Genomic DNA, 57,671 nt, shown 5'->3' on the forward strand with positions numbered 1-57,671 from the left:
GCGAAACCGTGTGATCTACCCATGGGCAGGTTGAAGCTGTAGTAACATACAGTGGAGGACCGAACGGATATACGTTGAAAAGTGTTCCGATGACCTGTGGGTAGGGGTGAAAGGCCAATCAAACTCGGAAATAGCTCGTACTCCCCGAAATGCATTTAGGTGCAGCGTTGATTTATAGTTTTATAGAGGTAGAGCTACTGATTGGATGCGGGGGCTTCACCGCCTACCAATTCCTGACAAACTCCGAATGCTATAAAATGTTAATCAGCAGTGAGGGCATGGGTGCTAAGGTCCATGTCCGAGAGGGAAAGAACCCAGACCATCAGCTAAGGTCCCAAAATATATGTTAAGTTGAACTAACGAGGTTGAACTGCTTTGACAGCTAGGATGTTGGCTTGGAAGCAGCCATTCATTTAAAGAGTGCGTAACAGCTCACTAGTCGAGCGGTTCGGCATGGATAATAATCGGGCATAAACATATTACCGAAGCTATGGGATAGAAATATCGGTAGGGGAGCATTGTAGTGTCGTCGAAGGTGTGATGTGAGTCATGCTGGAGAAGCTACAAAAGAAAATGTAGGCATAAGTAACGATAATGCGGGCGAGAAACCCGCACGCCGAAAGACTAAGGTTTCCTCAGCTATGCTAATCAGCTGAGGGTTAGTCGGGACCTAACGCGAACCCGAAAGGGGTAGTGGATGGACAACAGGTTAATATTCCTGTACCTGCTCTCATTAAAAGTGACGGAGGTGTAAATTTGGTGCGTACTGACGGAATAGTACGTTGAAGCGAGTAGTGATACCGCGATAGTACACTGAGACTTCGGTCAAGGTGATAATCCAGAAAAGCAACTTCCAAGAAAAGCAAGAGAAGCAGCCCGTACCCTAAACCGACACAGGTAGTTGGGATGAGAATTCTAAGGCGCTCGAGAGATTCATGGCTAAGGAATTAGGCAAAATAGACTCGTAACTTCGGGAGAAGAGTCGCCACCCTTCGGGGTGGCCGCAGTGAAAAGGTCCAGGCGACTGTTTATCAAAAACACAGGGCTATGCTAAATTGAAAGATGATGTATATGGCCTGACACCTGCCCGGTGCTGGAAGGTTAAGTGGAGGGTTTAGAAGTTTACTTCGAAGATCTCAAATGAAGCCCCAGTAAACGGCGGCCGTAACTATAACGGTCCTAAGGTAGCGAAATTCCTTGTCGGGTAAGTTCCGACCTGCACGAATGGTGCAACGATCTGGACACTGTCTCAGCCATGAGCTCGGTGAAATTGTAGTATCGGTGAAGATGCCGATTACCCGCTGTGGGACGAAAAGACCCCGTGCACCTTTACTATAGCTTAGTATTGGTTTTGGATAAGTAATGTGTAGGATAGGTGGGAGACTTTGAAGTGGCGTCGCTAGGCGTTGTGGAGTCATTGTTGAAATACCACCCTTTGCTTATCTAGAGTCTAACCTTCGTAGAAGGGACAGTGCTTGGTGGGTAGTTTGACTGGGGTGGTCGCCTCCAAAAGAGTAACGGAGGCTTCTAAAGGTTCCCTCAATACGGTTGGTAATCGTGTGTAGAGTGCAATGGCATAAGGGAGCTTGACTGAGAGACCTACAAGTCGATCAGGTACGAAAGTAGAGCATAGTGATCCGGTGGTTCCGCATGGAAGGGCCATCGCTCAAAGGATAAAAGGTACGCCGGGGATAACAGGCTGATCTCCCCCAAGAGCTCATATCGACGGGGGGGTTTGGCACCTCGATGTCGGCTCGTCACATCCTGGGGCTGGAGAAGGTCCCAAGGGTTGGGCTGTTCGCCCATTAAAGTGGCACGCGAGCTGGGTTCAGAACGTCGTGAGACAGTTCGGTCTCTATCTACAGTGGGCGTTAGAAATTTGAGTGGATCTGACTCTAGTACGAGAGGACCGAGTTGGACTAACCTCTGGTGTATCTGTTGTTCCGCCAGGAGCATTGCAGAGTAGCTACGTTGGGAAGGGATAAGCGCTGAAAGCATATAAGCGCGAAACCCACCACAAGATGAGATTTCTTTAAAGGGTCGTGGGAGATTACCACGTTGATAGGCTATAGGTGTAAAGGCAGTAATGTCATAGCCGAGTAGTACTAATAACCCATAGGCTTATTGTACGCCTGTTTTTTTACTAAGTTCAATATTATTACAACAATCATGTCTCTTATTTTCAATATGTTAAGATATTTGTTCATCTATAGGATGAACGCTGAAGACTAGACGCGAAAGCCGACAGTCAGCAGCTATAACTTAAGGTGGTTATAGCGATGGGGCTCACCTCTTACCATTCCGAACAGAGAAGTTAAGCCCATTAGCGCCGATGGTACTACATTTGTGGGAGAGTAGGTCGTTGCCTTTTTTAATCCTCAACATTTATTTGTTGAGGATTTTTTTTTGCGATATACTCAAATGCGAGAGGTGATTTTGGAAAAGTATCGGGCTTAAGGAATCTAATTGCCTTAATCAGGTAGTTTGCCTGTAAAGTTATCCGTTTTTATTGTATAGTAGTTTTTTTCCTAGACTTCCTGACTTTTTGTAGCTATATACAAAGCTTAAATTACTTTGTTACAGTTTTAAATAAGGGGATTATTATGTTTTTGTTATATTTTCTAGTTACGGGCTTCAAAGTATTAACATAATTTGCTGTTCTAGTACGGAATTAATATTTGTACTCTTGATCTCGTTTGTATATTGAGTTTTATAGATACATTTTTATAGTCTAAAGCTTGTAGGTACTAGATCTAATAGTGCAGATATGTGATAAATTAAAATTAAAGTAATTCTCATTCTTAATTTATAAGTACTATGTTCTATGTATTTTTAGTCTTAGCACTTTTTTTACGGATATTAATTGAAAATAAAGTAGAAAATAGACGTTGGCTAATAATTGCGGGAGCGATAGTAGTGGTTAGCTTTTGAAAAACTTCCATTTATGGTTTTACAAAACTAGTAACGGATAGCGCGGTTTTTAAATGGTTTTAATGTTTGTAATAGCCTTTTGGCTATTTTCTATTAGGCTTGTATTTAAAAACCCGCCCTAAATGTAGAACTTATTAGAAACAAAAAATCCCGTAAACTTAAGTTTCGGGATTTTTTTGTGGTACCTCCAGGAATCGAACCAGGGACACAAGGATTTTCAGTCCTTTGCTCTACCAACTGAGCTAAGGTACCTCGCCAAAGCGGTTGCAAATATATATGCAATTTTGTTATTCGCCAAGAGAAAAACGCAAAATTTTTATTTTTTTTAATTTATTTTTAAAATTGAGCGGTAACTTATTTGTTATTAATATTATAGAGGTTTTTAGTTATTTATTATTTGTGGTTTTGTAATTTTAGCGTTTTAATAAATTATGAATTTAATTATTGATGTAGGTAACTCTTACGTTAAATTGGCCGTTTTTAAAGATAGCGAACTTTTAGAAAAGCGTGTTGTTTTACTTAAGGCTGTAGAGGATGAAATTGATGTGTTAGCAAAACATTATCTGGACTTGGATAATGTTATTATTTCCTCGGTAGGGAATCTTGATAAATTAACTATTAAATCCATTTCTAAGCGCTTTAATGTGCTTTTTTTAGACTCTAACACCAAATTGCCTTTTAAGAATCTGTATAGCACGCCTAAAACTTTGGGTGTGGATAGGATAGCTTTGGTTTCTGGATCGATTAAACAGTTTTCTGAAAAGAACGTACTTATTATTGATGCGGGTACGTGTGTTACCTACGATTTTATAAATAGTAATAATGAGTATTTAGGTGGTGCTATTTCTCCTGGTATTAATATGCGTTATAAAGCTTTGAATAATTTTACGGCTAAATTACCGTTGTTAGATAAAGAAATGCCTAAAAATATTATTGGTAATTCTACCGAGGCCTCGATACATTCTGGTGTTGTTTTTGGGTTTTTAAAGGAAATTGAAGGTGTTATTAAATGTTATAAAATGAAATATTCTGATTTAACAGTAATTTTAACAGGAGGAGATGCTAAATTCTTGTCTAAGCAATTAAAAAGTAGCATATTTGCCAATCCTAATTTTCTTTTAGAGGGATTAGACTATATTTTACAATTTAACTCAAACGAATGATTAAAAAACTTGTATTAGTTTTTATTGCCATAGTAGCAATGAACAGTTATGGACAACAAGGAACAACATCTCCGTATTCCTATTACGGTATTGGTAGCTTAAAATTTAAAGGTACTGTAGAGAATAGAAGTATGGGAGGTTTGAGTATTTACAACGATAGTATACATGTTAACCTAAGAAACCCTGCATCTTATGCTAGTGATAACTTAGAACTATGGGATAACGAAAGTAGACCCGTTAAATTTGCTGTTGGTGGTGGCTACACAAGTTCTACTTTAGAAAGTAATACGAGTAGTGACGATGCCTCATCGACTACTTTTGATTATTTAGCAGTTAATATTCCTTTAGGTAAATTTGGTGTAGGTTTTGGTTTATTGCCTTATACATCGGTTGGTTATAAGCTAGAAGGTACAAATGAAGATGGTAATATTGATAACAGATTTGAAGGTGAAGGAGGTTTAAATAAAGCTTTTTTAGGATTTGGTTACCAAATAGCTAAAGGTATTAGTGTTGGAGTCGATTTTCAATATAACTTTGGGCATACTAAAAATAGTATAATCAATTATCAATATTCTGATGGGGTTCCTACACAGTATCAATCTAAAGAAAATAATAGGTCTGATTTAAGCGGTTTAAATGTTAATTTAGGATTGTCTTATAAAACTATGATAAGTAATGAATTAGAGTTTGTTTCTAGCGTTACTTATACACCAAAAAGCACTTTGGTATCTTTAAACGAGCGTTCAATATCTACGATTATTGTTGGTATACAAGGTCAAGAAAACGAACGAAATGTTATTAATTTAGATTTAAGTGAGGACGGCTTAGATGAAACGAAATTAGTTATGCCGTCTAAAGTTACGTTTGGTGGTGGTATTGGAAAGCCTAGAAATTGGTTTGTTGGTGCCGAAACTACCTTTTTAAAGACAGGTTCTTTTTCAAATGAACTATTTAATAATACAACTACTTATGAAGACGCGTATTCGTTTTCAATAGGAGGCTTTTATATTCCGCAGTATAATTCATTTAGAAGTTACTGGAAACGCGTTGTTTATAGGGCTGGTTTTAGAACAGAAGAAACAGGCTTAAAGATAAATGATGAATCTATTAAAGAGTTTGGCATATCTTTTGGAGTAGGTATACCAGTTGGAGATGTAAGATTATTTTCTAATGCGAATTTAGGATTTGAATTTGGCCAACGAGGAACAAAAAACAGTAATTTAATACAAGAGAATTTTATTAATTTACAATTAAGTTTATCTTTGAACGATAGATGGTTCCAGAAACGAAAGTATGATTAACACTACAAAATTTTTAACATGAAAACAAAAATTACATTACTATTAGCATTCCTATTTATAGGGTTAAACAATGGTTTTTCACAGCAAGATGAAGAATGTTTAACTAAGCTTTCTATATTCCACGAATATGTAAAAGCAAAGAATTATGATGCTGCTTACGAGCCTTGGATGGCAGTAAGAAACAAGTGCCCTCAATTTAACAACGCTATTTACGTTGATGGTGAAAAAATATTAGAAGATAAAATTGATAAAGCATCTGGAGCTGATAAAGTAGCCTTTATTAACGATCTTTTAAAACTTTGGGAACAAAAAGCAGAGCACTTTGCAAGTAAAACACCTAAAGGTGAGTATGCTGCACAAGCTGCTCAATTAATGTATGATAATAAAGATGTATTAGGTAAAAGTACAGAAGATTTGTACAACGCCTTTGATGCTGCTTACCAATTGGATAAAGCAACATTTACAAACCCTAAAAGTTTATATACGTATTTCTCTTTAATGGTAGATTTGTATGATGCTGGTAAAAAACCTGCAGCAGATTTATTTAACAAATATGACGATGTTGTAGATAAGGTTGAAGAAGAAGTTAAAAATTTTTCAGAAAAACTTAATAAGTTAATTGAGAAAGAAGATGCAGGAACTACATTAACTAAAAAAGAAGGAAAGTATAAAAGGTATTATGAGAGCTATTTGAAAAATTATGATTTGATTTCTGGTAATATTGATGCTAAGCTAGGTATTAGAGCAAATTGTGAAAACTTAATACCTTTATACAATAAAGATTATGAAGTTTATAGAACAGATCCTATTTGGTTAAAGCGTGCAGTAAGTAGAATGTACTATAAGGAATGTACTGATGACCCATTATACGAGAAATTGGTAAAGTCGTATGATGAAATAGATCCTTCTGCTGATACAAAATATTTTGTTGGAACTATTATGTTTAAAAAGGGTAAAGAAAATGAAGCTATTAGCTATTTTGAACAATCTTTTGATTTAGAAAACGACACGTTTAAAAAAGCAAAACTAGCAAATAGAATTGGGCTAATTCTTAAAAGAAAAGGAAGATATGGGCAAGCGAGAGGTTATTTTAGAAAAGCTTTAAAATTGAACCCGTCAAATGGTCGTCCATATTTGTCAATAGCAGCTATGTACGCAGCAAGTGCTAATAACTGTGGCGATACTAACTTCGATAAGAGAGCAGTATACTGGTTAGCAGCAAATGAGGCTCAAAGAGCAGCTAATGTAGACCCTACTTTAAGCAAAGCGGCATCTCAATCGGTAGCTAATTATAGAGCAAAAGCACCTCAAAAATCTGAAATATTTAGTTCAGGTAGAGCAGGTCAAACCATTAAAATTGGTTGTTGGATTGGTTCTTCTGTAACCGTACCAAGTATCTAATGAGAAAACGCATTTCATATAATATTTTTAACATAGTCACAATTTTTATTGTGACTATGTTTTTTTCATGTAATGATAGTTTTAAGCAAGTTCAAAAAATAGGAATTTCGGAAAATGAACCTATTGGAGTAGACCACAATGTTAACCTAAAATATACCGATTCTGGTAGGGTATCGGCAAATTTAATTAGCACTAAAGTATTGGATTATACGAATAGGGACTTTCCTTTTCGTCAGTTTACAGATGGTGTTACGCTTTATATTTACGATAAGGATAACAAAAAAAGTACTGTGCAAGCAGATAATGCCTTTGTTTACGATAATACTAATTTAATAGATATGCAGGATAATGTGGTTATTACAACGCACGATAATCAAGTATTAAAAACAGAACAATTATTCTACAATACAACCAAAGAATGGCTTTCCACCAATAAGCCTGTTAGTTTTAAAACCAAAACAGACTTAATAAACGGCAATGGTTTCGATTCTAACTCAGAATTCTCAAACGCCGAAGTGCTAGAGGTTACCGGTATTATTACCTTAGAAGATTAATTTCTACTAATTAAAAATTTCAATTCTCAATTTTAAGTATCTTTATACCCTAATTACAGATTGTAACACATGAAGTTTTCAAAAATTTTTCAATACGCTTATTTAGTTTTTGCTGTATTATTTATATATGATAGTATATCAAAATGGACTATTAATAGAAATGGCGCTTATATTTCACTTGGTTTAGCAGCATTAGCTATTTTTATGTATTTCTTTAGAAGAAAATTTGCAAAAAAAATTGAAGAAAATAATAACTCGAAGTAGATGAGCATTTATGTAATTATCATAATTGTTTCACTAATATTATCGGCTTTTTTTTCGGGTATGGAGATTGCCTATGTGTCTTCAAACAAAATCCATATTGAAATTGAAAAAAAGCAAGATGGAATACTTGCTAAAGCTTTAAGTAAACTAACCGTAAAGCCATCAAAGTTTATTACTACCATGTTAATTGGTAATAATATAGCCCTGGTTATATATGGCTTCTTTATGGGCGACTTGTTGGTAAACTGGTTCCAAACGCTATTACCAACGCCTTACACTTTTTTAGATTATCTGTTTACAGACTTAAGTTTACTTACCCAAACTATAATTTCAACATTTGTTATTTTAATAACAGCAGAGTTTCTTCCAAAAGTATTCTTTCAAATTTATGCCAATACTTTAATTAAAGCTTTGGCGGTTCCTGCCTATATATTTTATGTGTTGTTTTCTTTAATTTCAGATTTTGTTATCTGGATTTCCGACTTTGTATTAAAGGTATTCTTTAAAACCGAAGGTGATCAAATTCAACTCGCTTTTACTAAGGTAGAACTTGGTAATTATATTAGTGAGCAAATGGAATCTGTAGAAGAGCAAGATGAAGTAGACTCCGAAATACAAATTTTTCAAAATGCTTTAGAATTTTCAGAAGTTAAAGCGCGAGAAGTTATGGTTCCTAGAACCGAAATTATAGCGGTGGAAATATCTAACTCTGTAAAATCATTAAATGCCTTGTTTACCGAAACAGGAAGGACAAAGATTTTGGTTTATAAAGAAACCGTAGATGATATTTTAGGTTATGTACACTCTTTCGAATTATTTAAAAAAGGAAAGACCATTAAGTCTATGTTAACGCCAGTTGAGTTTGTGCCAGAAACTGTTTTAATTAAAGATGTGCTAAACGTGTTAACTAAAAAACGACGTAGTATTGCTGTTGTTTTAGATGAATATGGGGGAACTTCTGGTATTATGACGGTAGAGGATATTGTTGAAGAATTATTTGGTGAAATTGAAGATGAACATGATTCTGTTGTACTTATTGAAGAAGTGCTGGATAATGATACCTATAAGTTTTCTGCACGTTTGGAGGTCGATTATATTAATGAAACCTACAAAATTAATCTTCCTGAGAGCGAAAACTACGAAACACTTGGAGGGCTAATAGTTAATCATACCGAAGAAATTCCAACCCAAAACGATGTTGTAAATATTGACACGTTTCAGTTTTCTATTCTAGAGGTTTCCAATACTAAAATTGATATGGTAGAGGTTAAAATTTTACAAGAAGATTAGGTTAAACTTAAGAGTTAACAGGAGTAATAACCACCTTAGTATAATTATTCTAATTGTTCAATATAGGCATTAGTAATTAATTTTTGGTGTTATTTAAGCCAGTAACTTACAAGACCTTATACAGCACAAAGCAAACAACTTAACAAATAATAAATATCCCTTTTATTATTGAAATGAAAATGGTATTTTCGCGCACGATATTTTTGCCAATTTACAGCAATTCATATCAACTAAACAAGCAATTCCAACAACGGATTTTAAAAATTAGATTTACAAATGGCAGTTTTAAATAAGATAAGACAACGTTCACTATTCTTAATATTAATCATCGCATTAGCGTTATTTTCTTTTGTGTTAGCAGATTTGTTTAAAAACAGCGATGCTTTAACATCAAAGTCGCAAAACATTGTTGCAAATATTAATGGTAAGGATATTACTCGTGAAGGTTTCATGCAAAAAGTAGAGCAGTTACAAAGGCAAATGGGACCTAATGCTACAAGTACTCAGGTAATGAACCAAGTTTGGAACCAAGAGGTTAGAGAAGCTGTTATGCAAACGCAATTTGATGAGCTTGAAATTTCTGTTGAAAAAGATCAAATGAGAGATTTGCTTAAAACGTCTTTGGCAACAAACCAAAACTTTTTAAACGAAGCGGGTCTTTTTGATGAAAATAAAATGAACGAGTATATCGCAAATTTAAAAGAAACTTCGCCAGAAGGTTTTGCTGGTTGGGTTAATTATGAGCAACAAGTAGCCTCTAACGCATTGAGCCAAAACTATTTTAATATGGTTAAGGCAGGTTTATCCGGTACCCTTGCCGAAGGTAAATTAAACCATGAATTAGAAGGGAATAAAGTAGATCTTAGATATGTTCAAGTTAATTTCTCTACAATTCCAGATAGTACAATAGCTGTAACAAAATCTGATATTACAAGTTATATTAAAGAAAACAAGAATCAATACCAAGTTGAAGCTTCAAGAGATATCCGCTTTGTAGAGTTTAAGGAAATTGCATCTGTTGAAGATGAAAATTCTATTAAAGCAGAATTAAACACGTTTGTAAATGGTAGATTTGTTGATAGCCGAGGACGAAAAGATACTATTGTAGCTTTTTCTAAAGTTAAAGATAACGAGGCTTATATAAACTCTATAGCAGCATCAGATGTTAAGTTTGATGATCGTTTTGTGTTTAAATCTAGTTTACCAACAGAAGCTGCCGATGCTATTTACAGCCTAAACGAAGGTGAAGTTTATGGACCATACAAACATGATGGTGCTTTTAAAATAACTAAGGTTATAGCTGTAAAACAAATTCCAGATTCTGCAAAGGTAAGACACATTTTAATTCCTTTTAAAGGCGCACAAAGCGCAGGACCAGATGTTACAACATCTGAAGCTGATGCAAAAAAGACAGCAGATAGCTTATTAAGTATACTTAAAAGAAACCGTTCTAAATTCCCAGAATTTGTAAAAGAGTTTTCATCAGATCAAGGAAGTGTTGCTAAAGAAGGACGTTACGATTGGCACCCATACAATACTATGGTTCCTGAGTTTAATGATTTTGAGTTTGAAGGTAAAACAGGAGATTTAGGAGTTGTTAAAACAGTATTTGGATTTCATATAATTGAAGTTGAAGGACAGAAAAACAAAACCAAAGCTGTAAAAGTAGGAACTATTGCAAGAAAAATAGAACCATCTGAAACAACTACCGATAAAGTATTTAGAGATGCATCTAACTTCGAAATTAAAGCAGGTGAAGGTGACTTTGAAACTTTAGCAAACGAAAAGAATTATACTTTAAGACCAGTAAATGGTATTAAAGCATTGGATGAAAATATTCCTGGTGTTGGAAACCAAAGACCAATTGTACGTTGGGCTTTTGAAGAAGAGGCTAAAGTTGGAGATATTAAGCGTTTTAATGTAACAAATGGTTATGTAATTGCACAATTAGTAGCAAAACATGAAGCTGGTTTAATGAGTGCTGATGATGCTACTGCTACAGTATTACCAATTATAAGAAAGCAAAAGAAGGCTAAACTTATTAGAGAACGTGTTTCTGTAAATACGTTAGAAGATTTAGCAGCTGCTGAAAACACTAATGTAAGAACAGCAACTGGAGTAAACATGAAAAACCCAACAGTATCTGGAGCTGGAAGAGAGCCTATGCTAGTTGGAGCTGCGTTTGGATTAAAAGAAGGAGAAACTTCTGGTTTAATTGATGGAACTAATGGTGTGTATATGGTACAGGTTACCAAAATAACGCCAGCGGTTGCATTAGATAACTATCAAGCAGCTGCCAATAGAGTAGAGCAACAAAAGGCTAGTACAGTTACTACTAAGCTCTATAATGCTTTAAAAGCTGCTGCAGATATTGAAGATAACAGAGCTTCTAGTCAAATACAATAGAGCATAAAACATATACAAACAAAAAAGCCTCGGAAAACGAGGCTTTTTTGTTTGTATGAAATATGTGTGTTTTAGTTTTGTTATATGGCTATGGGCACTATTAACTGCTTTTTAAATTCGTTGGGTGTTACACCATATTTTTCTTTAAATATCTTCGAAAAATAACTTCTACTTGTAAAACCAATAGAGTAGACAATTTGAGTAATATTTAAATCTGTAGTAGTCATTAATTCTCTAGCAGCCTCTAATCTTACATGCCTAATATACTCGGTTACTGTTCGTGTATATAAAAATTTAAATCCATCTTGTAATTTGGCTTGCGATAAGCCCGAATTTGCAGATAATTGATCTAACGAGTAATCTTTTGCCGGACGTTTTAATATGGCTTGCCCAAGTTTTCTAACCGTAATTAGCTCACTCTTTATTAACGATGTTGGTAAGGGCACACCTTGTTGTAATTTGTTATGCTGTTGTATGTGTATCGATAAAATTTCGTAAATCTTAGCTTCAATTTTAAGGATTCTTAACATGCCTTTACCCTTTACGTTTCTCGTTTTCTTAACTAAATCTGCCATTTTTAGGTTTAACGTGCCGTAATGCGCAAATCTGTTATCATGATCGGTATCAACAAAAACTTCGTATAATTTTTTGTTTAGTGTAGAGACATTAGTGGTACGTTTTTTTAAGAAGTGTTTACGTACTATCTGTATGGAGTTAATATCTAACTTGGTGTCTTTAGGAAAATGGATGTAATTAACACCAACCGTTTTATTAGTAAAAATTAAGGTTTGATATTGCTCGATTTCCTCTTCTCTTTTATTTATACCAAATCTATGTTTAAAACTGCCATTAAGTGTATATATAAATCTAATAGGGTTGTACTCGCTAGCGTGCATTTTTAATATAACCTCGTCTTTAAATGTTATATTATAATCCATAAGGTTAACGCCCCAATCAAAAGGTATGTAGCGTATAGTACCTTCGGCAATCTCGTTATTAACATAAAGTGTATTCTCACTCCACTTTTCTTCAATATTTCCGCCAATTCGGCTTTGAATTTCTTCAAGAATCTCTTTCGAGTTTTCTGCCTTTATTTCTATTTCTATCATACAAAGTACTTGTTATGTTTATAAAAGAGTTTCTAAGTTAATATACGTATAGTTAATTTCTCCTAGATGTTCGTATACATTTTTTCCTTTCTTTAATTCGTCCCAATAAAGCTTATTGTCTAGCTCATTCATGTCGTATTGAGAGAATAAATTTTCAGAAATCAATAAATATTCATCTTTAGGAACTTTGTTTTTAAGCAGTCTATGGGCAATAATCACGTCTTCTCCCATAAGCTTTATATGTTTACCTATTTGTACGGTATCAATATCATTGCCATAATGTAGTATTATTTTTAATCCAAGAGTTTTAGGGATTTTATGGCTATCCTCATTTTTATCATGTGCCTCTTTTAAAATATTTAGTTGTTTGTAAAATTCTATGTAAAAATGGATGCATTGGTCGATAAGATTTTTTAATGAAGGCAATTTGCCTGGTCTATAAAACAATACCGCATCGCCTTCAATTTCCGAGACTTTTAAACCTATTTCGTTAGAATAAATTATGTTATTCAATAATGAAGGAATCACTTTAGAGCTTAAATCGGAATCTGTTTCACTCATAAATTGAGTAAAGCCACTAATGTCAGGAATACATATTAGCATGCTACCAGTTAGTTATGTTTTAAAATGGATAAAAAGAACTAAAGATAATGCTATTATATCATATTAAAACAACAAAACGATAAAGAATCAATAGCATTTCAGTTACTTTTTATATTGTTTGAACAAACCTAAATCAATACACTATTATAATTTTGAAGTATTAAAATAAGCTAAATATTAATTAAATACTTGCATTATGACCATATTTGAAGCCATTAGAAAAGATCACGATACGCAACGGGCCTTACTTAAAAAGCTAATTGCAACCTCGGGAGCATCTAAAGAAAGAAAGCAAACGTTTAATGCTATTAAAAATGAATTGGAAGTGCATGCTAATGCAGAAGAACGCCATTTTTACAAGCCGTTAATTAGTAGCGATATGATGCAAGAAAAGGCTAGACATGGTATAGCGGAACATCATGAGATTGATGAATTAATTGAGAAATTAGAAGAAACAGATTATGATTCTTCTGCTTGGTTAAAGTATGCTAAAGATTTAAAAGAGAAAGTAGAGCATCATTTAGAAGATGAAGAGCATACATTTTTTCAGTTGGCAGGAAAAGTGTTTTCGGAAACTAAAAAGAAAAGTTTAGCAAAAGATTATACTAATTATATGAATGAGAATTTATAAGATATTAAATGAATTAACAACTTAAGGTATTGAATTAATTTAAAATTTACCTATCCTATAAATTTGTAAAAGCAAAAGTAAGCATGTAATTGTTTTAACATGTGTTAGATGTAAACCAGTAGGCATCTTAAAAGTAAATTACTGTTAATATAAAACCCAATAAAATGAATACTTACACAGAAACAGTAGGCGAAAAACTAAACGATTTATTAGAAAAAACGTACGATGCGGAAAAAGGATTTAAAAAAGCCGCAGAGAATGTTGATAATACAGCATTAAAATCTTATTTCAAACAAAAAGCGCAAGAGCGTTATGATTTTGGGCACGAGTTAAAATCTGAGATAAAAACATTTAATCAAGATATAGATAAAGACGGCAGTATTACAGGATCTGCACATAGAGCGTGGATGGATGTAAAATCGTGGTTTTCTTTGGACAATGAAGAGTCTATGTTGGAAGAAGCTATAAGAGGAGAAAAGTCTGCAGTAAACGAGTATAATAATGTTATTAAAGAAACAAGTTTACCACTTAGCACTAAATCCATTCTGGAATCGCAAAAAAATAAAATAGAACACGGCTTGTCTAGAATAAAAACTCTAGAAGATATAAGCTAATAGGTTTTTTAAATTCGCAATTAAGTTAATATTTATTGTAAACGAGTTACATAATATTAAGGGATAAACTTAATTTTGAATTGATTGGTTAGTAGATTAGACCTTTGCATAAATGTTATTTGTGTGGAGGTCTTTTTTTTATGTTTACAACGTAAATGCAATAATACAGGTATAACCTTTATTTGAGTTAAAATCCAATTTGTATGAGTTAACAACGCCTGTGTAAGTGTTATATCTTTGTATTGTAGGGTTGAGAGTCAATCACTTACTAGAGTTTAATTTTTAAAACCTCATTATTATGTTACGTTGGACAATCACATTTATTATAATAGCATTAATTGCCGGATTCCTAGGATTTGGTGGAATAGCTGGAGCATCAGCTGGAATAGCAAAAATTTTATTTTTTATTTTTATAGTACTATTTGTACTATCACTATTAAAAGGTTTAATTAAAAAATAAAATCAAAATAGATTTAATTACTAATTTTTAAAACACTTTTATTATGAAGAACATAGCAAAAATATTTTTAGTATTATTTACCGTAGCAACGGTATTTACAGGATGTAGAGAAACAAAAGGCGAAAAAGTAGAAGACGCTGTTGAAGATGTAGCAGACGACGTTGGAGATGGTTTAGAAGATGCAGCCGATGAAGTTGAAGATGCTGTAGAATAATATAGTTTACAATTTGTAAAAAGAAAAAGAGCTTTATTTAAAGCTCTTTTTTTTGTGCTTAACTATTTTGAGTTATGTTTTATAAGGCCATTTTACCGTATGGAATAATAGTATTGAAACCTTTAGCCTTAAAATAGGCAGTAGGGTTTTGTTTAGATGCAACCAAAACAAAATCGCCACCCCAAGCACCCAAGCTTTTTACTGCGCCTTCAAAATCCCTAAAGTAAATATCTTTAACAGGAGTTTGCTTAGTAAGTTTGGCTATAAGGTTCTCATGGCTTACCATTAAGTCTTGAAAAAAATTTAGTGTTTGGCAACTAATCATGTTTAGGGTTATATTATTTATAGTATTAATAGTAGAAGCTGCATTTTTTTTGTTTTCATGATAGTGCTTAATACCATCGCGACTATTTTGCTTTTTATTTAAGTGTACAAAATAAAGCTGTTCTTTAAATATAGGGTTGAAATTAGCGGGTTCAACTATTTTTTTATCTGGAGCTATTCTATACGTTATTGGATTGTGGTGTTGTGCACAGGCAATATCATAGCCGCTGCCGCCAAATGTTTTATCTAAAAGTTGAAAGGGATCAATGTTAGCCCATTTTGCAATATTGGTAATAAGGGTAGAGGAAGTTCCTAAACCCCAATTTTTAGGAAATTCCAAATGCGTTTCAAGGTTATAGCCTTGATTAATATTTAGAAATTCTGGATTTAATGCTTTTGATGCTTGAAAGATTTCAATTAAACGGTTAGAAATAGCATTATTTAAATCTTGACCTTCAATAGTGTTTCCTTTTAATTCAAACTTGGTTTCAAACCAAATGTTTTTAGTTTCATCAAAACTTTTCCAGTGTAATACAGGCTCATTAATAGGTTCTACTATTAACGATTGTCCGTATTTTGTGGGTATGGCTAAAGCTAGTGCGCCATCAAGAACCACATATTCTGCAGATAGTAATAGTTTACCGTGGCTATAAAACGTTTTATTTTTCACTTGTACCCCTTAGTTTGTTTAATGCTTCGGTAACCGCAGTATGCGATATCGTATTGTTTTTAAAATAATTGGTTAAAATGCTCTTTTCCTCAGTGCTCGCTTCAAACTGGTTTAAAATATTCATTAAGTGCATTTTCATGTGTCCTTCTTGAATACCTGTTGTGGTAAGCGAACGTAAAGCGGCAAAATTTTGGGCTAAACCTGCAACGGCAACAATTTGCATTAAATCTTTTGCCGATGGTTTATGTAATAATTCTAAAGCTAATTTTACTAAAGGGTGTAAGCCTGTTAGTCCGCCAACAGTTCCCAATGCTAAAGGAATTTCCATCCAAAAGGAAAACATACCATTTTCAACCTTAGCATGGGTTAAGCTACTATATTGTCCGTTTTTGGAGGCATAAGCATGCACACCTGCTTCAACCGCTCTAAAATCATTTCCCGTGGCCAGAACAACGGCATCAATACCATTCATAATGCCCTTGTTGTGTGTAACTGCTCGGTACGGTTCTACCTCGGCTATAGTTACAGCTTGAATAAATTTCTTAGCAAAAGCTTCACCCGAAAGCGTTTTGCTTTCACTTAAATCTTCAACAGGGCAACTTACTTCGGCACGTACCAAACAATCAGGAACGTAATTAGACAAAATACTCATTATAATGTCTATGTGTTGTTCTTCTTCTGTAAATAGATTAAAAGTTAAGGCTTCAGCTTTAAATGTTTTAGCAAATTGCTCTAAACAAGAATTTATAAAATTGGCGCCCATGGCATCTAAAGTTTCAAAAGAAGCATGTAATTGATAGTAATTATCTATATCCGTAGTTTTATCTCGCAACTCAATATCCAAAATACCACCACCGCGTTTTGTCATGTTTTTGGTAATAGCTTCGGTGCTAGTAATAAGCTTTGGTTTTACCTCCTGGAAAAACTGCTTTAGCTTACCGAAATCGCCTTGGTAATTAAAATGTACCTGTCCTATTTTTGTGGTAGAAATAACTTTGGTTTTAAAACCACCGCGCTCTAACCAAAATTTTGCAGCTTTACTGGCAGCAGCAACCACCGAGCTTTCCTCGATAGCCATTGGGATGGTATATAAAGTGCCGTTTATTAAAAAATTAGGGGCTACACCAAGTGGTAAATAGTAGTTTGATATGGTGTTTTCTATAAACTCATCGTGTAATTGTTGAAGCTTATCGTTGCTATTCCAGTATTGTTTTAAAACGGTTTGGGCTTCTGCAGGATTAGAGAAATAAGTGTCTACCATCCAATCAATTTTTTTTGATTTAGATAATTTAGAAAAGCCGGTAATAGGTTTACTCATAATTTACAAATTTGCAGAGCAAATATACTACTCTTCGTATGAATATCGATTATCTATAGGGATAGGCGTTATTTAAGTGTTAATAATTGCTGTTAATTATATAATTTTTAGTAAACTTGACATCATTTTATGAAATAAATAGCGTTTTTAGCGAAACACACATAATTAATTAATTTTCTTATCTTGAAACAGAACCGTTTAGATAAGAATTAGGTTTTTAATAACATAATTTAACTGCATGAAACTTGTAAAATTCTCCCTTGGCATATGCCTTTTTATAACAACAATTTTAACGGCACAATCCAAAAAAATCTCTATTGAGGATATCTGGAAGGATGGTACCTTTAGAACCCAATATATGGATGTCTTACACTCCATGAACAATGGACAACAATACTCCGTTTTAAATTTTGATAGAGCAACGCGAGCAACCACTGTTGATATTTACGACTACAAAACTTTAAAAAAGGAAAAGACCTTAGTAAGTTCTGAGAATCTAGACGCGATTCCTTACTTTACGAGTTATACCTTTAGTAATGATGAGCAACTGGTTATATTGGCTACTAACGAGGAGTCTATTTACAGACATTCTGTGTTAGGACACTATTACATTTATAATATTGAAACCGAGGCAATAGATTTAATTTCTGAAGACAAAATTCAAGAACCTACATTTTCTCCCGATGGAAAAAAGGTAGCATTCGCAAAAGAAAATAATCTTTACATAAAAGATTTGAAAACGTCTCAAATTACCCAAATAACATTCGACGGCGAAAAAAATAAAATAATTAACGGTATTACCGATTGGGTTTATGAAGAGGAATTTGCCTTTGTGAGAGCTTTCGATTGGAATGCCGATAGTAATAAAATTGCATATATCCGTTTTGATGAAGCTGATGTTCCAGAATTCTCTATGGATGTTTATGGTACCGGACTTTACCAAACGCAGCAGGTTTTTAAATACCCTAAAGCTGGTGAGGCAAACTCTAAAGTTTCACTTCATATTTACAATATAAACGCTAATGCAACTCAAGAGATAAAGGTTGATAAAGCGTATCAAGATTTCTATATTCCTAGAATTAAATGGACCAATAATCCAGATGTGCTAAGTGCGCAATACATGAACAGACATCAAAACGAACTGGATTTATGGATGATAGATGCCAGTAGAAATACATCAAATTTAATTTTAGCAGAAAAGGATAAAGCCTATGTTGATGTAACCGACAATTTAACTTTTTTAAAGGATAATAGTTTTATTTGGACTAGCGAGAAAGACGGCTACAACCATATTTACCATTACGATAAAACAGGAGATTTAATTAACCAGGTTACAAAAGGAAATTGGGAAGTAACAGATTATTATGGTTATGATGAAAAAAAGAATACTATTTTCTATCAATCTGTTGAAAATGGGTCAATAAACAGAGATGTATATTCTATAAAGCTTAATGGACGAAACAAAAACAGACTAACTAAAAGTGAAGGTACAAATAGTGCTGCCTTTAGTGCCGATTTTTCATTTTTTATAAATACATTTTCTAGCGCTACAACACCTCCAGAATATACTTTAAATAGTGCAACGTCAGGAAATTTAATTAAAAGTATAAAGGATAATGATAAGGCAGCTCAAAAATTATCGGAGTATGTAACATCTCAAAAAGAGTTTAGTACCATTGCTGTTAATGGAAATGATTTAAACATGTGGATGATTAAACCAGCCAATTTTGATGCTTCCAAAACCTATCCATTGTTAATGTATCAATATTCGGGTCCAGGTTCTCAGCAAGTTGCTAACCGATGGAATAGCGCCAACGATTATTGGTATCAGCATTTAGCGCAAGAAGGTTATATTATTGCTTGTGTTGATGGTAGAGGAACCGGATTTAAAGGTGCCGATTTTAAAAAGGTTACCCAAAATGAATTAGGAAAATATGAGGTTGAAGATCAAATTGAAGCTGCAAAACAATTAGGAGCGTTGCCTTATGTTGATGCTAGCAGAATTGGAATTTGGGGTTGGAGCTTTGGTGGTTTTATGAGTAGTAATTGTTTGTTTAAAGGAAACGATGTGTTTAAAATGGCTATTGCCGTAGCACCAGTAAGCAGCTGGCGTTTTTACGATTCTATTTATACCGAGCGTTATATGACCACACCGCAAGAAAACGAAAGTGGTTATGATGATAACTCACCAATAAATCATGTCGATAAATTAAAAGGCGATTTTCTTTTAGTGCATGGTTCTGCCGATGATAACGTACATTTACAAAATACAATGCGATTAGCCGAAGCTTTAATTCAAGCAGATAAACAGTTTGATTGGGCTATTTATCCCGATAAAAACCATGGTATTTATGGTGGTAAAACAAGACTTCATTTGTACAAAAAAATGACAAACTTCCTTCATGAAACTTTAGGTGATAAATTGAAAGATGACGGTGTAACTGAGGTGAAAAAGAAATTGAAAATTAAAGAATAAATATATGTCTAAAACCATTCTAACAAACCAAGAGCCTCAATTATTTGGGCACCCAAAAGGCCTGTTCTATTTGTTTTTTGCCGAATTATGGGAACGCTTTAGTTTCTATGGCATGCGAGCATTGTTAATGCTTTACATGGTTAATGAGATATTTGTGGCTTTGGCAGAAAAGGATGTGGCAGCGGCAGCGGTTTATGCATCTTATGGGTCTTTAGTATACGCATCGACAGTTGTTGGTGGAAGAATTTCTGATAAGATACTAGGCATGCGAAGCTCTATTTTTTTAGGTGGGATTTTAATGTCTATCGGGCATTTTGTTTTAGCCATAGAAAATGATATCGCATTCTTTTTAGCGCTGGCATTTATTGTTGTTGGAAATGGGTTTTTTAAACCTAACATTTCGACATTTGTAGGTTCTTTATATAAAGATGGAGACCGAAGAAAAGATTCTGGTTTTACCATATTTTATATGGGAATTAATATAGGCGGTTTTGTAGCGCCATTACTTTGCGGTTGGTTAGCTGCAAAATATGGCTGGCATTATGGTTTTGGTTTAGCCGGAATTGGAATGTTAGCAGGTTTAATTTTCTTTTGGAGTGGTATTAAGAAAAATGTTTTTGGAGATCGAGGTTTACCTCCTAATCAAGCCGTCTATGAAAAGAAAATTCTAGGAATTCCACAGAAAATTTTTGTGCCTATTGTGGCTTTTTTATGTGCACCATTAATTGCTTATGTTCTTGCTTCTTATAAAGCTATTGCGGGTGGAGATACTTTATTAGGTGATCAAAACTATGTGAACTTAATTTTTAAATTTATAGGTGTTGCCATTTTAATTTATATGGGTATTATCCTTTATAATTCAACGGCCGACGAACGTAAAAAGCTAATTATGGCATTATTAATTACGTTTTTTATGACTCTGTTTTGGGGGTTTCATGAGCTTTCTGGAAGTGTTATTACCTTGTTTGCAGACAGAAATGTAGACTTGGATGGTATTATGAATGCAAGTCAAACAAACTCTTTAAATTCCTTGGTAATAATTGTATTATCGATTCCTGTTTCACTTTTATGGGCGTATTTATCTAAAAAGAATTTAAACCCTAGAACACCATATAAATTTGGTTTTGGTTTACTTCTAGCAGGATTAAGTTTCTACATATTATCTTTAAGCGGAAATAATGCAGACGAAAACGGTATGGTGCCATTTGCTTATTTATTTATCATGTATTTTATTATTTCTATTGGAGAGTTATTTATGTCTCCGGTTGGTTTATCTAAAATTACAGATTTATCACCAACGCGAATTGTAGCTTTTATGATGGGGATTTGGTTTCTGTCTTCGGCTTATGCCTTTCAAATTGTAGGATTTATATCAGAACAGTTGGCAGTAGAAAGTACCGATGTTAACGTTGGTGGTCTTGATACTCTAGCTATTTATACCGATGGTTTTTTGCTAATAGCTAAATACGCTTTAGGCGCAGGGTTAGTTGTAATTGCTTTTTCTCCGTTAATGAAAAAGCTAATGGGTAAAGTGCATTAGAATTTTTAAAATAATTCAACATATTTTTTATGAATACAGATATTGAAAATCTATTTAAAGATAAAGTTATTGGTCATCCAGCTGGACTTTTCGTGATTTTTTTCACCGAAATGTGGGAGCGTTTTTCATTTTACGGAATGCGAATTCTTTTAGTTTTGTTTTTAACAGCTCCTGTTATTAGCGAAAATCCTGGTTGGGAATGGCCTCGAGAGCATGCTTTAGCCTTAATAGGGACTTACGGGTCGCTATTATATCTTACGCCTATTGTTGGTGGTTGGATAGCCGATAAAATAACAGGTTATAAATGGGCCGTAATAATAGGGTGTTTTATAATGATGTTAGGACACGCCGCTATGGTGTTTGAAACTCCTTTTTCATTATATGCAGGCCTTGCCTTACTAATTATAGGAACTGGTTTTTTTAAACCTAATATGACCTCTATGATTTCTGAAATGTATAAAGGTAAAGAATCTAAAAAAGATGGCGCGTATACCATCTATTATATGGGTGTAAACGCAGGTGCATTTTTCGGAATGATGCTTTGTGGTTATTTAGCTGAGAATATTGGTTGGAGTTATGGTTTTGGTCTTGCAGGTATTTTTATGCTGCTTGGGTTAATACAGTTTTGGTTAGCAAAAGATTTATTTGGTCAAATAGGCGAGCGACCATCAAAAATTCATGAGGTTGAAATTCCTAAAGACTTAAATGAAGCGGAGCCATTTGAAAAGTTTGAAAAACCGGAATCAATAAAGTTAAATCCATTTACTACTCTCGATAAAGTGCTAATTGTTTTATCTTCATTGGGAGGAATATTATATCTATTTAATGATCCATTATCTAAAATTGGAAATATAAATTTACTTCCTTTTTCTATTGGGATTATGGATGGGTCTAATGTTACAGTTTTAACAGCCTTAGCATTGTTTTTATATTTAATAATTTCTAGAATTTCTCGATATACGCCTATAGTAAGAGACCGAATTATAGCGGTTTCTGTGTTTGGAGTATTTACTGTTTTCTTCTTTGCAGCCTTCGAGCAATCGTTAGGTTCTATGACTATTTTTGCTAGAGATTATACTGAAAGAACATTAACAGGAAGTTCTGCTACTACATTTAAAATTATAGATTTGCTTCTTACGGTTGGTCCTTTGGTTATAATTACTTGGGTTTTGTATTTACTGTTTAAAAAAACATATTCTAAAATCCCATATTCTAATATTATTTTAGGTGTTTCTTTTGCTTTTTTATGGTATGTAGTGTATTATAAAGTAAATAATGAGTTTACTAAAGACGCTACAGAAGTTCCTGCTACTTGGTTTGGTATTTTAAATTCATTTTTTATAATTACTTTGGCGCCGTTTTTCTCTAAATGGTGGGAAAGTAAATTTAATCCTAGTGCAGCTATGAAATATGGTATTGGACTTATTTTACTAGGGTTAGGTTTTGGCTTCTTGGTGTTTGGGACTTTAGGAATAGATCAAGGTGCAAAAACAGCTTCTGTAAGTATGATTTTTTTAATATTAGCTTACCTTTTCCATACTATGGGCGAATTATGTATCTCGCCTGTAGGATTATCTTACTTAAGTAAGTTGGTGCCTGGTAGAATGATTGGTTTTATGTTCGGTATTTGGTATTTGGCCATTGCCATAGGACAAAAAGCGGCAGGAACCATGGGAGGAATGATCGATAAAATAACCGAAGAACATTCCTTAAGTACTTTTTTCTTGATTTTCACTTTAGTTCCGGCAGCAGTTGGTGTCATTTCTATGTTGTTAAACCCAGTGCTTAAAAAACTAATGCACGGGGTTCGATAATTGGTTAATTAGTTAAAAAATATTCAAAATGCTCCTATTTGGAGCATTTTTTGTAAGTTCGGAACAACTTTTGCAACTTAGGTTATTATGAAGAAAATTATATTTTTAGTTAGTGTTATTGCGTTTTCAAGCTTTAATGTCATGGCTCAGGAAATTAATTGGGTAACATTTGAAGAAGCTATTAAGCTTCAAAAAAAAGAACCTAAAAAAATAATGATGGATGCTTACACCAATTGGTGTGGACCTTGTAAAATGTTAGATAGAAATACATTTCAAAATAAAGATGTAGCCGATTATGTGAATGCCAACTATTATGCCGTAAAGTTTAATGCTGAAGGTAATGAGGCGATTAATTACAACGGAAAAACGTATTTGAATCCTAATTATGATCCCGCCAAAGCGAATAGAAGAAATTCGCCGCATGAGTTGTCGCGTTATTTCCAAATTAATGCATACCCTACCATTGTGTTTTTAGATGAAAATGCGAATATTATTTTCCCTTTAAGGGGCTATAAAACACCTGCGCAAATAGAGTTGTATTTAAAAATGTTTAAAAAGGACGATCATAAAACTATAGACACTCAAGAAAAATTTAACGAATATTATAAAGCTTTTAAAGGCCAATTTAAGGGCTGATTTTAAAACATAAAAATGAAAAGAATTCTATTAACACTAGTTTTAGGTGTTTTAATATCTGCAAATGGTTTTTCGCAGGAAAAATTAACTTGGCATACCAATGTTAATTCGGCTTTTGAACTTGCAATTAAGGAAAACAAAAAAGTGATGTTGTTTTTTACAGGATCCGATTGGTGCGGATGGTGTATTAAATTACAAAACGAAGTGTTTAAAACGCCAGATTTCGAAAAATGGTCTAATGATTTGGTTTTGGTGGAATTAGATTTCCCGAGAAGAACAGCGCAGGAGGAAGCGATTAAAATGCAAAACCGCCAGTTGCAAAGCATTTTTAAAGTAAGAGGATATCCTTCAGTTTATTTTGTTGTGCCAGAAAAGATGCCAGATGGAAAAATGAATTTAAACAGCCTTGGTAAAACAGGCTATGTGCGTGGTGGAGCAACTAAATGGCTTGAAGTTGCCAATAGCATTGTAAATAAAACGATTTAAGAATTCAGTATTTTAAAATAAAGGCTCCCTTTTTACTTGTTTGGTGAAAGGGGAGTTTTCTTTTTCGGCATATTTGTTCCCAACGATCTGCATAAGATTTGTAATTACTACCATCGGCAATTATAAGCTTTGGGTTTAAAGAGTCTATCAATCTATTTAAATTAATTTTAGGCGATTGCCTTAATAAAACATATTCAGGTTTTAAAGTTTTTATATTATATATCCCTAAACTATCTACCACTAAAATTGTCTTTTTATTTAGTTGATATACATCCTGAATGCTCTGTTCTTTAAATGTTTTAAGATGGTTACCTACGGCATAATCTCTAATAATACGGTTTGTAGATTTAGTAATGCTATCAAAATCGCTAGCAACAATAATGGTAGTGTTTACAGTTTGTCCTATAAGGCTAAATCTGCTTTTATGAAACACAACAAATTCTTTTGATGGTTTGTTAAGTGCATTATAAATAAAAGCACCTTGAACTATAAGAATGGCAGTTAAAACTAGTTTTAAATTCTTATAATTTCTTTTAAAAAGAAATCGAATTCCTGTAATAATAAGCCAATAGAAAACCATAACATATAGCAAACTAAACGAGATGTCTTTTAATAAAAAAGCCTCTTGTTTAGACACCCAATCTATAAAAGTATTCATTAGGTAAATAATATAGCCGTAAGCATCGGCTACAAATTGAGGAAGACAATTTATTACCGCCAATAAAATAACAATTAGCCCTAAACCTAGTATGATACCTAAAAAAGGAATGATAGCTAAATTTGAGATAAAAAATAATCCAGGAAATTGATGAAAGTAATACAGGCTTACTGGTATAATTCCAAATTGCGCCGAAACCGTTATGGTAAAGGTGTGCCACAATTTATCAGGTAACCAATATTTAGGTTTCCAAAGGTTATAAATCAAGGGGTCTATGGCTACAATGGCAAAAACAGCTAAATAGCTTAATTGAAAACCAACATCAAATAAAAACATAGGTTTTACAAGTAGTATTAGAAACATGCTAATAGCAAGTGTGTTATAAATATTGGTTGGCCTTTTAAGATTTAAAGCAATAGTAACAATGCTAAACATAGTAACCGCTCTTGTTACCGAAGCCGATAATCCTGCAATAACCGCAAAACTCCATAACATACTTACTAGCAAAATGGTTTTTATGAGTTTGCCGTATTTAAAGCGTTCTAGTGGTTTAAAAATAAAACTAAGTATTAATAATAAGACCCCAACATGAAGTCCAGATACTGCAAGAATATGAATAGCTCCAGCATTGGTGTAGCTCGTGTAAACAGCTTTGCTAATATCTTGTCGCTGTCCTAGTATGAGGGCGTTTATTATGGCTAATTCATCGGGTTTAAAATGATAAGGCTCTAGTTTTTTATTTATATGTTTTCGGAGTCTTGCGGCAATACCGAATAGGGTAGTAGATTTATAATTAACAGGAAATAGCGATTCGTTATTTATAAATAGTTGATGAAAAATGTATTGTTTCTTTAAATAACTTTTATAATCGAATTGATGCGGATTAAGAGGCGGTATTAAGTTTTTAAAAGCGGTTCTGCTAATATAAATGTCATCAACTTTTAATGGTGGTTTTAAAGAATCTTTTTGAATATTTAAAAGTGTTTTTCCGGATGCGTTAGAGTTATTTACTTCAAAAATATCAACAATATATTTGTCGTAATAGTTACCTGGTTTTAAAACTTCTCGAATCCTAAAAGTTACCGTGTTTAGGCTATCAATATTATTTGAAATGACCTTGGTATAATGATTTTCTGCGGTTTTTTGATTGTGTAATATGGTGGTTAAAATACCAATAGAAACCATAGCCAAAAAAGCGATACTTCCAAACCAAATAGTTTTGGTAAACGATTTTTTAGTAATTAGGTAAAAAACAAGTAAAGCTATCAAAAGCAAACCTGTTGTTTGTAACGCAAGAGGAAGCGAGATCGGGTTTAAATACCCAATACTAATGCCCAAAATAAGACAAACAGTAAGTTTGATTATAGTGAAGTTGAGTAATCGCATACTCCTGTAAGATAATAAAAAATCTTACAAAATACGACGCGCTTCATGAAACGCTTTTAGCCAATAGCTTTCATTAAGGCCAGATATTATTACGCCTTTACTTGTTGTGGCATGTATAAATTTAATGTCGTTATCTCTAATATCTACAATTAAACCAACATGGTTAATGGAGTTTCTGCGGTTCCCTGTTTTAAAAAACAGTAAATCACCTTTTGTTACTTTTTTAAGGGCTATTTTAACTCCTTTTTTAGCCATATCTCTAGATATTCTAGGAAGTGTTATGTTAGAAGAATTAAAAGATTCATAAATTAATCCAGAGCAATCCATACCCGATTTTGTTGTGCCTCCCCATTTATAACGTACACCCTCAAATTGTTTTGCATAGTCCACAATGTAGTCTGCTTTAGTAACATTACGTGATGCTCTATTACTTGGTTCTTTATAGGTAATAGTGTTGCTTTCTTTTTTGTTTTTCTTGGTAATAATTTTAGTGGTTGTAGTTCTTTTGCTTTTTACGCGTTTGGAAGATTTGCAACTGCTAAAACTAATAACTAAAACTAGGATTAATAAGGTGTTTTTCATTTAAAGACTAAGGTTTTATGGACTTGTAAATAAGTGAGGCTGTTTTTTTGCTAGCACCAACACCACCTAATTTTTTTTCTAATTCGTAATAGTCTAAAAATAATTTGGTTCGTGTTTCGGGATCTAAAATTTTATCGAGTTCCTTTTTTAAGTTCTTTTTGTTAAAATCGTTTTGTATGAGTTCGGTAACAACTTCGCGGTCCATTACTAAGTTAACTAGCGATATAAACTTTAAAGTAATTATACGTTTTGCTATTTGGTAAGAAATAGTGCTGCCCTTGTAACAAACCACTTGTGGTATTTTAAAAAGAGCAGTTTCTAATGTGGCTGTGCCCGAAGTAACTAAGGCTGCTGTAGAAACACTAAGTAAATCGTACGTTTTGTTCGAAATAAACTTTACATTACTTGCTTTAATAAAAGTTTCGTAAAAGCTATAATCTTGACTTGGAGCTCCTGCAATTACAAACTGATGGGTTGGGTACTCATCAACTAAACTAAGCATTACAGAAAGCATTTTTGTTATTTCTTGTTTTCTACTTCCTGGTAATAAAGATATAATTGGTTTTTCGCCTAATTGGTGGTCCTCTCTAAATTTTAGTACACCTACTTGTTTTCTGTTTGCAATAGCATCAATTAGTGGGTGGCCTACAAAAGTAACATCGTACCCGTGTTTTTTGTAAAATGGTTTTACAAAAGGAAGGATAACATACATATTATCAATATCGCGCTTAATAGCTTTAACTCTGCTAGCTCTAGAGGCCCATACTTGAGGAGAAATATAATAACTTGTTTTAAATCCAGCTGCTTTGGCCCATTTAGCTATGCGTAGATTAAAACCAGAATTATCTATAAATACAATAACATCGGGTTTAAAACTCGAAATGTCATTTTTACAAAAAGAAATGTCTTTAAAAATTTTGTTTAGGTTCATGACGACTTCAATAAACCCCATAAAAGCACGTTCTTTATAATGTTTTACTAAAGTGCCACCAACAGCTTGCATGAGGTCGCCACCCCAAAACCTAATTTCGGCACTAGCATCTTCTGTTTTTAGTGCTTTCATTAAGTTTGAGCCATGTAAATCGCCCGATGCTTCTCCTGCTATAATGTAGTATTTCATTTTTAAAAGAGTTTAAAAACAAATGTAGATAATGCAATAAATACTGTAATTAGTAAAACCCCTCGTGCACGATAGTCTTGTCTTTTTTTTATAAAAACAAAAAATGCTATCAAGTTTAATATAGCACCTAGACTTATTAGTTTTCCTAGAAAACCTTCTTCAGCAGCAGCTTTAATAACTAAAGTAAAATCGTCTCCTTTTCCTAGTAAATTGGCAGCAAAAAATAAACCAATGGCATTAGCAATTAAACCTACAAGCATTCCAATAAAAATATCTTTTTTCATCTACTATAATTATTTTTTAGTGGTTATAATTTCCAACCATTTAAATCTTTTAAAACATGATGTGCTGTTAAATCGAATTGAACAGGGACTAAGGATACATAGCCATTTTCAAGCGCCCATTCGTCGGTGTCTTCGCCACCGTCTAAATTAACAAATTTTCCAGCAAGCCAATAATAATCTCTGCCTTGTGGTGTTTTTCTTTTGTCAAACTTTTCAACCCAATTCGCTTTTGCTTGTCGGCAAACTTTAATGCCTTTTATTTCTTTTTTAGGAATATTTGGAATGTTAACATTTAAAATAACACCATTGGGTAAACCATTTTCTAGAACATTTTTGGTTATGGTTTTAACATAGGCTTTACAGGCTTCAAAATTAGCGTCCCAATTGTAATCCAATAACGAAAAACCTATAGCAGGAATACCTTCAATACCAGCTTCAATAGCAGCACTCATGGTGCCAGAGTAGATGACATTTATAGAGGCGTTGGAGCCATGATTAATTCCAGATACACAAAGGTCTGGAGTTCTGCCAACCAATTCTCTTATGCCTAACTTAACACAATCGGCAGGTGTGCCAGAGCAACTAAATTCCTTTTGCGGACCATTATCTATTTTAATGGCTTCGGCGTATAACGTGGAGTTTAATGTTATAGCGTGTCCCATGCCACTTTGCGGGCTATCTGGAGCTACCACAACAACGTCGCCTATGGTGTTCATAACGCTAATTAAAACACGTATTCCTGGGGCATTTATACCGTCGTCGTTTGTTACAAGTATAAGGGGTTTTTTGTTCATTTTTATTTTCTAAAATGCAACGCTAAAATACATAATTTCGGTTGTAAAGCCTTATTTTCTTTGCTTTAACAAAAAATTAGTAGCGTTTCAATCTATTGGCACGGTTTTTTCTTTTATTTTAGTGAAAAATATGCTGTGCTTTTTAGAAGCAAATAAAGATTAACACATGAAAAATATTATGAAAAGGAATTATAAAGTACTTTCTTTAATGCTTTTGTTAGCATTTGCGTCTTGTAGTTTTACATCGAAGAAATTTAGTAACCCAGATAAAGACAAACTATTAATACAAATAATCACATTTGTGCTAGATCAAGGCCATTTTGACCCTATAGCATTAGATGATGAGTTTTCTGCGGAATTGTTTTCAGATTACATAGAAATTGTAGATCCGGTAAAACGGTATTTCTATCAATCGGATTACGAAGATTTTGAAGCTTATAAATTAACTATCGACGATCAGCTTAAAGCTACAGATATTACCTTTTTTAACGTAGTTAATGCCCGAATGCTAAAACGTATTGAAGAGGCCAAAGAAATTTATAAAGAAGTGCTGTCAAAACCTTTTGATTACACTATAGATGAAGATTTTGATACAAACTACGAAAACAGCACGTTTGCAAAAAATAAAAAAGAACTTAAGGACAGATGGAGAAAACAATTAAAGTTTTCTACACTTTCTAACTACGACGATATTATTGAAGAAGAAAAAAGAGCTAAAGAAGCAGATCCAGATTATGTTGCAAAATCTGAAGAGCAGATAGAAAAAGAGGCTAGAGAAGCGACTTTGAAATCTATAAATATTTACTTTGAAGATTATATTGACGATCAACAACGCGAAGACTGGTTTGCTATTTATGTAAATACTATTGTTGAGGAGTTTGATCCGCACACGTATTATTTAGCACCTAAAGGAAAAGAAGATTTCGATCAACGTATGTCTGGTAAATTAGAAGGCATAGGTGCAAGACTTCAAAAAAGAATGGATTACATTAAAATAGTGGAATTAATTTCTGGTGGTCCGGCATGGCGAAGTAATAAGTTAGAGGTTGAAGACGTAATTTTAAAAGTAAAACAAGAGGATGAAGATGTAGCTGTAGATATTGTTGGTATGCGTATTAACGATGCTATTAAATATATTAAAGGCCCAAAAGGAACTAAAGTAACACTTACTATAAAAAAGGTAGATGGTACTGTAAAGGATGTAGAGATTGTTAGAGATGTTGTCGAGTTGGTTGAAACTTACGCTAAGGCATCCATAGTTGAAAAAGATAATATGAAATTTGGGATAATTAACTTACCGGCGTTTTATGTTGATTTTCAAGATTATAAAAACGTTAATGCAGCTAAAGATGTTAAGGAAGAAATAGAACGATTAAAAGCCGATGGTATGCAGGGATTAGTTCTGGATTTACGAGATAACGGAGGTGGATCTCTACCTGCAGTTGTAGATATGGCAGGATTATTTATTAAAGATGGTCCCATTGTTCAAGTGCGATCAACGGATCAACCAAAAGAGGTTTTAAAAGATAGAGATAAATCTATTTCTTGGGATGGTCCTTTGGTAATATTGGTAAATGAAATTTCAGCTTCTGCTTCCGAGATTATGGCGGCAGCAATGCAAGATTATAAACGTGCTATTATTATTGGTGGTAAGCAAACCTATGGTAAAGGAACCGTACAGAATGTTATAGATTTAAACAATATGCTACGTAATAATACAAGTGGCGATTTAGGTGCTTTAGCACTTACAAGACAGAAGTATTACAGAATTAATGGTGGCTCGGTACAATTAGAAGGTGTTAAAAGTGATGTGAATGTACCAGGACGTTTTAGCTTTATTGATGTAGGTGAAAAGGATAAAGATAATCCGTTACCTTATGATGAAATTGATGCTGCCGATTACACACCTTGGGATCATTATTTTGATTACGAAGCAACTATCGAAAACAGTAAAAAGCGAATGAGTACCAACCAGCAATTAAAACTTATTGAAGAAAATGCTAAATGGGTAAAAAGTAAAATTGATGAAACCGTATTCTCGTTAAACTATAAAACGTATAAAGCACAATTAGAGGCTAATGAAACGGAATCGAAAAAATTCGACGCTATGTCGGATTACGATTCAAATTTAACTTTCCAGTCGCATGGTTTTGAAAAAGCTTTAATTGCTCAAGATACCACCGATTTAAAAGAAAAACGCGACCGTTGGCATGCTAGTTTACGTAAAGATGTGTATGTGGAAGAGGCTATAAATGTTTTAGAAGACTTAAAAGCGGCTTACCCAATTAACAAAAAGGTAGCGTCTACGGTTCAAAATTAAATTATAGTAGAATTCATTTTAACAGAGTTCGTTTACAAAATATATTAAAATGAGTCATAAGTCAAACTCACTAAAACAATTAGCGCTCCAAAGGTTTAAAAAGAACTTTTGGGGCGTTTTTAGTTTTTACTTTATCGTTTTGGTTGGTTTAGTATCGGTGTTTGCTTATGTGTTTGCACCAGATAATTCGCAATATGCAAATCAAATGCATTTGGCAATCCATTCGGAAAAGCCTGGTTTTAAGGTAACCATGCTTACAATACCTTCAAAAATAAACGTGGAGCAAAGTGTTTTTGATAAATTATTCTTCGGGAAAAAAAATACAGATACCGAGATTCCTATTTCGTCATATGTCGTTAAAAACAATGAGTTAGAGTATACCGAATATGCCGCGGATGGATTAAAAGGTGCAGAAAAAACAATTAAGCTACATGTGTTTCCTAATGGAGCGGTGAAGGATTTTATAAAGGAAAAAACATTTCTTTTTGGTACAGATAAATACGGGCGCGATTTATTAAGTAGGGTGTTGGTTGGAGCAAGAATTTCATTTTTTATTGGGTTTGTTGCAGTGCTTATCTCTCTAATTATTGGCATTTTTATGGGAAGCGTAGCGGGTTATTTTGGCGGTAAAGTAGATGCGGTAATTATGTGGATTATAAATGTAACATGGTCAATCCCTACGCTATTATTAGTTATTGCTATTACTTTAGCTTTAGGAAAAGGGTTTTGGCAAGTGTTTATTGCAGTAGGCTTAACTATGTGGGTTGAGGTTGCTAGGGTAGTGCGCGGACAAATTATTAGTACCAAGGAAATGCAATATGTTACAGCAGCGCGAGCACTTGGTTATACCGATTTAAGAATTATAGTAAAGCACATTTTGCCAAATATTATGGCGCCAGTTATTGTAATATCGGCAGCAAATTTTGCAGGTGCCATTCTAATAGAAAGCGGCTTAAGTTTTTTAGGTATTGGTGCGCAACCTCCAATGGCAAGTTGGGGTGCTATGATTAAAGACCATTACAATTACATTATTTTAGGTAAACCTTACTTAGCTATTATTCCAGGACTTTGTATAATGAGTTTGGTAATGGCGTTTATGTTAATAGGAAATGCGCTTAGGGATGCATTAGATGTTAAAAATTAGAAAGGGTTTAACTAGTGTTAATCTTAATTAGCTTCCAAATTCATATTCTCATTCAAGGCATCAATATATCCCAAAACATCATCTTTTCCAATGTCTTTAGAAGATGAGGTAATAAAGTAATTAGGAACCTCTTCCCATGTTTCTAGAAGAATGTTTTTATAGTCGTCTACATGTTTCTCAATAGCTTGGGGTCTTAGTTTATCCGCTTTGGTAAATATGATGGAAAACGGAATACCACTTTCTCCTAACCATTGCATAAATTCTAAATCGATAGGTTGTGGCTTATGTCTAATATCAACCAAAACAAAAGCGGTTACAAGCTGTTCGCGTAAACCAAAATACTGTGTTATAAATTTTTGAAAGACTTTCTTAGAGCTTTTAGAAACACGTGCATAGCCATAACCTGGTAAATCTACCAAGTGCCAGTTATTATTAATTAAAAAGTGATTAATAAGTTGTGTTTTTCCTGGTCTTCCCGAGGTTTTAGCTAAGCTTTTTCTGCTTGTTAGCATATTAATTAATGAAGACTTTCCAACATTACTTCGTCCAATAAAAGCATACTCCGGTAATCTGCTTTTTGGGCATTTAGCAACATCAGAGTTGCTCATTACAAATTCGGCAGACTTAATTTTCATGAAACATGTTTTTGGTTTTCCCTAGAAACAGGAAATATCATTAATGCAAATTTAAAGTTTTTTCTTTTGGAGTTTGTTGTTAGAATCCTCGTTTTTGCAACCAAGCATAAAGTATGTTGTTAAATTCTTGAGGGTGTTCCATCATAGCTGCATGTCCGCATTTATCTATCCAAAACAATTCAGAATCCGGTAATAATTCGTTAAATTCTTCAGCAACCTCAGGAGGTGTAACGCTATCGTTTTTACCCCAAATAATACATGTAGGTGTCGATAGTGTTGGTAAGTCCTTGGCCATGTTATGTCTTATAGCACTTTTTGCAATTGCCAAAGTTTTTATAAGCTTGTTTCGGTCGTTTACGGTTTCGTAAACTTCATCTACAATTTCCTTTGTTGCCACCTCAGGATCATAAAATACATCTTGTGCTTTTTTCTTGATTACCTCGTAGTCACTACGTTTGGTATACCCGCCACCCATGGCATTTTCATACAGTCCGGAGCTTCCAGTAATTATTAAAGCTTTAACACTTTCTGGGTACAATTTGGTGTGGTATAAACCTATGTGGCCACCCAAAGAATTGCCTAATAAAATGACTTCTTTGTAGCCTTTAAATTCAATAAACTCATGCAGGTAATTTGCAAAATGCTTTACGTTAGTTTTAAGCAAGGATTTACTGTAAAGCGGTAGCTCGGGTATTACTATTTTATACCCTTTGGTGCAAAAATATTCAGTTACAGCGTCAAAGTTACTTAATCCTCCCATTAAGCCATGTAACACTATTATTGGAGTGCCTTCACCTGCTTCTATATAGCTGTATTTTTCTTCTTTTTTTAAACGATGCGTCATTAATCAGTTAGTCATTCATTCGTTAAAAACAAATATAGTTATTTCATTCATATTTCTACTATAATTATTGTTTTCAAGTAAAATGAATTGTCTTGAAGAGTGAAATTTTTAAAAACAAACATGTTAACAATGTTGTTATTCGAATGCTAAAGATTCAAACTCAACTTCTTGCTGTGACTAGGTGTGTTTTCTATTTCAGAAATCGGATTAAAATCGTAATTAATCGAAAATTTATTAACAAAGTGGTATATAGTGGTATAAAGTGGGATTTTTTTCAATATATTTGACTTTTAAACGTTTAAAGTTTAGCAAAACGCATTGGATTTAATAACAGGCACATACGATTGTAAAGTGGATGCAAAAGGCAGATTAATGATGCCTGCTGCAATCAAAAAGCAACTTTCTGCAATTTTGCAGGATGGTTTTGTGTTGCGTCGTTCTGTTTTTCAAAAATGCCTAGAACTTTACCCAATGGGCGAATGGCAGGTGTTAATGCAAAAAATGAATAAGCTAAATAAGTTTAAAAAGAAGAATAACGATTTTATTAGAAGGTTTACTGCTGGCGCTAAAATGGTTGAGGTAGATGTTAATGGTAGGTTGTTAATCCCTAAGGATTTAACGGTTTTTGCAGATATTTCTAAAAATATAGTGGTGGCTTCGGCAATCAATATTATTGAGATTTGGGATAAGGATTTGTATGAACAAGCTATTGATGATGCTGCAATTGATTTTGCGGATTTGGCAGAGGAAGTAATGGGACAAGACGATGACGAGCATGGAATATCATAATCCGGTACTTTTAAAAGAAACCGTTGATGGGTTAAATATAAATCCAGATGGTGTTTATGTGGATGTCACTTTTGGTGGTGGCGGTCATAGTAAGGAAATTTTAAGTCGGCTAAGTGATAAGGGTAGGCTGTTTGCTTTCGATCAAGACCCAGATGCGCTTGAAAATGCAATTGATGATGATAGATTTACGCTTATACATGAGAATTTTAGGTTTGTAAAGCGATTTTTAAGATTTCATGGGGCAAAACAGGTCGATGGTATTTTAGCAGATTTCGGAGTGTCATCACATCAGTTTGATGTTGCAGAGCGTGGTTTTTCAACACGATTCGAGGCTGATTTGGATATGCGAATGAATCAACAAAATCAATTGTCTGCTTTTCATGTTGTTAATGAGTATGACGAGGCGCAGTTAAAGCAAGTGTTTTTGCAGTATGGCGAGTTGCGTGCAGCTCCAGCAATGGCAAGGTTAATTGTTGAGTACAGGGAGAATGAGCCCATAGTAACTAGTGAGCAACTAAAGAAAGTTTTAAATAAGTTTTTGCCACCGCGTTTTGAAAATAAGGTGTTGGCGCAAATTTATCAAGCTATAAGAATAGAGGTTAATCAAGAAATTGAGGTGTTAAAAGAGTTTTTATTGCAGACTCCTGAAGTGTTAAAAGTTGGTGGCCGATTAAGTTTTATATCCTATCACTCTCTCGAAGATAGGTTGGTAAAGCGTTTTATTAGAAATGGCATGTTCGAAGGAGAACCAGAACGCGATATGTTCGGAAATTTTGAAGTGCCTCTAAAAAAGGTAAATGGCTTAATTGTGCCAACCGCAGAAGAAATTAAAATTAATAATAGAGCAAGAAGTGCAAAGCTTCGTATTGCAGAAAAACTATAAATAAAGTTTTAATTTTTTCTGGGTTAAAGGTTTTAAATAATGAAGAAGAATATCTATAACATATTAAAAGGTACTTTTTTAATTAGTGACGATTCATTTAAGAGCTGGCGTTTAATACTTTTTATTTCTGGATTGGCTATTGTAATGATTGCGAGTTCGCATAGTGCAGATAAAAAGGTGTATGAAATTGCACGATTAAAAAATGAAGTAAAAGAAATGCGATCGGCATTTGTAGATGGTCGGTCTAAACTCATGAGGCTTAAAATGGAGTCGAATGTAGTGCAAGTAATGAAAGAAAAAGGGTTGGCACCCTCAGTAAATCCGCCAAAAAAGATAAAGATTAAAAAGAGTAATTGATAATAAAACCTTGGCAGTAAACGAAAAAAACATATTAAACCGTTTGTATTTTATAGCTGGATGTATGTTCATCTTCGGGCTTGCTGTGGTGTTTAAATTGTTAAGCATTCAGTTTCTTCAAGGCGATGTGTATAGAGCAAAAGCAACAGAGCGTGTTGTTAAAAATGTTGTAATTCCTGCTAATAGAGGTAATGTGTATTCTGTAAACGGGAATTTGTTGGCAACCTCAATTCCTAAGTACGATATTCGTTTTGATGCCTTAACTCCAAATGCTAAAACTTTCGAAAAATACGTAAAACCACTTTGCGATTCGCTTTCAAAATACTCCGGCAAATCGGCTACTAAGCTTTTAAAAGATCTTAGACGTGCTCGTGCTAATAAAAATCGTTACTACTTGTTGGCTAGAAATATTGGCTATTCTGATTATATCCGTCTACGAAATTTCCCATTATTAGAACTAGGCGCTTTTAAAGGCGGGTTAATTGTAGAGCAAACCACAAAGCGCGAGCATCCAATGGGTGGTATTGCGCAAAGAACTATAGGTTACGAGCGTGTAGACGATAAAGGTAATGTAACAAGACCTGGTATAGATGGTGCTTTTGGTGTGAAGTATTTACGAGGTGTAGATGGGCAACGTAAAAAGCAGCAAATTGGTAAAGGGCAATGGAAGCCTTTAAGTGATGCTAATGAAATTGAGCCGCAAGATGGTTACGATGTTTACACCACTATCGATGTAAATATTCAAGATATTGCACATCATGCTTTATTAGCACAGTTAGAAAAATATAAGGCAGATCATGGTTGTGTGGTGGTAATGGAAACCAAAACCGGAGAGATTCGTGCCATTTCCAATTTAGGAAGAAATAAAAACGGACATTATTACGAGCGGTTAAATTATGCGGTTGGCGAGAGTCACGAGTCTGGTTCTACGTTTAAACTTATGGCGCTTGCTGCGGCTTTTGAAGATAAAGTGGCAGATACCAGCGATGTCGTGGATACAGAAAAAGGTGTTTTAAGTTTTTACGGTAAAAAAGTGCGCGATTCTAAGTATGGCGGGTATGGTAAAATATCGGTTTCTAAGGCATTCGAGGTGTCTTCAAATACTGGAATTGTAAAGGTAGTAGATGAAGGGTATAGAAAAAATCCTGAAAAATTTATAGATCGCTTATATGATATGAACCTGAATAATGGTTTAGACCTACCTATTATAGGAGAGCCAAAGCCAATTATTCCAGATCCAAGAATTAAAAACGGGCGTTGGAGTGGTATTGCGTTACAGTGGATGGCTTATGGTTATGGAGTGTCATTTACACCGCTTCAAACATTAACCTTTTACAATGCCGTTGCTAACGATGGTGTTATGGTTAAGCCAAGGTTTTTAAGAGAAGTTAAGGAGTTTGATAAGGTTATAGAGCCTTTTGAAAGGGAGGTTATTAACGAGCAAATCTGTTCCAAAGAAACAATTTCTAAGCTGCAAGCATTATTAAAAAATGTTGTAGAGAAAAAACACGGTACAGGACATCGTTTGTATTCTAAAAACTTTTCTATGGCAGGAAAAACAGGAACGTGTCAAAAGGATTATAGCGATAAATCTAAATTAAACTATATCTCATCTTTTGCAGGTTATTTCCCTGCCGAAAACCCAAAATATTCATGCATTGTTGTTATTCACGAGCCCGATAAAGGTGTTGGGTATTACGGAGCCGATGTGTCAGGACCTGTTTTTAAAAGGGTGGCTCAAAAAATATATACAGATACGCCTTTAATAGATGAAATAGAATCATTAGAAGTGAAAACAGCAGCTGTTGAAAAGGATTATGAGCACTTCTATAAAACAGCACAAACCTATAAAACAATAATGCCAAATTTAATTGGTATGCCAGCAATGGATGCCATTGTTTTACTTGAAAATATGCAGATTGATGTTACCGTGAAATTAAGTGGAAATGGCATTGTAAAATCACAATCTGTAGATAAAAACACAAAACTTAAAGATAACCAAACCGTAGTTTTAAAAGCATCATGATAGCACTAAAAGACATACTTTATAAGGCTACTTTAAACGCGGTAGTGGGCAGCACAAATATAAATGTTGTGGCTATTAATTTCGATTCTAGAAAAATCGAAAATAATCATGCTTTCGTGGCTATTCGTGGTTTGGTTGCCGATGGTCACGATTATATAGATAAGGCTATTAGTAGCGGTGCTACAAGTGTGGTTTGCGAAAAAATACCTGATAACTTAGTTGATGGTGTTACTTATGTGGAGGTGGATAATACAAGTCGTGCACTGGCAATTATGGCTTCAAATTTTTATGGTAATCCATCAGAAAATTTAAGACTTGTTGGTGTAACGGGAACAAACGGTAAAACTACGGTAAGTAGCTTATTGTATCAGTTGTTTAAAAAAGCGGGTTACAAAGTAGGTTTGTTATCTACTGTAAAAATTATGGTAGATGAGGTAGAGTATAAAGCGACTCATACCACGCCAGATTCCTTAACTATAAACAGATATTTAAGCGAGATGAATGCTGAAGGTGTCGAGTTTTGCTTTATGGAAGTAAGCTCACATGGGATTCATCAGTTTAGAACAGAAGGTTTGCATTTTGAAGGCGGTATTTTTACTAATCTGTCTCACGATCATTTAGATTATCACAACACATTTGCCGAGTATAGAGATGTAAAGAAGAAATTTTTTGACGAGCTGCCCAGTCGCGCTTTTGCACTAGTAAATGCCGACGATAAAAATGGATTAGTTATGCTGCAAAACACCAAAGCTAAGACATACACTTATGCTTTAAAACAGTATGCCGATTACAAAACTCAAATTCTAGAAAATCAATTTGGGGGCTTGTTATTAAAGGTGAATGATAGCGAGGTGTGGACACGACTTATTGGGAATTTTAACGCCTATAATGTTTTGGCTATCTACGCTACTGCGGAATTGTTAGGTCTCGAGAAAGTTGAAGTATTACGTTTAATAAGCGATTTAGAAAGTGTTAGCGGAAGGTTTCAATATATTATTTCAGATGAAAAAATAACAGCCATTGTTGATTATGCGCATACACCTGATGCATTAAAAAACGTGTTAGAAACCATAAACAGCATCCGAACTAAAAATGAAGAACTTATTACGGTTGTTGGCTGCGGTGGAGATAGAGATAGAACAAAGCGTCCTAAAATGGGGCATATCGCATCGGCTTTAAGTACAAAAGTGATTTTTACTAGTGATAATCCACGTAGTGAAAAACCAGAAGATATTTTAAATGAGATTGAAGCGGGTGTTGAGCCTCAAAATTTCAAGAAAACATTAACTATTTCAGATAGAAAACAGGCTATAAAAACAGCTTGCCAAATGGCGCAGCCAAACGATATCATTTTAATAGCCGGAAAGGGTCATGAAACCTATCAGGAAGTAAATGGTGTGCGTAGCGATTTCGATGATCTTAAAATAGTAAAAGAATTTTTAAAACAATTACAGAAATGAGCATGTTTATAAAGCTCATACTAACAAAAATGTTTAATGGCGAATTACATCTGGTCATTAATAACATTATAAAACAACAGATGAAATAATATGCTGTACTACCTATTTGAATATTTAGAAAAACAGTTTCAGCTTCCTGGAGCTTCACTTTTTGGGTTTTTAACCTTTAGAGCGGCTTTGGCTATGATTTTATCACTGTTAATTTCTACTATTTATGGTAAAAGAATTATTCGCTTTTTGCAAAAAAAGCAAATGGGCGAGACTATTAGAGATTTAGGTTTAGAAGGGCAAAAAGAAAAAGCGGGAACACCTACAATGGGCGGTTTAATTATTATTCTAGCTACTTTAATACCGGTGTTTTTGTTAGCGAAACTCGAGAATATTTATATCATTCTTTTAATAGTAACCACGCTATGGATGGGTGTTATTGGTTTTATTGATGATTATTTAAAAAAGTTTAAAAACGATAAGGAAGGCTTAAAAGGTAGGTTTAAAGTATTGGGTCAAATAGGCTTAGGGATTATTGTTGGGGCAACGTTGTTTTTTCATCAAGATGTCACCATGAAAGAGAAGTTGCCAATAGAAGAGCAACGCGTTTTATTAGCTCAAAACCCAGATATAGAAGCTTCAAAATTATTTAAGCAAGAGGTAAAATCAACACAAACAACAATTCCTTTTGTAAAAGGAAATGAGTTCGATTATGCAAAAGTAATCACGTGGATTAGTCCGAGTCTAGAAAAGTATGCGTGGGTTATATTCATTTTGGTAACCATTTTTATAATAACAGCGGTATCAAACGGGGCAAACCTAACCGATGGTATAGATGGTTTAGCAGCCGGTACATCGGCAATTATCGTGCTTACATTAGGCATTTTTGCATGGGTTTCTGGTAATATTATTTTCTCGGAATACTTGAATATTATGTATATCCCAAGGGTTGAGGAAATTACCATTTATATAGCAGCATTTGTAGGGGCGCTTATTGGATTTTTGTGGTACAATACCTATCCGGCTCAAGTTTTTATGGGAGATACAGGAAGTTTAACTATAGGCGGAATTATTGCGGTTATTGCTATTGCCGTGCGTAAAGAATGGTTAATACCTGTGTTGTGCGGGATATTTTTAGCCGAAAACTTATCGGTTGTTATGCAGGTAAGTTGGTTTAAGTATACCAAAAAGAAATATGGTGAAGGACGACGCATTTTTAAAATGTCGCCTTTGCATCATCATTATCAAAAATCAGGATATCATGAAAGTAAAATTGTTACCAGATTCTGGATTATAGGCATATTACTAGCTATCCTGTCTATTGTAACATTGAAAATACGATAAATTTCAGCGAAAGCAGGAATATTATAAATAACGAAAACGAAATGACAAAGCAGCGATTAGTCATATTAGGAGGAGGAGAAAGTGGTGTTGGAACAGCCCTTTTAGGCAAGGCGAAGGGCTATGAAGTTTTTGTTTCAGATAAAGGAAAAATAAAAGAAAAGTACAAACAAGTTCTTATACATAATGAAATTGATTGGGAAGATGAATCGCATACGGAATCTAAGATTCTAAATGCCGATATCGTCATGAAAAGCCCTGGAATTCCTGATAAAGTTGAATTGATAAAACAAATTCGAAAAAAAGGTATTCCAGTAGTTTCAGAAATTGAATTTGCTTCAAAATTTACCGAAGCTACAATTGTTGGAATTACGGGTAGTAATGGAAAAACAACAACGGCTACATTGACGCATCATATTTTAAAGGAAGCGTTAAATGTGGGGTTGGCAGGTAATATTGGCGACAGTTTTGCAAAACAGGTTTTGGAAGAAGACTTTAAAAACTATGTCTTGGAAATAAGCAGTTTTCAGTTAGACGATATTATCGATTTTAAACCAAACATAGCCGTATTGCTAAACATTACTCCAGATCATTTAGATAGATATGATTACAAATTCGAAAATTATATCAAATCTAAATTCAGAATTGCCATGAATCAAACTAAAGATGATTATTTGATTTATGATGCCGACGATGAAGTGATAGTAGAGCATTTAAAAAATAACCCAGTTCAATCTACATTATTGCCATTTTCATTAGTGAAACCTATAAAAAATGGCGCGTATTTGGACAACGAAAATATTAGACTAACAATAAATAACAACGAGATAATTATGCCAACAGCTAAAATAAAACTAGAAGGAAACCACAATACTAAAAATGCAATGGCGGCCTCTACTGTAGCGCATTTGCTTAAAATTAGAAAGCAAACAATAAGAGAAAGTTTAGAGAACTTTCAGGCTGTTGAGCATCGTTTAGAAGAGGTGCTTAAAATTAATAAAGTACAGTACATAAACGACTCTAAGGCTACTAACGTAAATGCGACTTACTACGCTTTGGAAAGTATGAGCGCTCCAACAGTTTGGATTGTTGGTGGTGTAGATAAGGGTAATAATTACGAAGAGTTATTTCCGTTTGTAAACGAAAAAGTAAAAGCCATAATTTGTTTAGGTGTCGATAATGAAAAATTGATGAATACCTTCGGGAATATGGTCGATGTAATTATTGAAACGCAATACATGCAAGAGGCTGTTAAAATAGCTTACAAATTATCAGAATCTGGTGATAGTGTGTTGTTATCGCCAGCGTGTGCAAGTTTCGATTTGTTTGAAAACTATGAAGACCGCGGACGTCAATTTAAAGATGCAGTAAGAAACTTATAATATTAAATTTAAGTGCAAACATTATTTAACAACATAAAAGGAGATCGTTTAATTTGGGCAATAGTTGCGCTATTGGCTATTTTATCGTTTTTACCCGTGTACAGTGCGGCCAGTAATTTGGCGTATAAAGGCACGGGAGGAAACACCTTTACTTTTTTTATTAAACACTTTGTGCACTTAATTTTAGGGTTTGCTATAATTTACGGTGTGCATAAAATTCCATATAGGTATTTTAAAGGCTTGTCGTTAATAATGATACCAATTGTTTTGGTTTTGCTTGCTATAACCATGATGCAAGGCACAACAATAGCAGGGGCAAATGCTAGTAGGTGGATCCGTATTCCGTTTGTGGGTATGTCTTTTCAAACATCCACCTTGGCGGCTGTTGTTTTAATGGTTTATGTAGCGCGATATATGTCTAAAATTAAAGAGGAAACAGTAACCTTTAAGGCATCTATTTTACCGCTTTGGATTCCTGTTTTTTTAGTACTAATATTAATTTTACCTGCCAACTTTTCAACGGCAGCTATCATGTTTTTAATGGTTGTTATGTTGGTGTTTCTTGGTGGATATCCACTGCGTTATTTGGCAGTAATTATAGGTTCGGGGATATTGGTTTTAACCATGTTTATATTAATAGCTAAGGCGTTTCCAGATGCTATGCCTAATAGGATTGATACATGGATGGGGCGTATTGAGAGTTTTTCTAATCCGGAAGATACCGAGGCCGATTATCAAATAGAAAAGGCAAAAATAGCCATTGCAACAGGTCAAATTTGGGGTGTTGGTCCGGGTAAAAGTATGCAGAAGAATTTTTTACCACAATCATCATCCGATTTCATTTTTGCCATAATTATTGAAGAGTATGGCTTAATAGGTGGGTTTGTAATTATGACGCTTTACTTGTGGTTTCTGTTTAGGGTGGTTATTGTAGCTCAAAAATCAGATACCATATTTGGTAAGTTGTTAGTGTTAGGTGTTGGTTTGCCTATCGTTTTTCAGGCCTTAATAAATATGGCTGTAGCGGTTGAGTTGTTTCCGGTTACGGGACAAACATTACCCTTAATTAGTAGCGGTGGTACATCTATTTGGATGACTTGTTTGGCTATTGGAATTATATTAAGTGTTAGCGCAAAACGAGAAGAGATAAAGGAACAAGAGATTAATGAAGATAATCCGTTAGAAATTTTAAGCGAGGCCATTTAAATGAGTAAATATAAAATCATATTATCCGGAGGAGGAACAGGAGGTCATATCTATCCTGCTATCGCTATTGCTAACGAGCTAAAATCTCGTTTTCCAGATGCCGAATTTTTATTTGTAGGTGCCAAAGATAGAATGGAGATGGAAAAAGTGCCTCAATCTGGGTATCAGATTAAAGGTTTATGGATTTCTGGTATTCAGCGTAAGCTAACTTTAAAAAATTTAAGTTTCCCGTTTAAGGTAATTAGTAGTCTTTGGGAGGCTCGTAAAATAATAAAGTCATTTAAGCCCGATGTGGCTATTGGTACGGGTGGTTTTGCAAGTGGTCCATTATTACAAGCTGCGGCTTCAAGTAATATTCCAACTTTAATTCAAGAGCAAAATTCGTATCCGGGAATTACCAATAAGCTACTGGCTAAAAAAGCACAGAAAATATGTGTTGCTTATGATGGTTTAGAACGCTTTTTTCCAAAGGAGAAAATAATTAAAACAGGTAATCCGGTTCGTCAAGGCTTATTGAATGTAGAAACAAAAGTTGAAGAGGCAAAACGCTTTTTTAATTTGGAACCCAACAAGGTTACGCTACTTATTATTGGTGGTAGTTTGGGGTCTAGAAGGATTAATCAATTAATCGAGAAGAAATTAGATTTTTTCGATACGCATAACATTCAAATTATATGGCAGTGTGGAAAATTGTATTACCAGCAATATAAAATTTGCGATAATACAAAAGGAATTCAAGTGTATCAGTTTTTAAACAATATGGATTTTGCTTATGCTGCTGCAGATATTGTAATTTCAAGAGCAGGAGCAGGCTCGGTGTCCGAATTATGTATAGTTGGAAAGCCAGTAATTTTTATTCCTTCGCCAAATGTGGCAGAAGACCATCAAACCAAAAATGCGATGGCTATTGTGAATGAAGATGCTGCCATTTTAATAAAAGAAGAAGATTTAGATGCCGATTTTGAAAATAAATTTTCTCAGCTTTTAAATGCACCAGAACGACAAAAAACATTATCAGATAATATTAAAAAATTAGCATTAATAAACGCAACTAAAGATATAGCAGACGAGGTAGAAAAACTTCTGAAATAAATTAAATGAATTTAAATAATATACATAACATCTATTTTGTAGGTATTGGCGGTATTGGCATGAGTGCTTTGGCACGCTATTTTAAAGCCAATAACAAAAATGTTGCTGGTTATGATAAAACACAAACCGATATTACCAATAGTTTGGTCGATTTGGGTGTGGCGGTTCATTTTGACGATGCTTTAGAAAACATTGCAGCGCCGTTTAAAAACCCAGATAATACCATTGTGGTTTATACGCCTGCAATTCCTAAAGATAATGCAGAGTTAAATTTCTTTATATCGAATGGTTTTAAGGTTTTAAAGCGTTCTCAAGTTTTAGGACTAATTACCCAGAATACTTTTTGTTTGGCTGTTGCGGGAACGCACGGTAAAACAACAACAACAAGTATTTTAGGGCATTTAATGCATGAGTGTAATGTGGCGCTTACTGCTTTTTTAGGTGGAATTAGCGAAAATTATAACTCAAATTTAATTTTAAATGGATCTGAAGTTAGTGTGGTTGAAGCCGATGAGTTCGATCGTTCGTTTTTAGCATTGTCGCCAGACTTAGCATGTATAACATCTATGGATGCCGATCATTTAGATATTTATGGTGATGCGGCAGAGTTGAAAAAAACATTCGAAGATTTTACAAAAAAAATAAAACCAAACGGTAAGCTGTTTGTAAAAAACGGATTGCCTTTAAAAGGCATTACTTATGGTATTGAAGACGATTCGGATTATTCCGTTCAAAATATAAAAATAAAAAACGGTACCTATGTTTTTGATGTTAAAGCACCAAAAGCGGTACTCGAAAATTTACAATTTAACCTACCTGGTAGACATAATTTGTCGAATGCATTAATAGCCTTGGCGATGGCTGTAGAATATGGTTGCCCGCACCACCAGCTCGCCAAAGCTTTAGCATCTTATAAAGGGGTTAAGCGCAGATTTACCTATCATATTAAAACCGATAATTTGGTTTTTGTTGATGATTATGCACATCATCCAGAAGAAATTAATGCTGTTCATCAAGCGGTTAGAGAAATGTATCCAGATAAGCAGGTGTTGGCTATTTTTCAGCCCCATTTGTTTAGTCGAACGCAAGATTTTGCAGACGATTTTGCTAAGAGTTTATCGCAGTTCGATGACCTTATGTTATTAGATATATACCCAGCAAGAGAACTGCCCATTGAAGGTGTTACATCGTCATGGCTGCTAGACAAAATTAGCAATAAAAACAAGCAGTTAGTTAGTAAAACGGATTTGTTAGCTAAAATTCGCGAAAGTAAGGCTCAGGTTATTTTAACCATAGGAGCAGGAGATATAGGAGAACAAGTAAAATACATTAAAAAAGAGTTTAGTGTTGAAAGTTAATTGGAACTACATAAAAATGTTTGTTTTGCTAGGCGTAGTGGTCTTTTTGTTCGCTTTTGCTTCAGCGCGAAATGCACATAGAAATGTGTCTGATCCTCAAGTTAAATTTGTTGGCGAAAACAACCTGTTTGTAACAAGCGAGGCTGTTAGTAAATTGTTAATACAAAATTATGGAGGGCTTAAAAACGTGCCTAAAGAAGCTTTAGTTTTGAATGAATTAGAAAACACCCTAAAATCTAATCCATTAATAAAATCTGCAGAAGTGTATGTTGCTGTAAATGGCACGCTTAACGCTGAGATAGAACAGAAAACGCCTATAGCAAGAGTGAGTACAAATGCGTCTTATTACATTGATGATGAGGGCATGTTTATGCCGTTGTCTAAAAACTATTCGGCAAGAGTACCCTTAGTTACCGGTAGTATTGAAAAAAATAACTTAACAAACGTCTATAAAATAGCGCGTAAAGTTAAAAGTGATGACTTCTTAAAAAAGCACGTTTTTGAGATTAATCAGGATAGTAATAAACAGTTGTATTTAAGACTAAGAAAATGTGATTTTATTGTAAAATTAGGTGATGTTAATTTTCTAGATAAAAAAATTAATAACTTAAAGGCGTTTTACAAAAAAAATCAAAAAGATAAGACACTAGGCAACTATAGTAAAGTTAATTTAGAGTTTGAAAACCAAGTAATTTGTACCAAAATTTAAGCTATGGAACATAATTTAGCAGTAGGATTAGACATAGGAACCACAAAAATTGTGGCGATGATTGGGCGTAAAAATGAATATGGCAAAGTCGAGATTTTAGGTATAGGTAAATCTAAAAGCTTGGGTGTACACCGTGGTGTAGTAAATAATATTACACAAACCATTCAGTCTATTCAACAAGCCGTTCAAGAAGCAGAAGCTGCCGCAGACATGAAAATTGATGAGGTTACTGTTGGTATTGCAGGACAGCACATACGTAGTTTACAGCACAGCGATTATATTACAAGATCTAATTCTGAAACCGTAATTGATGTAGATGATATCGATAGGTTAATCAATCAAGTACATAAATTGGTTATGCTACCAGGAGAAGAAATTATCCATGTATTGCCACAAGAATATAAAATTGACGGACAAGCCGAAATTAAGGAGCCAATTGGAATGTATGGTGGCCGTTTAGAAGCAAATTTCCATGTGGTTGTTGGGCAAGTTTCTTCTATAAGAAATATTGGGCGTTGTGTACAAAGCTCGGGATTAGGTCTAGAAGGAATAACCCTTGAGCCTTTAGCATCTGCTAATGCTGTTTTAAGTCAAGAAGAAAAAGAAGCCGGTGTTGCTTTAATCGATATAGGTGGTGGAACTACCGATTTGGCAATTTTTAGAGATGGCATAATTCGTCATACTGCAGTAATTCCTTTTGGAGGAAACGTAATTACTGAAGATATTAAAGAAGGCTGTTCAATCATTGAAAAGCAAGCCGAATTATTAAAAATAAAATTTGGTTCTGCGTGGCCAGGAGAGAATAAGGATAACGAAATTGTGTCTATTCCAGGTTTAAGAGGAAGAGAACCTAAAGAGATTACCTTAAAAAACCTATCTAAAATTATACACGCTCGAGTGGTAGAAATAATAGAGCAGGTATATGTAGAAATTAAAAATTACGGACACGAAGAACAAAAGAAAAAACTTATTGCAGGTATTGTTTTAACGGGTGGAGGTGCACAGTTAAAGCACCTTAAGCAACTAGTGGAATATATTACCGGTATGGATACCAGAATTGGATATCCTAACGAGCATTTGGCAGGCGATAGTGATGATGATATTACAAGTCCGCTTTTTGCTACAGCGGTTGGTTTGGTGTTGGATGGATTAAAGCGTCAAGAGCGTAAAAAGATAGAACAACAAGAGGAAGAAGTTGTCGATGAAGTTGAAACACCACAAGAAACAATAGAAGAAGAAGTTATAGAAAAACCTGTTAAGGAAAGACGTTCTTTCCTTGATAAGTTAACCGAACGCGTTAAAGATTTTTTAGATAATGCCGAGTAAGTTAATAAATAGAGCATCATGTCTAATAAGCGCTTTAAACCAAAGCACTTATTGGCGTATAGAGAAACCATTGAATTAAAATATTAAGTACAAAATCCCCAGAAAAATAGAATTTTATGAGCAGCAAAAAAGAATTCGAAACAAGTATCTCATTTGATTTACCCAAAAACCAATCAAATGTCATTAAAGTTATTGGCGTAGGTGGTGGTGGTAGTAATGCCATTAATCACATGTTCCAGCAAGGTATTAAAGGTGTAGATTTTTATATCTGTAATACCGATGCACAAGCTTTACAAAACAGTGGTGTTCCAAATAAAATCCAATTAGGATTGCATTTAACCGAAGGGTTAGGAGCTGGAGCCAACCCAGATATTGGAGAGCAATCTGCAGTAGAGAGTTTTGATGATATTTCTCAAATGCTAGATACTAATACCAAAATGGTGTTTATTACCGCCGGAATGGGTGGTGGTACAGGTACAGGAGCAGCTCCTATAATTGCTAAAATGGCTAAAGATTTAGACATTTTAACCGTAGGTATTGTAACCATGCCTTTCCAGTTTGAAGGAAGAATGCGTATCGAACAATCTCAAAAGGGTATAGAGAAGTTAAGAAACGTAGTCGATTCTTTAATTGTGATTAATAACAACAAACTTCGCGAGGTTTATGGAAATCTTGGTTTTAAAGCAGGATTCTCTAAAGCCGACGAGGTGTTATCTACCGCTGCTCGTGGTATAGCCGAAGTTATTACACATCACTACACACAAAATATAGATTTACGTGATGCTAAAACCGTATTAAGTAATAGTGGTACTGCTATTATGGGTTCAGCATTAGCGGCAGGTCAAAACCGTGCTCAAGATGCTATTCGAAAAGCACTGGACTCGCCATTATTAAACGATAACAAAATTACGGGTGCTAAAAACGTATTGTTGCTAATTGTATCTGGTGCTCAAGAAATAACTATCGATGAAATAGGAGAAATTAATGATCATATTCAAACCGAAGCAGGTCATGGTGCAAACATCATTATGGGTGTTGGCGAAGATGAATCGTTAGAGGAATCTATTGCAGTAACCATTATTGCAACGGGTTTTGATATTGAACAGCAAGATGAAATTTCTAATACGGAAACTAAAAAAGTGGTGCACTCTTTAAGCGAAGAGCAAGATTTAGATGCTCAAGATAAGGAGCCAGTAATAATAGAGCCTACTATAGTTTTAGAAGAAAAGAAAGAAGAACCAGTGGTTCGCCATACTTTAGATTTAGAGCCTGAAGAAGATGTGGTTTTTGTAAAAAAATCAGAAGTTAAGCATATTGAAAACGAAATAGATTTAATACCAACTTCAGATCTTATTAAAAATATAAATGTGGTTTACGATGAGGTAAGCGCAACCATGTCTAATTTAAATGATGACGATAGTTTTATAATTAAGCCCGTAACTAGAATGGGGGCTGATTCTGAAAGTATTGCCGATGTTGAATTAATCTCAGATTATATTGAAGAAGAAAAGCAAATTACTTTAACCTTCGATATGCCGTTATCTCCAAAAAGCGAAGGGCCTAAAAAAGAGGAAAAAGAAGCGGTAAAACAAAAACCTGAAGATGAAGCTATTATTTCGCATGATTTAAACGAAGACCTAAAAAGTATTCCAGTAAAGGATTACGTGGAGATAGTTACGGTTAACGAGACTAACGAGGATGGTGATATTCGATACACCTTAGATGATTATGCAGAGGCAGAAGGTACGCAAACCAAATCTAAACAAGCAGCTAAAGAGGTTTTAGAGGATGTTGAGGAAGACATTGTTTTTGAAAAAAAGGTAGTTGTTGAGCCGGTAGTAAATGAAGAGGAAAGTGATGAGGTAGACCCTATGAATAGTCCAATTTCAGATTTACTAAAAGAACGTGCCGAAGAGCGCAGACGTAAAATGAAGGACTTCAATTATAAGTTTAACAATGCTAAAATTGATGATATAGAAAAGGAGCCTGCTTATAAAAGGCAAGGTGTAGATTTAAAAGAAGCCAAACATTCTTCTGAAACCAATATGTCTAGAACAAGCATTGGTTTAGATGATAATGATGATATTCAATTAAGAAGTAATAATTCATTCCTACATGATAATGTAGATTAATTATAGACCATTTATTAAAGTGTGTTATTTATAAGTCCGAAAAGTTCCCTCAACTTTTCGGGCTTTTTTTTAGGTGATATTTTGGCACGCCCACGAAGTAGGGAATCTTTTTAATTACTACTTTTTGTCTTCAAGCATCTAACTTTTTTCTATCTTCGCATTAAGTAAATAATCGAAAAATTATGGGGTTACAACAAGACGTAATGACGGCTTTAAAAGCAGCAATGAAATCAAAAGACCAAACGGCTTTAACAGCTTTACGTGCGGTTAAATCGGCTATTTTGTTAGCGCAGACAGAAAGTGGTGCAAAAGAAGATTTAACGGAAGAACAAGAGCTTAAAATACTTCAAAAACTAGTTAAACAACGCAGAGATAGTGCTGCTATTTATTTAGAACAAGATAGAAAGGATTTGGCTTTACCAGAAATAGACGAAGCCGAGGTAATTAGTCAGTTTCTGCCAGAGGCCCTAACCGATGAAGAAATTGAAAAAGTTGTGGTAGCAACCATCGAGCAAGTAGGAGCTAGTGGGATGAAAGATATGGGTAAAGTTATGGGAATGGTTAGTAAAGAATTAGCTGGACAAGCCGATGGGAAAACCATCTCTAATATTGTTAAGGCAAAATTATCTTAATTACTACATTAAATAGTTTTGAATGATTTATTATGTTTATGTCATTAGAAGTGAAAAAGATAACCAACAATATATAGGGTTAACTGAAGATTTAGAAAAAGAAGTGACGTTGCATAATATGGGTGAATATGCCGAGACCAGAACAAGTAGACCCTGGGTTTTAGTGCAAACTAAAGTGTTTACATCCCTTGTAGATGCAAAAGGTTATTCTGAATTTTTAAAGAAAAATGAAAGTATATAGCGTTGTAAAAAACAAATTGAAAAAATAATTAAATGGCTGCGTAGTTCAACTGGATACCTGCCTGCCGTCAGGCAGGGAATATCAGATTTCGATATAAATGAAAGCTTATTATACATATGTATTGGAAAGTGAAGTTGATTGACGATTGTATAAAGGCTATACAGATGATTTAGAAAAGCGGGTAAAAGAACATAATAGCGGAAAAACTAAATCAACTAAGGGTTATATTCCTTGGCGATTAGTATATTTCGAAAAATTTTTATCACGAGAGGAATCAATATTAAGAGAAAAATATTTTAAAACAGGAAGCGGAAGAGACTTTTTGAAAGGTAAATTAGGAAAATAATTAAATGGCTGCGTAGTTCAACTGGATAGAATATCAGATTTCGGCTCTGAGGGTTGGGGGTTCGAATCCCTTCGCGGTCACAAAAAAAGCACTTCGTAAGAAGTGCTTTTTTTTTAATTAAAAGTGAATTATATTATTCATCCAATAATAAATTCAATCTAACGGTTATATTATCTCGTGTAGCTTTACTAAACGGGCAAATTTCATGAGCTTTTTCAACTAAATCCTCACCTGTTTTAACATCTACACCCGGTATGTAACAATCTAAAGTGGCTTCTAAAAAGAATCCGTCATCATCTTTACAGAATCCTATAATAGCTGTTACGCTTAATTTATCGTTATCAATTTTTACTTTTTCGTTTTCGGCAACCGCTTGTATAGCCCCACCAAAGCAGGCCGCATATGCTGCCCCAAAAAACTGTTCTGGATTTGCACCATCGCCTCCATCTCCGCCCATGGATTTTGGTACCGATAAATTAAAATCTAATGGACCATCTTCCGATTTTACTTTTCCTTTTCGTCCTCCTGTGGCCAGCGTGGTGGCTTCATATAACGTTTTCATATCTTTTTTTTTAAGTTATTCCTTAAATATACCACCTAGACTATAGTTAAAGAAATGATCATTCTTAAATTTCTCATAAAATTTGATAGGAATCTTGGGTTTTTCTTAAAAGCGCATGGTTCTAGACCAAGTTTTCTTTAATAAAACCAAATAATAAGCTAAATAGGTTAATTTTACAGGGCCTTAAATCATATTTATATCATTTGCAAAACAATCCGGATTCATATTATATAGGAACAATCATTCTATCCATTTTAATAGGACTTGTAGTGGTGTTAATATTTATTTTTATTAGAAAAATAATTACTAGCATACTGGATGGGTTAGAAATGACTTATACTTTTTTTACTAATCGTCCGGCATTTGTTCATTTCTATATGTTTCGTAAAAAGCTAACTAGAAATCAAACTAAGATACTAACAGAACAGTTTACATTTTACAAGCGGTTAGATGCTGAAAATAAAAGCTATTTTAGGCATCGTGTTGCAACTTTTATGCAAAGTAAAACGTTTGTTGGTAAAGCGGGTTTTAAGGTAACAGACGAGACAGAAGTACTAGTATCTGCCACGGCTATGATGCTTACTTTTGGGTTTAGAGATTTTAGTATTAAGGCCGTTAAAAATATTGTAATTTATCCAACCAAATACTTCTCTGAAGTAAATAAAGTTTATCACAAAGGCGAATTTAATGTTAACCTGAATACTTTAGTTTTATCCTGGGATAGCTTTTTAGAAGGTTACCGGATTGAAGATGATAAACTAAATTTAGGAATTCACGAATTTGCGCATGCCATTCATTTTAATTGTATTTATCAAGAGGATATAAATTCTGTGATTTTTATAGATACTTTTAATGAGCTTAGGGCCTTACTTGCTAACGATGAAATTTTGAAAAATAAATTAATAGCATCAGAGTATTTAAGGCAATATGCTTTTACCAACGATTTTGAGTTGCTTGCTGTTATTCTAGAAACCTTTATTGAAACTCCTCGCGCCTTTAAACATCAATTTCCATTGGTTTATTATAAGGTAAAGCAAATGCTCAATTTTAATTTTCCGGGTTATTAGAGCTTTAGGTATGACTTTTATCATAAAAAAGAAAGCAAAGGTTACGTAATTTTATAATATAAACGTAAGCTATAAAGTTATGATACGAGAAGTACCAATATCAATGATAATGACCCAAGATGTTATAACATTGAATAAAACAGATAAGTTAGAGACAGCAGAGCATTTATTTAAAAAATATAAAATAAGACATATACCGGTGGTTAATGGTCAAGTAATTGTAGGCATGCTTAGTTATAATGATTTGCTACGCCTCAGTTTTGCCGATATTACCGATGAGGATGATAGTACTGTTGATGTTCTGGTAAATAATATGTTTACCATCGACCAGGTTATGACGAGAAACATTATAACGGTTTCAGCTTCAAAGTCTATAAAAGAAGTTGCAGAGTTATTGGCATCCAAAGAATTTCATGCTTTGCCCGTAGTGGATAATAATACATTAAAAGGTATTGTTACTACTACCGATTTAATTAAGTATTTATTAAAACAATTTTAAGACTAATACTAGTTTTAAAGCTTCATTTATTTTTTAGAATAAGTGATATTTATCATAAAATTTATCTTACTTCTTGAGTAAATTTACCTTGTAACTTTAAATATAAACGCCATGGTACCACACATTCCAATTTCTACAATAATGACTAAAAATATTATTGCTATTAGCCCTAGAGAAGATTTAGATAGGGTAGAGATGTTGTTTAATAGGCATAAAATTAAGCATATGCCTGTAATTTCGCATGGTGTTATAGTGGGCATGTTAAGTTTTACAGATTTAATGCGTATAAGTTTTGCCGAAACAGCTCCCGAAGGTAGCCGATCAGTAAATTCTGTAGTTTATAATGCTTTTACTATAGAGCAAGTTATGGCCAAAGATGTTGTTACCGTAACTAGCGATACGTCTATTAAAGATGTAGCAAAATTGTTAGCAGATCGCGAGTTTCATGCAGTTCCGGTGGTAGATGATGGTGAACCTGTTGGCATAGTGTCCTCAACCGATTTGCTATACTATTTAGTTAAGCAAATTTAAGAATTAGCAAGCGTTTTTAATTCTTTAATGGTTTCTGTCTGGTTAGTACTTTTAAAAACATGACTACCGGCAACAAAAACATCGGCACCTGCTTCAACTAGTTTCTTAATGTTTTTGTTGGTAACACCACCGTCAATTTCAATGCGAGTATTTAAACCTTGCTCGGTAATCATTTTGCGCAATTTTTTTACGCGGTTGTATGTGATGTCTTCAAACTTTTGGCCTCCAAAACCTGGGTTTATAGACATAAGTAAAACCATGTAACATTTAGGCAAGATATCTTCTAGAACAGAAACAGGTGTAGTTAAGTTTAATACAACACCAGCTTTACAACCTGCATCTTCAATTTGAGTAAGGGTGCGGTGTAAATGTACTGTAGATTCGTGGTGAACGGTAATAATATCTGCTCCAACTTTAGCAAACTCTTCGATATAACGTTCTGGCTTTTCAATCATTAAGTGCACATCTAAAGGCTTGGTTGCATGTTTTTTTATAGCTTGTATTACAGGCATACCATATGAGATGTTTGGTACAAAATGCCCATCCATTACATCAATATGAAACCAATCGGCATCACTATTGTTAACCATTTCTGTATCACGTTGTAAATTGCCAAAATCGGCAGCTAGCATTGAAGGCGCAATTAATTTAGAAGCCATTTTTATAATTTTTGTTTTGTTTTCGCAAATCTAAAGTTTTTTATTAGTCAGAACTTAATAGATCTTCAATAATTTGTAAAAAAATAGCTTTGGACTCACAATCTTTATTTTCTAAATGTATAAGATAATCTTGTAGGCTATAAAGTGCGTCTAGATCGTCAATAATGGTATAGTTTGTATTAAAATCTTTAAAACTAAGTTTGGTAATAGGATTGTTTACGAGTTCTAGAATGTTAGAGTGTCTATTATCTGTTTTTATTTTTTCAAACAAAATATCGATAAGGTTGGGTTGCCCTTCTATAATTTGAAAAAAAGTACTATCTCTTTTAACGAGAACGCCAGTAATATTATTGGTGTTGTTTTTTGCTTGTGTTTCATTAAATAGGGCTTCTAGCCCCATTATATCAATGTTAGGCTTTACTTTACTGGTGTAACAAATAGTTTTTAACATAAAACGAAGATAATAATATTTTTGGTGGATTTGTAAAATGAATAAACCCGCGGTAATCAGCCGCGGGTTCTTTCATCAATCAAAAAACGAACAGTTATGTTGTAACTGTTGTTACTGTAATTTAGTCGTAATTCTTAATAGAAAATTACTAGCCTAAATATGTTTTTAATATTTTACTTCTAGACGTGTGTTTTAATCTACGAATAGCTTTTTCTTTAATTTGTCTTACACGCTCGCGTGTTAAATCGAAGGTTTCACCAATTTCTTCCAAGGTCATTGGGTGTTGGTTTCCTAAACCAAAGTATAAACGAATAACATCTGCTTCACGAGGTGTTAATGTTTCTAAAGCACGCTCAATTTCGGTACGTAAAGATTCATGTAATAATTCGCGATCTGGGTTTGGAGACTCTCCCGAGTTTAATACATCGTATAAGTTAGAATCTTCACCTTCTACTAAAGGTGCATCCATACTTACATGACGACCCGAGTTTTTCATAGATTCTTTAACATCGTTAATAGTCATGTCCAATTCTTTTGCAATTTCTTCGGCCGAAGGTGGACGTTCATGACTTTGCTCTAAAAAAGCAAATGTTTTATTAATTTTATTAATAGAACCAATTTTGTTTAAAGGTAAACGTACAATACGAGATTGCTCTGCTAATGCTTGAAGAATCGATTGACGAATCCACCAAACGGCGTACGATATAAATTTAAAACCACGAGTTTCATCAAAACGTTGTGCAGCTTTAATTAAACCTAAGTTTCCTTCATTAATTAAATCGGGTAATGTTAAGCCTTGGTTTTGGTATTGTTTAGCAACCGATACAACGAAACGTAAATTAGCTTTCGTTAACTTTTCTAAAGCTACTTGATCGCCAGCTTTAATACGTTGTGCTAATTCAACTTCCTCGTCGGCTGTAATTAAATCAACCTTCCCAATTTCCTGTAGATATTTATCTAACGAAGCGGTTTCTCTATTAGTTACCTGCTTCGTAATTTTAAGTTGTCTCATCTAATGTTGTCCTGAATTTAATTTGTGAATAAATAGGGCGTTCAATGGTTATACGTTATCATCACTCAAAATGTTACAAAAAACTTTATTTTTTTTTAAATTTCTATATCTTGCACAAAATTTTTAAGTCCTAATTACCCTGTTTATGAAGTATTTCTTACTATTAATCCTTAGCTTTTTAAGTTTTGGGGTAACGCACTCTCAAACTAATGGAGAACTGGAACTAACCTTAGAAGGCTGTTTTATTTTGGCCATTAGAAACAATTTAGACTTAAAGCAGTCTGAAATGGAAGTTGAAAAACAAAAACTATTAAGTAAGCGAGCTAAAAAACACTTTCTGCCGGTGGTAGGTACTGGTTTTAGCCAATATTACGACTTTGGTTTTAATATTAATCCATTTACAAACACTAGAGTTAACGATGATTTTCTTTCTAATGACTTGTATTTAAATGCTTCTATGGACTTAATAAATTTTTCTAGTTTTAGTAAGGTTAAAAGAACAACTACTAATGTTAAAAAGTCTATTGCCGATGCTAAAATTGCAAAACGAGATCTATTATTAACAATAGCTCAGTTTTATTTAGATGTAATGTTTAATGATGAATATTTAAAACTTTTAAATAACCAATTAGCCGAAAGTAATAAACAAATTAATAGACTAAATGATGCCTTAAGCTATGGTTACATTGCTAAAAGCGAGTTGTACGATGCTATCGCAGAACATGCTATTGATAAAAAAAATGTGGCGTTAGGTGAAAATAGCAAAAACAGAGCGTTATTAAATTTACTTTATTTACTTAATTATAATGTTGATACTAATAAAGTAGTGTTTTATGATAACCTTTTTGAGGTAGACGAAACTGCCTTAAAAAGCAAAACTTATTATATAGACAAAGTTCTTTTAAATAATCCAATAGCTTCAAGTGCGGAGTATGACGTAGATATAACTAAAGCTTTAGTTGGTGAAATAAAAGGTAAAACGATGCCTAAGTTAAGTGTTAGGTATCATTTGGAGACTTTTTATGTTAAAAATTTATCTGAAGATAGTGAAAATCTTGTGCCCTTTAGTACACAATTAAGAACTAATAAAACAAATGCAATAGGAGCAACTTTAAGTATTCCTATTTTTAATGGATTAAAAAATAGTTATGATATTCAAGTAGCTAAGTTAGACCATCAAAAGGCTGTTATGGCAAAACAACTAGTACATAATAATTTAGTTTTCGAAGTAGAAAAAGCTTATCAGGATATTAGTGATGCTATTGTAGAATACAAATCGTCTAGCGAGGTGTTACTGTCTGCGACCGAATCTTTTAGAACTTCAAAGCTAAAATATGAAGAAGGTAAAATTAATGCCTTTAATTTTGCAATTGCTAAGAGAAACTTGTTAAAATCTGAGGTAGATGTTATTACTGCTAAATATAAATGGTACTTTAACTCTGTGAAATTAAATTTAATAACCGATTAGGAGTTTATTAAATACTAATTTTAAACGGCTCAAAAAGTAGTATGTAAAAAAAACTAAAAAACAACTATAATGTTCCTTTGTGTCTAAAAAATGATACTAAATTTAAATGCTATCAATAGTATACGTTTGTAAAATAAGTTAAAGTATAGTGTTTCGTGCCAAATCTAATAAGTTAATTTTAT

The 57,671-nt window shown here is 33.9% G+C and carries 53 protein-coding genes, 2 tRNA genes and 2 rRNA genes; 41 read left to right on the forward strand and 16 right to left on the reverse strand.

From position 1 onward, the window contains the following. A 23S ribosomal RNA gene (locus tag BMY96_RS08490) occupies positions 1 to 2,129 on the forward strand; the annotation flags it as partial. Between the two features lie 134 nt (positions 2,130 to 2,263). Continuing rightward, a 5S ribosomal RNA gene (gene rrf, locus BMY96_RS08495) occupies positions 2,264 to 2,371 on the forward strand. Between the two features lie 739 nt (positions 2,372 to 3,110). On the opposite strand, the gene BMY96_RS08500 is transcribed toward rrf, so the two are convergent. Beyond that, positions 3,111 to 3,183 (reverse strand) — tRNA-Phe (locus tag BMY96_RS08500). 179 nt (positions 3,184 to 3,362) lie between these two features. Here BMY96_RS08500 and BMY96_RS08505 point away from each other — a divergent pair. The 7 genes from BMY96_RS08505 (at position 3,363) to BMY96_RS08535 (ending at position 11,310) form a co-directional block, all read left to right on the forward strand. Further along, positions 3,363 to 4,094, forward strand: coding sequence for a type III pantothenate kinase (locus tag BMY96_RS08505; RefSeq protein WP_092851314.1), 732 nt, complete (start codon positions 3,363 to 3,365; stop codon positions 4,092 to 4,094). Next, on the forward strand, positions 4,091 to 5,395 hold the full coding sequence (bamG, locus tag BMY96_RS08510; protein ID WP_092851315.1) for a BamG family beta-barrel-assembly machinery protein: 1,305 nt from the start codon (positions 4,091 to 4,093) through the stop codon (positions 5,393 to 5,395). The genes BMY96_RS08505 and bamG overlap by 4 nt, the downstream gene beginning before the upstream one ends. A gap of 18 nt (positions 5,396 to 5,413) precedes the next feature. Continuing rightward, positions 5,414 to 6,796, forward strand: coding sequence for a tetratricopeptide repeat protein (locus tag BMY96_RS08515; protein ID WP_092851316.1), 1,383 nt, complete (start codon positions 5,414 to 5,416; stop codon positions 6,794 to 6,796). Further along, complete coding sequence (gene lptC, locus BMY96_RS08520) at positions 6,796 to 7,350, forward strand: LPS export ABC transporter periplasmic protein LptC (protein WP_092851318.1); 555 nt, start codon at positions 6,796 to 6,798, stop codon at positions 7,348 to 7,350. The genes BMY96_RS08515 and lptC overlap by 1 nt, the downstream gene beginning before the upstream one ends. Positions 7,351 to 7,419: 69 nt before the next feature. Next, positions 7,420 to 7,614 (forward strand): hypothetical protein, encoded by a 195-nt coding sequence (locus BMY96_RS08525; protein WP_092851319.1) that lies wholly within the window; start codon positions 7,420 to 7,422, stop codon positions 7,612 to 7,614. After that, complete coding sequence (locus tag BMY96_RS08530) at positions 7,615 to 8,904, forward strand: hemolysin family protein (protein ID WP_092851320.1); 1,290 nt, start codon at positions 7,615 to 7,617, stop codon at positions 8,902 to 8,904. 276 nt (positions 8,905 to 9,180) lie between these two features. Continuing rightward, entirely contained in the window at positions 9,181 to 11,310 is a 2,130-nt protein-coding gene (locus BMY96_RS08535; RefSeq protein ID WP_092851321.1) for a peptidylprolyl isomerase, read from the forward strand. 80 nt (positions 11,311 to 11,390) lie between these two features. Here the strand turns inward: BMY96_RS08535 and BMY96_RS08540 are convergent, their stop codons facing one another. Both BMY96_RS08540 and BMY96_RS08545 read right to left on the reverse strand, forming a co-directional pair. Continuing rightward, positions 11,391 to 12,419: a helix-turn-helix domain-containing protein gene (locus BMY96_RS08540; RefSeq protein WP_092851323.1), complete on the reverse strand. Its 1,029-nt coding sequence runs from the start codon at positions 12,417 to 12,419 to the stop codon at positions 11,391 to 11,393. Between the two features lie 18 nt (positions 12,420 to 12,437). Further along, complete coding sequence (locus tag BMY96_RS08545; RefSeq protein ID WP_245750573.1) at positions 12,438 to 12,980, reverse strand: DUF2652 domain-containing protein; 543 nt, start codon at positions 12,978 to 12,980, stop codon at positions 12,438 to 12,440. Positions 12,981 to 13,218: 238 nt separating this feature from the next. On the opposite strand from BMY96_RS08545, the gene BMY96_RS08550 reads away from it, so the two are divergent. The 4 genes from BMY96_RS08550 to BMY96_RS15990 all read left to right on the forward strand — a co-directional run bounded on the left by BMY96_RS08550 (position 13,219) and on the right by BMY96_RS15990 (position 14,941). Then, positions 13,219 to 13,653 carry a hemerythrin domain-containing protein gene (locus BMY96_RS08550; RefSeq protein WP_092851326.1) on the forward strand — a complete coding sequence of 145 codons (435 nt, stop codon included), beginning with the start codon at positions 13,219 to 13,221 and terminating at the stop codon, positions 13,651 to 13,653. A 164-nt stretch (positions 13,654 to 13,817) separates the two neighbouring features. After that, on the forward strand, positions 13,818 to 14,267 hold the full coding sequence (locus BMY96_RS08555; RefSeq protein WP_092851328.1) for a ferritin-like domain-containing protein: 450 nt from the start codon (positions 13,818 to 13,820) through the stop codon (positions 14,265 to 14,267). 298 nt (positions 14,268 to 14,565) lie between these two features. After that, complete coding sequence (locus BMY96_RS08560) at positions 14,566 to 14,727, forward strand: DUF1328 domain-containing protein (RefSeq protein ID WP_092851330.1); 162 nt, start codon at positions 14,566 to 14,568, stop codon at positions 14,725 to 14,727. Between the two features lie 43 nt (positions 14,728 to 14,770). Continuing rightward, a complete protein-coding gene (locus BMY96_RS15990) occupies positions 14,771 to 14,941 on the forward strand; it encodes a hypothetical protein (protein ID WP_175473542.1) in 171 nt (56 codons plus the stop codon). A 79-nt stretch (positions 14,942 to 15,020) separates the two neighbouring features. Here the strand turns inward: BMY96_RS15990 and BMY96_RS08565 are convergent, their stop codons facing one another. Both BMY96_RS08565 and BMY96_RS08570 read right to left on the reverse strand, forming a co-directional pair. Beyond that, a complete protein-coding gene (locus BMY96_RS08565) occupies positions 15,021 to 15,935 on the reverse strand; it encodes a GYDIA family GHMP kinase (protein ID WP_092851331.1) in 915 nt (304 codons plus the stop codon). After that, a complete protein-coding gene (locus tag BMY96_RS08570) occupies positions 15,925 to 17,253 on the reverse strand; it encodes a hydroxymethylglutaryl-CoA reductase, degradative (RefSeq protein ID WP_092851333.1) in 1,329 nt (442 codons plus the stop codon). Before BMY96_RS08570 ends, BMY96_RS08565 begins: the two co-directional genes overlap by 11 nt. Before the next feature lie 238 nt (positions 17,254 to 17,491). Here BMY96_RS08570 and BMY96_RS08575 point away from each other — a divergent pair, with 238 nt between their 5' ends. From BMY96_RS08575 to BMY96_RS08595, 5 genes are all read left to right on the forward strand, one after another. Beyond that, positions 17,492 to 19,729, forward strand: coding sequence for a S9 family peptidase (locus BMY96_RS08575; RefSeq protein WP_092851336.1), 2,238 nt, complete (start codon positions 17,492 to 17,494; stop codon positions 19,727 to 19,729). A 4-nt stretch (positions 19,730 to 19,733) separates the two neighbouring features. Beyond that, positions 19,734 to 21,269 (forward strand): peptide MFS transporter, encoded by a 1,536-nt coding sequence (locus BMY96_RS08580; protein WP_092851338.1) that lies wholly within the window; start codon positions 19,734 to 19,736, stop codon positions 21,267 to 21,269. A gap of 29 nt (positions 21,270 to 21,298) precedes the next feature. Beyond that, positions 21,299 to 23,083 (forward strand): peptide MFS transporter, encoded by a 1,785-nt coding sequence (locus tag BMY96_RS08585; RefSeq protein WP_092851339.1) that lies wholly within the window; start codon positions 21,299 to 21,301, stop codon positions 23,081 to 23,083. Positions 23,084 to 23,170: 87 nt separating this feature from the next. Beyond that, positions 23,171 to 23,719 carry a thioredoxin family protein gene (locus BMY96_RS08590; RefSeq protein WP_175473543.1) on the forward strand — a complete coding sequence of 183 codons (549 nt, stop codon included), beginning with the start codon at positions 23,171 to 23,173 and terminating at the stop codon, positions 23,717 to 23,719. Positions 23,720 to 23,734: 15 nt separating this feature from the next. Beyond that, complete coding sequence (locus tag BMY96_RS08595; protein ID WP_092851342.1) at positions 23,735 to 24,205, forward strand: thioredoxin family protein; 471 nt, start codon at positions 23,735 to 23,737, stop codon at positions 24,203 to 24,205. Positions 24,206 to 24,209: 4 nt separating this feature from the next. Here BMY96_RS08595 and BMY96_RS08600 read toward each other — a convergent pair whose 3' ends face one another. From BMY96_RS08600 to surE, 5 genes are all read right to left on the reverse strand, one after another. Then, a complete protein-coding gene (locus tag BMY96_RS08600) occupies positions 24,210 to 26,132 on the reverse strand; it encodes a ComEC/Rec2 family competence protein (protein ID WP_245750575.1) in 1,923 nt (640 codons plus the stop codon). A gap of 141 nt (positions 26,133 to 26,273) precedes the next feature. Then, positions 26,274 to 26,831: a C40 family peptidase gene (locus BMY96_RS08605; protein WP_092851345.1), complete on the reverse strand. Its 558-nt coding sequence runs from the start codon at positions 26,829 to 26,831 to the stop codon at positions 26,274 to 26,276. Positions 26,832 to 26,838: 7 nt separating this feature from the next. Then, positions 26,839 to 27,951, reverse strand: a complete 1,113-nt coding sequence (gene lpxB / locus BMY96_RS08610; protein ID WP_092851346.1) for a lipid-A-disaccharide synthase — start codon at positions 27,949 to 27,951, stop codon at positions 26,839 to 26,841. 2 nt (positions 27,952 to 27,953) lie between these two features. Further along, positions 27,954 to 28,235, reverse strand: coding sequence for a hypothetical protein (locus tag BMY96_RS08615; RefSeq protein WP_092851347.1), 282 nt, complete (start codon positions 28,233 to 28,235; stop codon positions 27,954 to 27,956). Positions 28,236 to 28,258: 23 nt separating this feature from the next. Continuing rightward, complete coding sequence (surE, locus tag BMY96_RS08620; protein WP_092851348.1) at positions 28,259 to 29,029, reverse strand: 5'/3'-nucleotidase SurE; 771 nt, start codon at positions 29,027 to 29,029, stop codon at positions 28,259 to 28,261. A gap of 178 nt (positions 29,030 to 29,207) precedes the next feature. Here surE and BMY96_RS08625 point away from each other — a divergent pair, with 178 nt between their 5' ends. After that, complete coding sequence (locus tag BMY96_RS08625; RefSeq protein WP_092851671.1) at positions 29,208 to 31,349, forward strand: carboxy terminal-processing peptidase; 2,142 nt, start codon at positions 29,208 to 29,210, stop codon at positions 31,347 to 31,349. Between the two features lie 49 nt (positions 31,350 to 31,398). After that, positions 31,399 to 32,493, forward strand: a complete 1,095-nt coding sequence (locus tag BMY96_RS08630; protein ID WP_092851350.1) for an ABC transporter permease — start codon at positions 31,399 to 31,401, stop codon at positions 32,491 to 32,493. A gap of 23 nt (positions 32,494 to 32,516) precedes the next feature. On the opposite strand, the gene yihA is transcribed toward BMY96_RS08630, so the two are convergent. Further along, the gene (yihA, locus tag BMY96_RS08635) at positions 32,517 to 33,128 is read right to left on the reverse strand and encodes a ribosome biogenesis GTP-binding protein YihA/YsxC (RefSeq protein ID WP_092851351.1); all 612 of its coding nucleotides are present in this window, start codon (positions 33,126 to 33,128) and stop codon (positions 32,517 to 32,519) included. Positions 33,129 to 33,207: 79 nt separating this feature from the next. Next, entirely contained in the window at positions 33,208 to 33,972 is a 765-nt protein-coding gene (locus BMY96_RS08640; protein ID WP_092851352.1) for an alpha/beta fold hydrolase, read from the reverse strand. A gap of 318 nt (positions 33,973 to 34,290) precedes the next feature. Between BMY96_RS08640 and mraZ the strand changes: the two genes are divergently transcribed. From mraZ to BMY96_RS08725, 17 genes are all read left to right on the forward strand, one after another. After that, positions 34,291 to 34,761 carry a division/cell wall cluster transcriptional repressor MraZ gene (gene mraZ / locus BMY96_RS08645; RefSeq protein ID WP_092851354.1) on the forward strand — a complete coding sequence of 157 codons (471 nt, stop codon included), beginning with the start codon at positions 34,291 to 34,293 and terminating at the stop codon, positions 34,759 to 34,761. Beyond that, positions 34,748 to 35,644 carry a 16S rRNA (cytosine(1402)-N(4))-methyltransferase RsmH gene (gene rsmH / locus BMY96_RS08650; protein WP_092851356.1) on the forward strand — a complete coding sequence of 299 codons (897 nt, stop codon included), beginning with the start codon at positions 34,748 to 34,750 and terminating at the stop codon, positions 35,642 to 35,644. The genes mraZ and rsmH overlap by 14 nt, the downstream gene beginning before the upstream one ends. A gap of 39 nt (positions 35,645 to 35,683) precedes the next feature. Next, positions 35,684 to 36,001 carry an FtsL-like putative cell division protein gene (locus BMY96_RS08655; protein ID WP_092851357.1) on the forward strand — a complete coding sequence of 106 codons (318 nt, stop codon included), beginning with the start codon at positions 35,684 to 35,686 and terminating at the stop codon, positions 35,999 to 36,001. A gap of 64 nt (positions 36,002 to 36,065) precedes the next feature. Further along, a complete protein-coding gene (locus BMY96_RS08660; RefSeq protein ID WP_092851359.1) occupies positions 36,066 to 38,027 on the forward strand; it encodes a penicillin-binding protein in 1,962 nt (653 codons plus the stop codon). Beyond that, entirely contained in the window at positions 38,024 to 39,487 is a 1,464-nt protein-coding gene (locus BMY96_RS08665) for a UDP-N-acetylmuramoyl-L-alanyl-D-glutamate--2,6-diaminopimelate ligase (RefSeq protein WP_092851361.1), read from the forward strand. The genes BMY96_RS08660 and BMY96_RS08665 overlap by 4 nt, the downstream gene beginning before the upstream one ends. Before the next feature lie 90 nt (positions 39,488 to 39,577). Beyond that, the gene (mraY, locus tag BMY96_RS08670; RefSeq protein ID WP_092851363.1) at positions 39,578 to 40,819 is read left to right on the forward strand and encodes a phospho-N-acetylmuramoyl-pentapeptide-transferase; all 1,242 of its coding nucleotides are present in this window, start codon (positions 39,578 to 39,580) and stop codon (positions 40,817 to 40,819) included. A gap of 41 nt (positions 40,820 to 40,860) precedes the next feature. Then, entirely contained in the window at positions 40,861 to 42,198 is a 1,338-nt protein-coding gene (gene murD, locus BMY96_RS08675) for a UDP-N-acetylmuramoyl-L-alanine--D-glutamate ligase (RefSeq protein ID WP_092851365.1), read from the forward strand. Positions 42,199 to 42,210: 12 nt separating this feature from the next. Beyond that, on the forward strand, positions 42,211 to 43,404 hold the full coding sequence (locus BMY96_RS08680) for an FtsW/RodA/SpoVE family cell cycle protein (RefSeq protein ID WP_092851366.1): 1,194 nt from the start codon (positions 42,211 to 42,213) through the stop codon (positions 43,402 to 43,404). Continuing rightward, the gene (murG, locus tag BMY96_RS08685) at positions 43,405 to 44,496 is read left to right on the forward strand and encodes an undecaprenyldiphospho-muramoylpentapeptide beta-N-acetylglucosaminyltransferase (RefSeq protein ID WP_092851368.1); all 1,092 of its coding nucleotides are present in this window, start codon (positions 43,405 to 43,407) and stop codon (positions 44,494 to 44,496) included. 5 nt (positions 44,497 to 44,501) lie between these two features. Beyond that, a complete protein-coding gene (gene murC / locus BMY96_RS08690; protein WP_092851370.1) occupies positions 44,502 to 45,854 on the forward strand; it encodes a UDP-N-acetylmuramate--L-alanine ligase in 1,353 nt (450 codons plus the stop codon). Next, positions 45,841 to 46,563 (forward strand): cell division protein FtsQ/DivIB, encoded by a 723-nt coding sequence (locus tag BMY96_RS08695; protein ID WP_245750577.1) that lies wholly within the window; start codon positions 45,841 to 45,843, stop codon positions 46,561 to 46,563. Before murC ends, BMY96_RS08695 begins: the two co-directional genes overlap by 14 nt. A gap of 3 nt (positions 46,564 to 46,566) precedes the next feature. Further along, entirely contained in the window at positions 46,567 to 47,889 is a 1,323-nt protein-coding gene (ftsA, locus tag BMY96_RS08700) for a cell division protein FtsA (RefSeq protein ID WP_092851374.1), read from the forward strand. A gap of 116 nt (positions 47,890 to 48,005) precedes the next feature. Next, positions 48,006 to 50,021: a cell division protein FtsZ gene (ftsZ, locus tag BMY96_RS08705; protein ID WP_092851376.1), complete on the forward strand. Its 2,016-nt coding sequence runs from the start codon at positions 48,006 to 48,008 to the stop codon at positions 50,019 to 50,021. 182 nt (positions 50,022 to 50,203) lie between these two features. Continuing rightward, complete coding sequence (locus BMY96_RS08710; RefSeq protein WP_092851378.1) at positions 50,204 to 50,653, forward strand: GatB/YqeY domain-containing protein; 450 nt, start codon at positions 50,204 to 50,206, stop codon at positions 50,651 to 50,653. Between the two features lie 22 nt (positions 50,654 to 50,675). Next, a complete protein-coding gene (locus BMY96_RS08715) occupies positions 50,676 to 50,894 on the forward strand; it encodes a GIY-YIG nuclease family protein (protein ID WP_245750578.1) in 219 nt (72 codons plus the stop codon). A gap of 145 nt (positions 50,895 to 51,039) precedes the next feature. Beyond that, positions 51,040 to 51,240, forward strand: coding sequence for a GIY-YIG nuclease family protein (locus tag BMY96_RS08720; protein WP_245750581.1), 201 nt, complete (start codon positions 51,040 to 51,042; stop codon positions 51,238 to 51,240). Positions 51,241 to 51,246: 6 nt separating this feature from the next. Continuing rightward, positions 51,247 to 51,320, forward strand: a tRNA-Arg gene (locus tag BMY96_RS08725). 53 nt (positions 51,321 to 51,373) lie between these two features. Here the strand turns inward: BMY96_RS08725 and BMY96_RS08730 are convergent. Next, positions 51,374 to 51,802, reverse strand: coding sequence for an organic hydroperoxide resistance protein (locus tag BMY96_RS08730; protein WP_092851380.1), 429 nt, complete (start codon positions 51,800 to 51,802; stop codon positions 51,374 to 51,376). A gap of 329 nt (positions 51,803 to 52,131) precedes the next feature. Between BMY96_RS08730 and BMY96_RS08735 the strand changes: the two genes are divergently transcribed. From BMY96_RS08735 to BMY96_RS08745, 3 genes are all read left to right on the forward strand, one after another. Beyond that, positions 52,132 to 52,869, forward strand: a complete 738-nt coding sequence (locus tag BMY96_RS08735) for a zinc-dependent peptidase (RefSeq protein WP_245750583.1) — start codon at positions 52,132 to 52,134, stop codon at positions 52,867 to 52,869. Positions 52,870 to 52,948: 79 nt separating this feature from the next. Continuing rightward, a complete protein-coding gene (locus BMY96_RS08740) occupies positions 52,949 to 53,368 on the forward strand; it encodes a CBS domain-containing protein (protein WP_092851385.1) in 420 nt (139 codons plus the stop codon). Between the two features lie 111 nt (positions 53,369 to 53,479). Next, positions 53,480 to 53,899 carry a CBS domain-containing protein gene (locus tag BMY96_RS08745; RefSeq protein WP_092851387.1) on the forward strand — a complete coding sequence of 140 codons (420 nt, stop codon included), beginning with the start codon at positions 53,480 to 53,482 and terminating at the stop codon, positions 53,897 to 53,899. Here the strand turns inward: BMY96_RS08745 and rpe are convergent. The 3 genes from rpe to BMY96_RS08760 all read right to left on the reverse strand — a co-directional run bounded on the left by rpe (position 53,896) and on the right by BMY96_RS08760 (position 56,021). Further along, a complete protein-coding gene (rpe, locus tag BMY96_RS08750) occupies positions 53,896 to 54,558 on the reverse strand; it encodes a ribulose-phosphate 3-epimerase (RefSeq protein ID WP_092851388.1) in 663 nt (220 codons plus the stop codon). The two genes, BMY96_RS08745 and rpe, sit on opposite strands and share 4 nt — an antisense overlap. Before the next feature lie 43 nt (positions 54,559 to 54,601). Beyond that, positions 54,602 to 55,009, reverse strand: coding sequence for a BLUF domain-containing protein (locus tag BMY96_RS08755; protein WP_092851389.1), 408 nt, complete (start codon positions 55,007 to 55,009; stop codon positions 54,602 to 54,604). A gap of 148 nt (positions 55,010 to 55,157) precedes the next feature. Then, complete coding sequence (locus BMY96_RS08760) at positions 55,158 to 56,021, reverse strand: sigma-70 family RNA polymerase sigma factor (protein WP_042497104.1); 864 nt, start codon at positions 56,019 to 56,021, stop codon at positions 55,158 to 55,160. A 145-nt stretch (positions 56,022 to 56,166) separates the two neighbouring features. On the opposite strand from BMY96_RS08760, the gene BMY96_RS08765 reads away from it, so the two are divergent. Further along, on the forward strand, positions 56,167 to 57,489 hold the full coding sequence (locus BMY96_RS08765) for a TolC family protein (protein WP_092851390.1): 1,323 nt from the start codon (positions 56,167 to 56,169) through the stop codon (positions 57,487 to 57,489). The last annotated feature ends 182 nt before the right edge of the window (positions 57,490 to 57,671 follow it).

Source organism: Algibacter pectinivorans, from assembly GCF_900112595.1.
GTDB lineage: Bacteria > Bacteroidota > Bacteroidia > Flavobacteriales > Flavobacteriaceae > Algibacter_B > Algibacter_B pectinivorans.

What these genes read in the sequence shown, in the direction of transcription:
- BMY96_RS08505 (WP_092851314.1), top strand. Translation starts at nt 3,363, where the DNA reads ATGAATTTAATTATTGATGTAGGTAACTCTTACGTTAAATTGGCCGTT.
- bamG (WP_092851315.1), top strand. Translation starts at nt 4,091, where the DNA reads ATGATTAAAAAACTTGTATTAGTTTTTATTGCCATAGTAGCAATGAAC.
- BMY96_RS08515 (WP_092851316.1), top strand. Translation starts at nt 5,414, where the DNA reads ATGAAAACAAAAATTACATTACTATTAGCATTCCTATTTATAGGGTTA.
- lptC (WP_092851318.1), top strand. Translation starts at nt 6,796, where the DNA reads ATGAGAAAACGCATTTCATATAATATTTTTAACATAGTCACAATTTTT.
- BMY96_RS08525 (WP_092851319.1), top strand. Translation starts at nt 7,420, where the DNA reads ATGAAGTTTTCAAAAATTTTTCAATACGCTTATTTAGTTTTTGCTGTA.
- BMY96_RS08530 (WP_092851320.1), top strand. Translation starts at nt 7,615, where the DNA reads ATGAGCATTTATGTAATTATCATAATTGTTTCACTAATATTATCGGCT.
- BMY96_RS08535 (WP_092851321.1), top strand. Translation starts at nt 9,181, where the DNA reads ATGGCAGTTTTAAATAAGATAAGACAACGTTCACTATTCTTAATATTA.
- BMY96_RS08540 (WP_092851323.1), bottom strand. Translation starts at nt 12,419, where the DNA reads ATGATAGAAATAGAAATAAAGGCAGAAAACTCGAAAGAGATTCTTGAA.
- BMY96_RS08545 (WP_245750573.1), bottom strand. Translation starts at nt 12,980, where the DNA reads ATGAGTGAAACAGATTCCGATTTAAGCTCTAAAGTGATTCCTTCATTA.
- BMY96_RS08550 (WP_092851326.1), top strand. Translation starts at nt 13,219, where the DNA reads ATGACCATATTTGAAGCCATTAGAAAAGATCACGATACGCAACGGGCC.
- BMY96_RS08555 (WP_092851328.1), top strand. Translation starts at nt 13,818, where the DNA reads ATGAATACTTACACAGAAACAGTAGGCGAAAAACTAAACGATTTATTA.
- BMY96_RS08560 (WP_092851330.1), top strand. Translation starts at nt 14,566, where the DNA reads ATGTTACGTTGGACAATCACATTTATTATAATAGCATTAATTGCCGGA.
- BMY96_RS15990 (WP_175473542.1), top strand. Translation starts at nt 14,771, where the DNA reads ATGAAGAACATAGCAAAAATATTTTTAGTATTATTTACCGTAGCAACG.
- BMY96_RS08570 (WP_092851333.1), bottom strand. Translation starts at nt 17,253, where the DNA reads ATGAGTAAACCTATTACCGGCTTTTCTAAATTATCTAAATCAAAAAAA.
- BMY96_RS08575 (WP_092851336.1), top strand. Translation starts at nt 17,492, where the DNA reads ATGAAACTTGTAAAATTCTCCCTTGGCATATGCCTTTTTATAACAACA.
- BMY96_RS08580 (WP_092851338.1), top strand. Translation starts at nt 19,734, where the DNA reads ATGTCTAAAACCATTCTAACAAACCAAGAGCCTCAATTATTTGGGCAC.
- BMY96_RS08585 (WP_092851339.1), top strand. Translation starts at nt 21,299, where the DNA reads ATGAATACAGATATTGAAAATCTATTTAAAGATAAAGTTATTGGTCAT.
- BMY96_RS08590 (WP_175473543.1), top strand. Translation starts at nt 23,171, where the DNA reads ATGAAGAAAATTATATTTTTAGTTAGTGTTATTGCGTTTTCAAGCTTT.
- BMY96_RS08595 (WP_092851342.1), top strand. Translation starts at nt 23,735, where the DNA reads ATGAAAAGAATTCTATTAACACTAGTTTTAGGTGTTTTAATATCTGCA.
- BMY96_RS08605 (WP_092851345.1), bottom strand. Translation starts at nt 26,831, where the DNA reads ATGAAAAACACCTTATTAATCCTAGTTTTAGTTATTAGTTTTAGCAGT.
- lpxB (WP_092851346.1), bottom strand. Translation starts at nt 27,951, where the DNA reads ATGAAATACTACATTATAGCAGGAGAAGCATCGGGCGATTTACATGGC.
- BMY96_RS08615 (WP_092851347.1), bottom strand. Translation starts at nt 28,235, where the DNA reads ATGAAAAAAGATATTTTTATTGGAATGCTTGTAGGTTTAATTGCTAAT.
- surE (WP_092851348.1), bottom strand. Translation starts at nt 29,029, where the DNA reads ATGAACAAAAAACCCCTTATACTTGTAACAAACGACGACGGTATAAAT.
- BMY96_RS08625 (WP_092851671.1), top strand. Translation starts at nt 29,208, where the DNA reads ATGAAAAGGAATTATAAAGTACTTTCTTTAATGCTTTTGTTAGCATTT.
- BMY96_RS08630 (WP_092851350.1), top strand. Translation starts at nt 31,399, where the DNA reads ATGAGTCATAAGTCAAACTCACTAAAACAATTAGCGCTCCAAAGGTTT.
- yihA (WP_092851351.1), bottom strand. Translation starts at nt 33,128, where the DNA reads ATGAAAATTAAGTCTGCCGAATTTGTAATGAGCAACTCTGATGTTGCT.
- BMY96_RS08640 (WP_092851352.1), bottom strand. Translation starts at nt 33,972, where the DNA reads ATGACGCATCGTTTAAAAAAAGAAGAAAAATACAGCTATATAGAAGCA.
- rsmH (WP_092851356.1), top strand. Translation starts at nt 34,748, where the DNA reads ATGGAATATCATAATCCGGTACTTTTAAAAGAAACCGTTGATGGGTTA.
- BMY96_RS08655 (WP_092851357.1), top strand. Translation starts at nt 35,684, where the DNA reads ATGAAGAAGAATATCTATAACATATTAAAAGGTACTTTTTTAATTAGT.
- BMY96_RS08660 (WP_092851359.1), top strand. Translation starts at nt 36,066, where the DNA reads ATGTTCATCTTCGGGCTTGCTGTGGTGTTTAAATTGTTAAGCATTCAG.
- BMY96_RS08665 (WP_092851361.1), top strand. Translation starts at nt 38,024, where the DNA reads ATGATAGCACTAAAAGACATACTTTATAAGGCTACTTTAAACGCGGTA.
- mraY (WP_092851363.1), top strand. Translation starts at nt 39,578, where the DNA reads ATGCTGTACTACCTATTTGAATATTTAGAAAAACAGTTTCAGCTTCCT.
- murD (WP_092851365.1), top strand. Translation starts at nt 40,861, where the DNA reads ATGACAAAGCAGCGATTAGTCATATTAGGAGGAGGAGAAAGTGGTGTT.
- murG (WP_092851368.1), top strand. Translation starts at nt 43,405, where the DNA reads ATGAGTAAATATAAAATCATATTATCCGGAGGAGGAACAGGAGGTCAT.
- murC (WP_092851370.1), top strand. Translation starts at nt 44,502, where the DNA reads ATGAATTTAAATAATATACATAACATCTATTTTGTAGGTATTGGCGGT.
- ftsA (WP_092851374.1), top strand. Translation starts at nt 46,567, where the DNA reads ATGGAACATAATTTAGCAGTAGGATTAGACATAGGAACCACAAAAATT.
- ftsZ (WP_092851376.1), top strand. Translation starts at nt 48,006, where the DNA reads ATGAGCAGCAAAAAAGAATTCGAAACAAGTATCTCATTTGATTTACCC.
- BMY96_RS08710 (WP_092851378.1), top strand. Translation starts at nt 50,204, where the DNA reads ATGGGGTTACAACAAGACGTAATGACGGCTTTAAAAGCAGCAATGAAA.
- BMY96_RS08715 (WP_245750578.1), top strand. Translation starts at nt 50,676, where the DNA reads ATGATTTATTATGTTTATGTCATTAGAAGTGAAAAAGATAACCAACAA.
- BMY96_RS08730 (WP_092851380.1), bottom strand. Translation starts at nt 51,802, where the DNA reads ATGAAAACGTTATATGAAGCCACCACGCTGGCCACAGGAGGACGAAAA.
- BMY96_RS08735 (WP_245750583.1), top strand. Translation starts at nt 52,132, where the DNA reads ATGACTTATACTTTTTTTACTAATCGTCCGGCATTTGTTCATTTCTAT.
- BMY96_RS08740 (WP_092851385.1), top strand. Translation starts at nt 52,949, where the DNA reads ATGATACGAGAAGTACCAATATCAATGATAATGACCCAAGATGTTATA.
- BMY96_RS08745 (WP_092851387.1), top strand. Translation starts at nt 53,480, where the DNA reads ATGGTACCACACATTCCAATTTCTACAATAATGACTAAAAATATTATT.
- rpe (WP_092851388.1), bottom strand. Translation starts at nt 54,558, where the DNA reads ATGGCTTCTAAATTAATTGCGCCTTCAATGCTAGCTGCCGATTTTGGC.
- BMY96_RS08755 (WP_092851389.1), bottom strand. Translation starts at nt 55,009, where the DNA reads ATGTTAAAAACTATTTGTTACACCAGTAAAGTAAAGCCTAACATTGAT.
- BMY96_RS08760 (WP_042497104.1), bottom strand. Translation starts at nt 56,021, where the DNA reads ATGAGACAACTTAAAATTACGAAGCAGGTAACTAATAGAGAAACCGCT.
- BMY96_RS08765 (WP_092851390.1), top strand. Translation starts at nt 56,167, where the DNA reads ATGAAGTATTTCTTACTATTAATCCTTAGCTTTTTAAGTTTTGGGGTA.